A 42417-nucleotide genomic window follows, 5' to 3' on the forward strand; every position below is an offset into this window, starting at 1 on the left:
GGCGACAATCCGACCGGCGGCGGCGTCGGGGACCGGGCCGATGTACTGGCCGAACTGATCGCCAGGGATGCCACCGGCGTCGTCTTTGCTGGCATCGCCGACAAGGCGGCGACCGAGGCCTGTTATGCCGCAGGCATAGGCTCGGAACTGGAGCTCAGCGTCGGCGCCTCGCTCGATACCAAGGGCAGCAAGCCGGTCTTCGCCCGCTTCACGGTCAAGTTCCTGCATGAGACATCAGATCCTGCCGACCGCCAGGCGGTGGTTTCGGTCAGTGGAATTGATCTGGTGCTCTCCGCCAAACGCCGGCCCTATCACAATATCGTCGATTTCACCCGGCTCGGCCTCGACCCGCACCGGGCGAAGATCATCGTCGTCAAATCGGGCTATCTCTCGCCGGAACTGGCCCCGATTGCCAATCCGAACCTGATGGCGCTGTCGACAGGTGTTGTCGACCAGTTCGTCGAGCGCCTGCCGCGGCTGCGCAAGCAGCATCCGACCTATCCCTTCGACAAGGATTTTGCCTTCGAGCCGCAAATCTTTCTCTCCGCACGCTCGACGCCGGCCTGAGCTTCACCTGAACCAATTGCATTTTTCTGAATAACATTGTCGATCGCGCCGCCCTGTCGCCGCGGTCGACTGTTTTCCCGTATCGCGGCAATCGCGGGAATTGAGCAAAAAACGAGCAGATTTTGATTTGCACAAAAAAGCGCTTGACGCTTGGCATGATTTGGTTTGCACTGAACCAATAGAAAATTGGTACGGACCATTAAGCGAATGCCGATGGATGAGACGCAGGGCAATTCGAATTATGCGCTGGAGAGGCTGAGGGCTCTCCTACGGTCCGACAGTCTCGACGCCGACGGCAAGCTGCCGACCGAGCGCACCCTTTCGGAAATGCTTGGCGTCGGCCGCCGTGCCGTCCGTCGCGCCCTCGAAGTGCTGGAGGCCGAGGGCCGCATCTGGCGCCGCCAAGGCTCCGGCACCTATGCCGGCCCGCGCCCCGACGGTTGGAGCGATCATGTCGGCTCGATCGTTGCCGGCACCGATCTCATGGAAGTCATGGAAGTGCGCCTGCGCATCGAGCCGCAGCTCGCCCAGCTTGCCGCCATGCGCGCCAAGGCCGCCGATATCGAGCGCATGTACGATCTGGTGAAGAAGATCTACGAAAGCACCGATGCCGACGGGCGCGAACTATGGGACGGGGCGCTGCACCGCCAGATCGCCCAATGCGCCGGCAACGGTTTCTTCCTCACCATCTTCGACGTCATCAACCGGGTGCGGCAGGACGAGGCCTGGCAGACGATCCGCGAGCGCGCCCGCAGCGCCAGCCGGACGCGGCCCGTCACCTTCGGCCAGCACACGGCAATCGTCGATGCGATCGCCGCTCGTGATCCTGCCAGGGCGGGTGAAGCCATGCGCCAGCATCTGCTGACGCTGCAGGAAAGCCTCATCCGCATCACTTCGCTCGATCATAGCGAAACGGAGGTCGACAAGACCCTCGCCTGACCGGGGTGAGCAGGAGAAAAAACACGGACGGGCCATAACCGCCGGAATGGAAGCAAAAACCAAACAAAACAGAACAGAGGAGAATGGAATGAAGATCGCCAAATTGCTGACCGCCACCGTTGCCGGCGCGCTGTTTGCGCTTCCTGCCTTCGCCGTCGACCTGAAGATCGGCTTGCAGGACGATGCCGACGTGCTCGATCCCGCGCAGTCGCGTACCTTCGTCGGCCGCATCGTCTACACCGCGATGTGCGACAAGCTCGTCGACGTCTCACCGGATCTGAAGATCGTGCCGCAGCTCGCCACCGAATGGAGCTGGTCGGCCGACGGCAAAGAGCTCACCATGAAGCTGCGCCAAGGCGTCAAGTTCCATGACGAGACCCCCTTCAACGCCGAAGCCGTCGTCGCCACGATCGAGCGCAACATCACCCTGCCGGAATCACGCCGCAAGAGCGAGCTCAGCTCGGTCGCAAAGGTCGAGGCGACAAGCGAATACGAGGTCAAGTTCACCCTCAAGGCGCCTGACGTCACCCTTCTTGCCCAACTTTCCGACCGCGCCGGCATGATCGTCTCGCCAAAGGCCGCCAAGGAACTCGGCGCCAAGTTCGGCGATCACCCGGTCTGCGCCGGTCCGTTCAAGTTCGTCGAGCGCGTCCAGCAGGACCGCATCGTGCTCGAGAAGTTCCAGGACTACTGGAACAAGGACAAGATCTTCATCGACAAGCTGACCTATCTGCCGATCCCGGATACGACGGTGCGCCTCGCCAATCTGCGGTCCGGCGATCTCGACATGATCGAGCGTCTGGCCGCCACCGACGCTGAAGCCGTGAAGTCGGATTCGAGCCTCGTCTATGCCGATGCCGTCGGCACCGGCTACATGGCGCTCTATACCAATATCGGCAATGGTGCGCGTGCCGACAATCCTTTCGGCAAGGACAAACGCCTACGCCAGGCCTTCTCGCTGGCGATCGACCGCGATGCCGTCAACCAGATCGTCTATGAAGGCACAGCCGTCTCCGGCAACCAGCCCTTCCCGCCGAGCAGTCCATGGTTCGACAAGGATATTCCCGTCCCCGCCCGCGATCTCGACAAGGCCAAGGCCCTGATCAAGGAAGCCGGCTTCGACCGCGTGCCGATCGAGCTGCAGATCCCGAACAATCCTGTCGCCATGCAGATGATGCAGATCATCCAGTCGATGGTCGGTGAAGCTGGCTTCGACGTCAGCCTGAAATCGACGGAATTCGCAACACTGCTGAGCGAGCAGACCGCCGGCAACTATCAGCTCAGCCGTTCCGACTGGTCCGGCCGCGTCGATCCCGATGGCAACATCCATCAATTCATCACCTGCAAAGGCGGCATCAACGACACGAAATACTGCAACCCCGAGGTGGACAAGCTGCTGAACGAAGCCCGCGCATCGACCGACGATGCCGTGCGCAAGCAGAAATACAATGCTGCCGCCGTCATCCTCAACGACGATCTGCCGATCATCTATCTCGGCCATCAGTCCTGGATCTGGGCGCTGCACAAGAACATCACCGGCTTCATCCCGTCGCCGGATGGCATGATCCGCCTCGTCGGCGTCAAGAAAGCCGGCTGATCATAAGCAAAATCATGCGGCGGAAATCTCCGCCGCATGATTCTAAAGCGCGTCGCAATCTTTCAGATTCGCTTCACGCGCTTTAGCTTTTTGTTTTACGCATGTCGTTATCGCAAAACCGCTGCACACTTTTGCGCGACATGCTTTGGTCGTGTCAGGATCGCCCATGTATACCTACATCGCCAAACGGCTCTTGGTCGCCATACCGACGCTTTTGATCATTTCGGTCTTCGTCTTCTCGCTGCAGAAGCTGCTGCCCGGCGATCCAATCCTCGCCATGGCCGGCGAGGAACGCGATCCGCAGGTTCTCGAATTCCTGCGCGAGAAATACCGGCTGAACGATCCCGTGCCCTATCAATATGTCCGCTGGCTGGGTGCCGCCCTTCAGGGTGATCTCGGCATTTCGCTGCGCACCAACCAGCCGGTTCTGCAGCTCGTCGGCGAAAAGCTGCCGGTCACCATCCAGCTCGCCATCATGTCGATGATCTTCGCCTTTGCGATCGGCGTGCCGATGGGCATCCTGGCGGCCGTCAAGAAGAACACGATGATCGACTATCTCGCCAACATCATCGCGCTGACCGGTCTGTCGATCCCGAATTTCTGGCTCGGCATCATGTTGATCCTCCTGGTTTCGGTCAATCTCGGCTGGCTGCCGGCATCAGGCTACGAACCCTTCTTCAGCAACCCACTGCGGTCGCTGGAAACCATGCTGATGCCCTCCTTCGTGCTCGGCAACGCGCTGGCGGCGACCCTGATGCGGCATACCCGCTCGGCAATGCTCAGTGTGCTGAGCGCCGACTACATCCGCACCGCCCGCGCCAAGGGACTGCCGGAAAGCACCGTCGTGCTCGAACACAGCTTCCGCAATGCGGTGCTGCCGATCGTGACGCTGACCGCGCTGCTCTTCGGCGAACTGCTCGCCGGCGCCGTGCTGACAGAACAGATCTTCACCATTCCGGGTTTTGGAAAGCTCATCGTCGACGCCGTCTTCAACCGCGACTACGCCGTCGTCCAGGGCGTGGTGATCTGCACGGCGATCGGCTTCATTCTGATGAACCTCTTGGCCGACATCCTCTACGTCCTGCTCAATCCGCGCATGAGGGCCGCCCTATGACCGCGATCGGAGAGACCGGCATTCCCTCCGCGGTCGACCGCACGCCGAGCCGCGCCTGGCGCAAGCTGAAGGCCAACAAGGGCGCCCTCGTCGGCCTTGCGATCATCGCCTTCTTCGCGATCCTCGCGGTTGCCGCCCCCCTTCTTCCGATTCCCGATCCGAACGCCACAAGCTGGTCGGCGATCCGCAAGGCGCCCTCCGCCACCCATTGGCTCGGCACCGACGACATCGGCCGCGACATTCTTTCCCGGATGATCTGGGGCGCGCAGGCTTCGCTGATGGCAGGCGTCTTCTCGGTGGCGATCGCCGTTGTCATCGGCGTGCCCTTCGGCCTCGTCTCCGGTTATTTCGGCGGCTGGATCGATATGGTCATCTCCCGCATCACCGAAGCCTTTCTCGCCATGCCGTTCCTCATCACCGCGATCGCACTCGCAGCCTTTCTCGGTCCGAGCCTGACCAATGCGATGATTGCGATCGGCCTTTCGGCCATGCCCGTCTTCGTGCGGCTGACGCGCGGCCAGGTGCTTTCGGTCAAGACCGAGGAATATGTCGAGGGCGCCCGCTCGATCGGTCTCCGGTCCTCGAGCATCATCATCCGCTATATCCTGCCGAATGTTTTTGCGCCGATCCTCGTGCAGGCGACGTTGACGATCGCCACCGCGATCATCGCCGAGGCGAGCCTCTCCTTTCTCGGCCTCGGCCAGCAACCGCCGGCGCCGAGCTGGGGCTCGATGCTGAACGTCGCCAAGAATTTCCTCTCCCAGGCGCCATGGATGGCGATGTGGCCGGGTGCCGCGATCTTCCTCGTCGTCATCGGTTTCAATCTCTTAGGCGACGGCCTGCGCGATGCGCTTGATCCGCGCGAAGCATGATTTCTCGAAAGGACATTTGACATGACCGCATTCACGACCCGTCCCGAGATCCTCGGCACCTTCGGTGTCGTTACCTCCACACACTGGATCGCCTCGGCTGTCGGCATGAGCATTCTCGAAAAGGGTGGCAACGCCTTCGACGCGGCGGTGGCGACGGGCTTCGTACTGCAGATCGTCGAGCCGCATCTTTGCGGCCCGGGCGGCGACCTGCCGGCGGTGATCTATTCAAAAAAGAAGGACAAGGTCGAGGTCATCTGCGCGCAGGGGCCCGCCCCCGCCGGCGCAACGATCGAACACTACACGGCGGAAGGCCTGAGCCTGATCCCCGGCGACGGGCTGCTTGCGACCGTCATCCCCGGCTCCTTCGACGGCTGGATGCTGATGCTGCGCGACTACGGCTCGATGAGCGTGCGCGAGGTGCTCGAGCCAGCAATCTACTACGCCGAACACGGCCATCCGATGCTGCCGCGCGTCTCTGCCACCATCAAGGGGCTCGCCGCCTTCTTCGAGAAGGAATGGCCGACCTCCTACAAGACATGGCTGCCCAATGGCAGCACGCCCGAAGCGCATGCGAATTTCAGAAATCCGGTGCTTGCCGAAACCTGGAAGCGCGTCATCGCCGAGGCCGAGGCGAAAAGCGGCCGGGAAGCGCAGGTCGAGGCGGCCCGCGACGCCTTCTATCGCGGCTTCGTCGCCGAGACGATCGATGACTATCTCAAAACTGCAGAGGTGATGGATGCGAGCGGCAACCGCCACAAGGGCGTTTTGACTGCCAACGACATGGCGAACTGGTCGGCAACCATCGAGGAGCCGCTGACCTATGATTATCATGGCTGGACCATCGCCAAGATCGGCCCCTGGGGCCAGGGTCCGGTCTTCCTGCAGACCCTGTCGATCCTCAAGGGCTTCGATCTCGCCGCGATGAACCCCGTTGGCGCCGATTTCGTCCATACCGTCGTCGAGGCGATGAAGCTCGCCTTCGCCGACCGCGAAGTCTATTACGGCGATCCTGATTTCTCGGAGATCCCTGTCGMGCACCTGCTGTCGGAGACCTATGCAGCCGCGCGCCGGAAGCTGGTCGGCGCAGACGCCTCCTTCGATCTTCGCCCCGGCATCGTGCCTGGCTTCGAGGCGCAGCATGATCTGACGATGACGATGCTCGGCGCGGATTCGAAAACCGGCGCCGTCTACGAGCCGACCATGGCGCATCTTTCCGAAAAGCGCGGCGACACCGTGCATATCGACGTGATCGACCGCGACGGCAACATGGTCTCCGTCACGCCATCAGGCGGCTGGCTGCAATCCTCGCCGACCGTGCCCGGTCTTGGCTTTTGCCTCAATTCCCGCGCCCAGATGTTCTGGCTGAAACCAGGCCTGCCGACGTCGCTTGCCCCCGGCAAACGGCCGCGCACGACGCTGACGCCGTCGCTCGGCCTCTACGAGGGCCGCCCGACGCTGGCCTTCGGCACACCGGGCGGCGACCAGCAGGAGCAGTGGCAGCTCTCCTTCTTCCTGCGTTATGCGCATCACCAGCTGAACCTGCAGGCGGCGATCGACCAGCCGCTGTTCCACACCTCGCATTTTCCAGGCTCCTTCTATCCCCGCACCCGCGAACCCGGCAGCCTGATGGCGGAGGCGAATTTCGGCCCCGAGGTCCTTGATGCCCTGCGCCGCAAGGGCCACAAGCTGACGGTCGCCGATCCCTGGACGATCGGCCGGCTGACCGCCGCGAGACGCGATAGCGACGGACTGTTGCGCGCCGCAGCCACCCCGCGCCTGATGCAGGCCTATGCGATCGGACGATAACCATGACCTGGTCCATCGTCGCCCGTGATCCCTCGACCGGTCATCTCGGCATCGCCGTCGCGACCCGCTTCTTCGCCGTCGGCGCCCTTGTGCCGTATATTCGCGGCGGCATCGGCGCCGTCGCCACGCAAGCCTTCGTCAGCCCGCTTTACGGCGTCGACGGCCTGTCGCTGCTGGCCGCCGGCAAGGCGCCGGAGGAAATCATCGCCGACCTGACCGCGCGTGACGCCGGCCGCGATCAACGGCAGCTGCACCTCATCGATGCGAAGGGGCGCAACGCCGCCTTCACCGGCACCGCGTGCATCGACTGGGCGGGGCATCTGATCGACGAAAACGTCTCGGTCGCCGGCAACATGCTCGCGGGTCCCGACGTCGTCGCCGAGACGCTTGCCACCTACAACAAGGCGATGGACAAGCCGCTAGCCGAACGCCTGCTGCTGGCCATGCAGGCAGGCGAGGATGCCGGCGGCGACAAGCGCGGCAGGCAGTCCGCCGCCCTCGTCATCCATCGCGATCAGGATTATCCCTGGCTGAGCATCCKCGCCGACGATCATCCCGATCCGCTTGCCGAACTTGTCCGCCTCCATGCAGTGGCGGGTGAACGTTACCTGCATGTCGCCGAGACGATGGCCACGCGGCAAAATCGGAACGGCATGACCGACAGGCGCGAGATCGACGAAAAGATCGCGACGCTGGAAGCGGCCCGCATCACGGCAGGCAGGCCTTCCGCCTCCTTCGCCACACCTTTGAAGACGTGAATCAGATAAAACTAAGGGAACGACATGCGTGATGTTTCTTCGGCCCCCGCCTCTCCGGTTCTCTCCGTCCGGAACCTGACAACCTCCTTCCTCGTCGATGGCGACTGGAAGCCGGTGGTGCGCGACGTCTCCTTCGACGTCATGCCTGGCGAGACGGTGGCGATCGTCGGCGAAAGCGGCTCGGGCAAGAGCGTCACCTCCCTTTCGATCATGCGGTTGCTCGCCAAGGGATCGAGCCGCATCGATGGCGCCATCACCTTGAACGGCAAGGATGTTCTCACCCTTTCGGAAAAGGAGATGCGGCAGGTGCGCGGCAACGACGCGGCCATGATCTTCCAGGAGCCGATGACATCCCTCAACCCGATCTTCACCATCGGCCGCCAGATCTCCGAAGCGCTCACCTGCCACGGCGAGATCGGCAAGGCCGAGGCGCGGGCCGAGACCGTGCGCCTGCTGGGAAAGGTCCGTATCCCCAACGCCGCTTCGCGCTTCGACGAATATCCGCACCAATTCTCCGGCGGCATGCGCCAGCGCGTGATGATCGCCATGGCGCTCGCCAGCCGGCCGAAACTGTTGATCGCCGACGAGCCGACGACGGCGCTCGATGTGACGATCCAGGGCCAGATCCTCGACCTGATCAAGATGCTGCAGGAAGAAGAGGGCATGTCCGTTCTCTTCATCACCCACGACATGGGCGTCGTCGCCGAAATCGCTGACCGCACCATCGTCATGTATCGCGGCGAGGCGGTGGAAACCGGCACGACCGACGACATCTTCCATCGCGGCAGRCATCCCTATACCCGCGCACTGCTCTCGGCCGTGCCGCGCCTCGGCTCGATGGCCGACCGGAAATGGCCGCTGCGTTTCCCCGTCATCGATACCACGACCGGCGAACGCCGCGAGCCGGTCGAGGTGGCCGATACCGTCGACCGCCGCCGGACACCGATCCTCGAAGTCAAGAACCTCGTGACCCGTTTCGATATCCGCGGCGGGCTGCTCGGTCGCAAGACGGGCGCGATCCATGCGGTCGAGGACGTCTCCTTCGATCTCTTCCAGGGCGAGACGCTGTCGCTCGTCGGCGAATCCGGCTGCGGCAAGTCGACCACCGGCCGCTCGATCACCCGCCTCGTCCAGCCGAACGGCGGCAGCGTCAGCCTCGACGGCTATGACGTGCTGAGCCTTGACGCCGTCAGTCTCAGGCGGATGCGCCGCAGCATCCAGATGATCTTTCAGGATCCCTTCGCCAGCCTCAACCCGCGCATGACCGTCGGCGCCGCCGTCGCCGAACCCATCACCGAACACGGCCTCGGCACCCGCGCCCAGGCCCGCGACAAGGTGGCCGATCTTCTCGAACGCGTCGGGCTGAAACCCGACATGATGAAACGTTACCCGCACGAATTTTCCGGCGGTCAGCGCCAGCGCATCTGCATCGCCCGCGCGCTCGCACTCGATCCGAAGGTGATCGTCGCCGACGAAAGCGTTTCGGCCCTCGATGTCTCGATCAAGGCACAGGTCTGCAATCTGCTGATGGACCTGCAGCAAAGTCTCAACCTCGCTTTCCTGTTCATTTCCCATGACATGGCGGTGGTTGAGCGCGTCAGTCACCGGGTCGCGGTGATGTATCTCGGCGAAATCGTCGAGATCGGCCCGCGCGCGGAATTGTTCAGCAACCCACAGCACCCCTACACGAAGAAGCTGATGGCAGCCGTGCCGGTTCCCGACCCCTCACGTCGCGGCATCAAGCGCAACCTCGGAACCGACGAGCTCAAGAGCCCCGTTCGCCCGGTTGGCTACGTCGCGCCGCCGCGTCGATACCGGGAAGTGACGGCGGGCCATCTGGTGCGGGTCGATGAAGCCGCCTGAGCGTGAAATCCACTCTTCAGAGCACTCGATAAACAAGTATTGCGGGAAAATAACCCGTCCTGGTGGCGCGCGGGCCGTCTTTTTTGCTGCACCGCTTATATGACTTCTGCTAGATATTATTTTACCGATAATTATTAACGACCGATTCCACCCTTTTGTGTTCTCTTATCCTTGCGAATCAAAAAGGTTTGATTTGCCCGGGGACGGCCCCCATGTTCAAGCATGGGGCGATGCAACAGTTGGGTAGGAGCCTATGCTGCAACGGATTGAAGACATTGATGCAGCGCTCGTCGACAGGCTGCAGCATTCGGCGTTCAAGTACTTCCTGAAATATACCAATCCCGAAAATGGCCTTGTGGCGGACACGTCGATCGGCGGGGTTCCGTGCAGCATCGCAGCCGTCGGCTTTGCGCTTTCCTCCTATCCTGTTGGTGTCGAGCGTTTATGGATCAGCCGCGAGGAGGCAGCCGAACGCACGGTCAATACGCTGCGGTTCTTCGCCGAGGCGCGCCAGGGCGAGGAACGCCACGCCACCGGCCACCGCGGCTTCTTCTACCACTTCCTGCACATGGATACCGGCCATCGCGCCTGGAACAGCGAGCTTTCGACCATCGATACGGCGCTGCTCGTCGCCGGCATCCTCACGGCCGCACAGTATTTCAATCGCGAAGACGACGAGACGGAGACTGAAATCCGTGAACTCGCCACCTTCATCTACGAGCGCGTCGACTGGCGCTGGGCGCTGAACAAGGGCGACACCATTTCCATGGGTTGGAAGCCCTCATCCGGCTTCCTGCGTTGGCGCTATCACGGCTTCGACGAGGCGATCATTCTCTATACGCTGGCGCTCGCTTCGCCGACGCACCCGATCCCGCAATCGAGCTACGACGCCTTCACGTCAAGCTATTCCTGGATGCTGCATGGCGAGCAGTCCTATCTCTATGCCGGGCCGCTCTTCATCCACCTCTTCTCGCATGCCTGGATCGATTTCCGCACCATTCAGGACAAGCCGATGGCGGAGCGAAACTGGGACTATTTCCGCAACACGCAGGTAATGATCGACGTCCAGCGTGACTATGCCGAGCGCAATCCCGGCCAGTTCGTCGGCTACAACAAGAATATCTGGGGTTTCTCTGCCTGTGACGGCCCCCCGCCGACACGGCGTATGCGCGGYGGCCGCCAGCCGAAGGTTCTGGGCTATGCTGCACGTGGCGCACCGCTCGGCCCGGATGACGGCACGATCGCACCTTGGGCAGCACTTGCCTGCCTGCCCTACGACCGGCAGGCGGCTCTCGACGGAACCAAGGCGCTTCTGACCACCTATCCGAACCTGCTCTTGGAAGGCGGCTTCCCTGGTGGCTTCAACCCGACCGTCAAGACCAAGCGGCCGGAAGGCTGGGTCGACGACCGCACCGTCGGCATCGACCAGGGTCTTGTCGTCATGACCATCGAGAACGAGCGCTCCGACTTCATCTGGAAGCTGATGCGGCAATCGCCGGTCATCCGTCTCGGCCTCGAGCGCGCCGGCTTTACCGGTGGCTGGCTCGAAGGCATCGAGCCGGAAGAAGTGGTGCGCAAGTTCGGCTAGCGCACAAGCCCGGAAATCGAAGCGGATTTCCGGAGAGGATGACGCGAAAACGAAAACAACAGAGCCCGCGCGTCCGATAGGAGGTGCGGGCTCTTGGTTTAGCTCTCGAAGACATGCGCCTTGCCGGCGATGTCGAGGCGAACGAGGTCGCCTCGCGCCGGAAGCGCGACGCTCGAGGTCTTGATCAGGATTGGCGGCAGGGCGACGCCGTCGAGCGAAACCGCAACAGTGCAGACCGCACCGCCGAACTCCACCTCGACGACACGTCCGCCATAGTTGCGATCGCCGTCATCGGCAACGACACGGATCTGCTCGGGCCGCAGCATGATCTCGGCCTTGCCCTGACGACTGCCCTCGACGGCGACGCGGCCGAGGGCGCAGTCGGCAAGGCCGTTTCGGATGATGGCGGGAAGCAGCACGGCATCGCCGAGAAACAGTGCCGTCTCGCGATCGCGCGGATGCAGATACAATGATTGCGGCGATCCGGCCTGGATCAGCCGTCCTTCCCTGAGCACTGCGACCTGATCGGCAAAGGTCAACGCCTCTTCCTGGTCATGGGTGACGAGAATGGTGGTGATGCCGGCCGCCTGCAGCACGCGCGCAACCGCCTTGCGCATGTTTTCTCGCAGGCCGGTATCGAGTGCCGAGAAAGGTTCGTCGAGCAGCATCAGCCGCGGCTTGCGGCCGAGCGCGCGGGCCAGCGCCACACGCTGCTGCTGCCCGCCGGAAAGCTGATGCGGGCGCCGCGCCAGCATGCCGCGGTCGAGCTCGACCATATCGAGCAACTCGACGATGCGCTTCTCGCGATCGGCTGCGCCTCGTTCGAAGCCGAAGCCGATATTCTCGGCAACGCTTAAGTGCGGAAACAGCGCGCCGTCCTGCGAAACGATGCCGATGCCGCGCTTGTGTGCCGGTACTGTCGCCGGACCGTCCGCGAGCAGGTCGCCATCCAGCGTCACTCTGCCGACATCGGGTTGCTCGAAGCCGGCAATGATGCGCAGCAACGTTGTCTTGCCCGAACCGGACGGGCCGACGACGGCCGTGCGGCTGCCGGCCGAGACCTCGAGCGAAATATCCTTCAGTGCCTGGACAGGGCCATAGCGCTTGCTGATGTTTTCGATCGTGAGCAGCGTCATTGGCCGGCGGTCCGTTTCGATTGGGTATAGAGCATCAGGGTGAGCGGCAGCGACAGCACGACCATCATGAAGGCGTAAGGGGCGGCCGAGACATAGTCGATCTCGCTGGTCAGCGACCAGAATTTCGTCGCCAGCGTATCGACGCCGTTCGGCGACAGCATCAATGTTGCCGTGAGTTCATTGGTGATGCCGAGTGCGGCCAGCGCCACGCTGGCGGCCGCTCCGGGTGCTGCAAGCCGCATGGTGATCTGCCGCACCGCCTGGCCTGGGGTGCGGCCGAGGCCCATCGCGGCGCGCTCCAGCTCCACCGGGGCCTGGGCGATGCTGGCGCGCAGGCCGACCATGGCCCGCGGCAGGAAAAGCATCACATAGGCGACGAGCAGCGTTGCGAAGGTCTGATAGAGCGGCAGCACGAGACGCACGGTGATCGTCACCAGCGCCAGCGCCACGACGACGCCCGGCAGCGAGCCGACATAATAATGGCAGGCTTCGAGCACGCGCTGGAGGCGGCCGGGCGCCCGCACGGAAAGCCAGGCCATCGGTGCTGCGGCAATCGTCGCCAGCACGCCGCCGACAATGGCAAGCACGATCGTCTGCAGGAAAGCGTTGCCGACTTCGATGCGCCAGATATCGGTGCCGCCGAGATAGAGCCAGCGGCCAAGCGTCACCAGCGGCACGCCGAGCGTCAGTACCGCCAGGATGACAGGTAGCAAAACGGCGGGCACCACGAACCAGCCCAGCCGGCGGCGGTCCGTGGGGCGTGGCGAGCCCGAGCCGACGCGGGCATAACGTTCGTTGCCGCGCACCAACACCTCGAAGCCGAGCAGAAAAAGACAGCAGGCGACGAGCACGCCGCCGAGCATGTTGGAAGCCGGGCTGTTGTAGGAGGACTGGAACTGGTCGACGATCGCCGTCGCGAAAGTGTCGAACCGGATCATGACGAACAGGCCGTACTCCGAAAGCAGATGCAGCGCGATCAGCAGCGAGCCGCCGCAGATGGCGAGTCTGAGCTGCGGCAGCACGGCCCGGAAGAAGACCCGCCACGGATTGAGCCCCAGCGAAGCCGCGGCATCCTCGATGGCCGGATCGAGGCGGCGCAATGCTGCTGCGACCGGCAGGTAGAGGAACGGGTAGTAGGCGATGACCGAGACGAAGACGCCGCTCTGCAGGCCGCGCATGCCGGGAACCAGGCTGACCCAGGCATAACTGTGCACGAAGGCGGGCACGGCGAGCGGAGCGATCGCCAGCCAGGCCCAGAGCCGCGCAAAAGGAATGTCCGTCCGTTCCGTCAGCCAGGCGAGCGTCACCGCAAGCGCGATCGACACCGGGATGGTGATCGATTCCAGGAGAATCGTATTGACGAGAAGTTCACCGACGCGCGGTCGGAAGACCAGGGCCTTCACCGTTTCCCAGCCGACATCGTAGGTCACCCAGCCGATGAAGCCGAGCGGCACGAGACTGAAGATCGCGACGACGGTTGCGAGGAGGATCACGGAAGCGTGCGGCATGCGTCCGCGTGGCAAAGCCATTCGCGTGGCCCTCGGCGCGACCGGCGCCTGGTTGCCGGATGCGAGCAATCTGTTGTCCTGCAGCAAGGCCGATGCCTTTACACGCTGAAAAAGGAAGGCAACCGCCTTGGAAAGGCGGTTGCCGGATATCGTCATGCCCTAAGGTTTTCTTGAGCCAAATGCAATAGTTTTGGCCGGAAGACGCCTGCGGCAGAAAGGTCTAAGCATGTCGCGCAAAAGTGTGCGCGGTTTTGCGACGACGACATGCGGAAAACGACAGATCTAAAGTGTGGCGCGCCACGCTTTAGATCAAGCCGGCGGCCGTCATCAGCTCCACGACCTTCTTGCTGTCGAGGGTCGAAGCTTCGACCTTCGGAGCATTGAGATCGGCAAGCGGAGTGAGCTTGTCGTTGGAAGGCGCATCCTTGCCGATGGCATATTCATAGGAATCGCCGTCCTTGAGAACTGCCTGGCCGGCCTTGCTGGTGAGGAACTTCAGGAAAGCCTGGGCTTCCTTCATGTGCTGCGTGGACTTCAGGATGCCGCCGCCCGAAACGCTGACGAAAGCGCCCGGATCCTGGTTCTTGAAGTAGTGCAGGCCGACATTCTTGCTGTTCTCACCGGTTTTGGCCTGATCGCCGAACCAATAATAGTGATAGATGATCGCCCCTTCGACTTCGCCGGCGTTGACCGCCTTCATGGCGACGCTGTTGCCCTTGTAGGGCGTGGCGTTTTCCTTGAGAGCCTTCAGCCAGTCGGCCGTCGACTGCTCGCCCTTGAGCTGCAGCAGGGCGGCGACGATGGCCTGGAAGTCGGCACCGGCAGGTGCTGCTCCCCAGCGGCCCTTCCAAGCCGGATCTGCGAGGTCGAGCATCGACTTCGGCAGCTTGTCTTCGGTGAGCTTGGTCTTGTCATAGGCAAAAACGGTGGTGCGGGCGGCAATGCCGGTCCACATGCCGTCGGCCGGGCGATACTGATCGGGAACCTGATCCAGCGTTTCCTTTTCGATGGGGGCGAAGAGGCCCGCGCCATCGACCAGCGTCATCGCCGGCGAATTCTCGGTCAGGAAGACATCCGCGGGAGAGGCGTCGCCTTCCTGGATGATCTGGTTGGCGAATTGCATGTCGCTGCCCTGGCGCATGGTGACCTTGATGCCGGTCTCCTTGGTGAAGGCATCGATCCATTCACGGCCCAGGCTTTCGTGCTGGGCATTGTAAACGACGAGACCTTCGTCCTGCGCACTAGCGCTGCCAGCGAGCGCAGTGGCGGAGAGAAGCGAAGCGGCAAGCGCGAGGGAAAAACGGTTAAGAGCAATGTTCATGATGGCCTCCGTGACGATGTCACCCGAGCTCTCCAAGGGCGATGAGAGGCGTATATTTTTCCTGACTGCGGATTTCAAGTTTGGCTTGGCCAGAAAAGCCATCACAATATCTTGACTAAATATTTCATATTACAGGGGAATAAATCTCGATTTGGCAAAAAAGGCGACGCTTCCCGAGCGCCGCCTCTCTTTGCAGACTTTTGCAGCCGGCTTATTCGACGTCGAACTTGACGCCCTGCGCAAGCGGCAGCGTCCTGCCGTAATTGATCGTGTTGGTGGAGCGGCGCATATAGGCCTTCCAGGAATCCGAGCCGGATTCGCGGCCGCCGCCGGTTTCCTTCTCGCCACCGAAGGCGCCGCCGATCTCGGCACCGGATGGTCCGAGGTTGACGTTGGCGATGCCGCAATCCGAACCGCGGGCGGACACGAAGGTCTCGGCCTCGCGCATGTCGTTGGTGAAGATCGACGACGACAGTCCCTGCGGCACGGCATTGTGCAGCGCCAGCACGTCGTCGAAATCGCTGTATTTCATCACATAGAGGATCGGCGCGAAGGTCTCGTGCTCGACCGGCCCGGTCTGATCGGGCATTTCGACAAGCGCCGGACGAACGTAGAAGGCGTCAGCCGAACCGCTTTCGACGCGGTCGCCGCCGGTCACCGTGCCGCCGGCTGACTTCGCCTCGCTCAGCGCAGCCTGCATCTTCTCGAAAGCCTGGCCGTCGATTAGCGGTCCCACAAGCGTACCGCTTTCCAACGGATTGCCGATGGTGACGGAGCCGTAGGCCTTCTGCAGGCGCGGCACCAGCTGGTCGTAGACGCTGGCATGGACGAAGAGACGGCGCAGCGTCGTGCAGCGCTGGCCGGCCGTGCCCATGGCGGAGAAGGCGACGCCGCGCAGCGTCAGGTCGAGATCGGCGCTCGGGCAGACGATCGCCGCATTGTTGCCGCCGAGCTCGAGAATGGCGCGGGCAAATCGCTGCGACAAGCGCGGACCGACGGCGCGGCCCATGGCCGTCGAGCCTGTGGCAGAAACCAGTGGGATCTTCGGATGATCGACCAGCACTTCGCCGACCTCGCGGCCGCCGATGATCAGCGTCGACAGATTGGCCGGTGCGCTACCGCCCTCGGCGACGAAACGCTTCAGCGCTTTTTCGAACAGCGCCTGCACCGCAAGCGCCGTCAACGGCGTCTTTTCCGAAGGCTTCCAGACGGTGGAATTGCCGCAGACCATCGCAAGCGCCGCATTCCACGACCAGACGGCAACAGGGAAGTTGAAGGCGGAGATGATGCCGATCACGCCGAGCGGGTGCCAGCTTTCCATCATCCGGTGCTCCGAGCGCTCGGTGGCGATCGTCAGGCCGTAGAGCTGACGGGAAAGGCCGACGGCGAAATCGCAGATGTCGATCATCTCCTGCACTTCGCCGAGGCCTTCGGAGGTGATCTTGCCGACCTCGATCGAGACGAGACGGCCGAGCGCCGTCTTTGCGGCGCGCAGCTCCTCGCCGAGCAGGCGGACCAGTTCGCCGCGCTTCGGCGCCGGCACGGCACGCCATTCGAGGAAAGCCTGGTGCGCCGCTTCGATCGCCGCTTTCGTCTCGGAAACGGAATGTTCCTTGAGTTTGCCGATTTCCTTGCCGGTGACCGGCGAGGTGACGGAAAGCGTGCCGCCGTGATAGCGGCTGGCATCGACGCCGAGTTCGGCAAGCAGCTTGGCGGTTTCGGTGGCGAGATCGAGGACGGCGATGGTCATTGTCGTGTTTCCAATCTTATTGTGCTTAGAAGCGTGCATCRGCGAAATGGGCGACCTGAGCGCCGGCTTCGTACCATATTTCCTTGAGCGCACGGAAGCTCGGTTCGCTGGGCGCGGTCAGCGGCAGCGGCAGATCGGCTTCGCCAATCCGGCCGAGGATATGCTCTGCCAGCGTGCGGCCAAAGACCGTGCCAGGCGCAATGCCGCGGCCATTATAACCCGAAAAGCCGACGACATTCGGGGCGAATTTGTGGAAGCGCGGCAGCGCATTGTCGGTCATGCCGATCTGGCCATACCATTCGCACTCGAATTCGACATCGCCGATAATAGGGAAGAGCCGCTTCAATGCGCGTTTGGCCCAGCCCTTGTGTATGGCCAACCCGGTATTGCGCAGCGCCCCAACACTGCCGAAAACGAGCCGGCCGGCCTGGTCCATGCGGAAGGAGGAGAGGATTTCCTTGGTATCCCATGCGCCTTCGCGCCCCGGCAGGATCGACTGACGCAGATTGTGGCCGAGCGGCACGGTGGCAAAATTGAAATAGGGCAGATGCACCTGTTCGCTGCGCACCTGCTCCCACGGACCGGTGCTGTAGGCATCTGTCGCGACGATGATCCACTCGGCGCTGACTTCGCCGCTTGCCGTCTTCACGGTCCAGCGGCTGCCATTCCGCTCAGTAGCGATGACCGGACTGGATGTATGAATGGCGACGCCGGCCTTGACGGCGGCATGGGCAAGGCCGCGCGCATAGGCAAGCGGCTGCAGCGTGCCGGCGCGTTTGTCGAGCAGCGAACCGGTATAGGCATCGCTGCCGATGCGTTTTGCCGTTTCCGCCGCATCGAGCAGCGTCACGGCTGCGCCGCGGGCGGACCATTGCGCCGCGCGATCCTCGATCTCCTTCAGTCCGTCCGCGCCGACCGCGCAATGCAGCGTGCCGTTCCGTTCGAGTTCGCAGGCAATCTGATGCTTGTCGATCAGCTCCATGACGAGCTTCGGCGCATTGCCGAGCAGATCGAGCAGACGTTCGCCATGCACTGGGCCGAGCACGCTGGGCAGATCGTTGGGCATCACCCACATGCCGGCATTGATCAGCCCGACATTGCGCCCGGCACCGCCGAAGCCGATCTCCTTGGCCTCCAGCAACACCACCTTCGACCCGACTTCGGCAAGATGCAGGGCGGAAGAGAGGCCGGTGTAACCGCCGCCGACGATGACGACGTCGGCCGAAATCGCGCCGTCGAGAGGCGAGGTCGTCGGCGCTTCGGGCGCTGTCTTTTCCCAGAGGCCGTGGGAGCGCGGATCATTCAGCATGGCTCAGTCCGATCAGAGCGAAATCGCGGATACTCTAATGCATAAGAGAAAGTGTTGAACCTGCCATTTCACGCAACGGTCTTCAGCGGCAGGCCCGCAAGGTCGAGCGCGGCCAGCGCCGATTCCAGCGATGCAGCCTGGCGTTCGGCGTAAAGTGCCAGCTCGTCCTGAACGGTAGCACCCAGTGCTGCCTCGAAGGCGTCACGGTTCGAACGGGTCGCGTAGTTCTGCTGCTGGTCGGTGCCGAGGTTCGACTGGAAGATGCCGGCCGCGCTGACGGGCAGGAAGTCTTCGTAGACGATCGGGGTGAAGGCAAGGTAACCCTTGGCGATCAGCGCCTCCGGATCGCCGGGCAGCATGCTGCCGAGCGCGGCGGCAATGCCCGCAGGCGTCGCGGCATAGCGGAAGTAGGCCAGATCCGCCCTGCGCAACTCATCCCAGCTATCCGGCAGTGCCTTGAAACGCGCGGCGAGTTCGTCGTCGTAGGCGCTGGCCTTGGCGCCGCCGGCGCCGACCTGCACCTCGCCGCGAACCGAGGCGAGCAGCTGGTCGTAGAGCGCCCGGCCCTTCGCCGTCAACGCCACGCCGCGCTGTTCGATCTCGCCGAAGCGGGCGGTATGCGTCCCTTGAATCGCACCGTCATCACCGGAAAAGGCGATCGTTTCCTCCAGCGCCTTGAAGCTCGTCTGTCGCAGCAGGATATCGCAATGACGGCGCGGCGGCCCTTCGATGACAGCCTTCGGCGTGATGCCGCGTTCCGGCATGCGGGCCTGGACCGCGTCGATATCGAGCGTGCGCGGCGTCAGATGGTTGATGTGCGGCCCCTTGAAGCTGACGACGTCGGCGATCAGCCGATGYGCATCATGCAGCCGCTTATAGGTTTCGGCGCTGACTGTCGCTTCGCCATGCCAGCGGAAGGTTTCCAGCGCCTCGGCGACGAATTCCGTCGCTTCCGCCTCGGTCAGGCCGCCGTTCTGCTCGTGGCGCTCGATCAGCGCGACGGCACGCGGCGTGTAGATCCGCCGTTTCGCCAGAATGGCTTCGGCTTCGCCGCGCAACCCCTCGTCCTCGATCAGCTCCAATCGCAACAGCGAGGTGAAGACGCGGAATGGATTGACGTTGAGCGCTGCCTCGTCGATGGGCCGGAAGCTGGTGGAATGAACCGGCACGCCGGCGACCGAAAGATCGTAGTAGCCAACCGGCTGCATGCCCATGACCGCAAACAGCCGGCGAATGGTGAAGAGCTCGTCAGCCGTACCGAGCCGGATGGCACCGTGGCGCTCGACATCGATGCGCTCCAGCTCGCCGGCCTGGGCCAGACGTTCGCGCAGATCGGGATCGTTTTCGAGGCAGCCGGCATTCACATCCGCCACCAGTTCGATCAGCGTGCCGTATTGCGGCACCTCCGCCCGGTACATCTGCGACATCGCCTCGGTGAACAGCGATCGGATGCGGTCTGGGGAAACGAAGGCTTGCGGCATTGGGAAACTCCGGCTCATTCCGTTTTTGCAGGAAGAACCTCTTTACACGCGCGACAAAGCCGCAAATATCGCTATTTCGGAAATAGCCCATTCTGAAATGGAATGACCATGCTAACGTCTAGACGTTTTCTGCCATCGATTTCGCATCTCGCCGCCTTCGAGGCGGTTGCCCGCACCGGCAGCGTGACCGCAGCGGCGCGCGAACTCGATCTGACGCAGAGCGCCGTCAGCCGCCAGGTGAGCGCGCTGGAGGAGCAGCTCGGCGTCGAGCTCTTCCTGCGCGAACGCCAGACCATGCGGCTGACGCTTGCCGGCGACGGATATGCCCGCGAGATTCGCGAGGCGCTGCGGCGGATATCGAGCGCCTCGCTCAACCTGCGCGCCAATCCGCATGGCGGCACGCTCAATCTCGCCATCCTGCCGACCTTCGGCACGCGCTGGCTAGCGCCGCGCCTGGGGCGCTTTCTCGCCGCCAATGCCGGCGTGACCATCAATCTGGTGACCCGACTTTCACCCTTCGATTTCCGCCTCGATTCGATCGACGCCGCCATCCATTTCGGCCATCCGCACTGGCCGGGCGCCGAACTCGCCTTCCTGATGTCGGAGCGCACGGTGCCGGCCTGCAGTCCGGATTTTCTGAAGCAATATGCGATCTCAGGACCGGAGGATCTGCTCGCCGTTCCGCTTCTGCATCTGACGACACGTCCCGACGCCTGGGAGCAGTGGTTCGCCAGCAACGACGTTTCCTTCGAAAACGTCCACGGCATGCTCTTCGACCAGTTCGCCACGGCCGCGCAGGCGGCGATCGCCGGCCTCGGCGTCGCCCTGCTACCAACATTCCTGATGCAGGAGGAGATCAGGCGCGGCGATCTCGTCGCCGCTGTCGACCGTGAAATGGAAAGTCGCGAGCGCTATTATCTCGCCTTTCCGCCCGAGCGCGCCGATTATGCGCCGCTTGCCGCCTTTCGTGACTGGATCGTCGCGGAAGCCACCACCAACCCGTCTGTGTGACGAACGGCTTGCATCGGCATGGCGCTTTCGACCATTATGCCTACCAAACAACATTGCAGGAAATCTCCATGAAGCCGATCTTCGTCCAGCTCCAATGCGCACCCGGCAAGACCTATGATGTCGCCGACGCTATCTACCAGACCGAACTGGTCTCGGAGCTCTATTCCACAAGCGGTGACTACGATCTGCTGCTGAAGGTCTATATCGAGGAAGGCCAGGATATCGGCAAATTCATCAACGACAACATCGCCAATATTCCCGGCATCGTCCGCTCGCTGACCACGCTGACCTTCAAGGCATTCTAGAGCAATTCCAGCAAAAGTGCGTCGCGGTTTTGCCAGGCAAAGCGTGAAACGCTTTTGCCGGGAATTGCGTGAAAACAAAAGAGATAGAGCGTTTCCGTGATTCGAGAAAAACGGAAACGCTCTAAATTCCCGTCAGACACGGTTAACCCTTTTCGCGAAGATTGGCCCTCGCAAGCGGTCGCCTAAACCGCGCCTTAACGCCGGGCATATCTGGTCGTTGTTATCACGGGCCCGCATCAGCGCGGGCCGGCACGTGCAGCGATAGGTGGAAAATGTCGATCGTCGAGGCAGATAGGGTGCGCGCGAAGCCGAAGTTGGAAACAGCTCCGCTGATCGTCCATGTCGTGCGCCAATTCCTGCCCAATCGCGGCGGCTTGGAAGACGTGGTCGCCAATCTCGCCCGCCAGACCGTGCGCCGCGGTTACCGCGTGCGCGTCGTCACGCTGGATTCGCTCTTCACCGCGCCTGAAGACAAGCTGCCGCTTCGCGAAGATATCGACGGCATCGAGGTGGTGCGCATTCCCTGGTCCGGCTCCAGCCGCTATCCGCTGGCACCGCAGGTTTTCCGCCATCTCGCCGATGCCGATCTCGTCCATGTCCACGCCATCGACTTCTTCTTCGACGCGCTCGCCTGGGGCCGGCTGCTGCACGGAAAACCGATGATCGTCACCACCCATGGCGGCTTCTTCCACACGCGGAAATACGCGGCAATCAAGAAGATCTGGTTCCGGACGCTGACCCGCGCTTCAGCGATGGCCTATCGCCGCGTCGTCTGCTGCAGCGCCTCCGACCTCAAGCAGTTTTCCGAGATCGTGCCAGACAGTCTCCTGATCGAAAACGGCGCCGATATCGGCAAGTTCGCCGACACCGCATCACGCCGGGCAAAGCGCCGCATCGTCACGATCGGCCGGTTCTCCGTGAACAAGCGCATCGACCATCTGCTCGATGCGATGGCCGCGCTGAAGACCCGCGACCCGGAATGGCATCTCGACATCGTCGGCGCCGAATCCGACCTGAACCGGGCGGATGTCGAAGGCGCAATTGAACGCCGTCATCTTTCCGGCCGCGTCACCCTGCATGTGTCGCCCGACAACGACACCATCCGGCGCATCATCGCAGAATCCTCGATTTTCGCCTCCGCCTCGGAATATGAAGGTTTCGGCCTGGTGGCGCTGGAGGCGATGAGCGCCGGCCTCCTGCCGGTGCTGAACGCCAACGATGCCTTTGCGACGCTTGCCGCCCGGCATCCCGTTCTCATGCTTGCCGATTTCACGAATCCTGAGACCGCCGCCACGGCGATCGAAACGGCCTATGAAGACCTTTCGCGCCAACCGGACGTGGTGCGGGCCGGGCTTCTCGACGCCGCGCGCGGCTATTCCTGGGATATCGTCGCCGAACGCTATATCGATCTCTACAGATCGCTTGATGTCGTCGCCGCGGAAAACATCTGATCCCGCCTAAAGCGCGTCGCGATCTTTCAGATTCGCTTGCCAGACTTTAGATCTTTGCTTTCCGCATGTCTTCGGCGCAAAACCGCTGCACACTTTTGCGCGACATGCTTCAGAGCAATTCCAGGAAAAGTGCGAAGCGGTTTTCCGTCCGGAATTGCGTAAAAACAAAAGGCTAGAGCGGTCCTGCGCTTCCGTCAAAAGCTGAACCGCTTTAGCTGAAATCCCGGTCATGCTCTGGCGAGACGGATGATCTCGTCGAGCACAAATTTGCGTGATTGCGGCGGCGTCAGATTGTGGTCGGCATCCGGCAGCATCAGCAGGCGCACGTTCGGATAGCGAGAGAGCCTGGCGCCGCGCGGCCCGAAGTGGAAATAGACGTGGTCGAGCCCGACATCGCCCTCGCTGTAGATCAGCGTCAACGGCACCCTGCGCTTGCCGAACAGCGCGAAGGAGTGCCGGACCTCGCGGGCGATATGGCGCCGGTCGGGAAGCAGCTCGAGCACCGGCGCGATCCACGGCGACAGCCGGCGGCCGGCAGCGATGACGATATTCTGCAGCGCCGAAACAACATCCACCTGGCCGCGCAGCAGCCGCTTCAGCGTGTCGAGCCGCGCCAGGCGCTGGCTGTAGTCATCCAGGCTGCGGGGAACGGAGACGACATGCTCCCTGCGCACCGGCATGTCAGGATCCCAGTAATAGACGAAGGGATTGATCGACACGACAGCCTTCAAGCGCTCGTCGGCGACGCCGGCGCGGAAGGCGACATAGCCGCCGCTGCATCGGCCGGCGACCATGACCGGGCCGGCGACGACGCCTTCGAGCAGATCGAGCGCGGCGACCGCATCTCCGGTCTGCGTATCGGAATAAAGTACCTGTTCCGGTGCATCCGGCCGCGGCGGGCTGTCGCCGACATTGGCGGAATCGAAACGCAGCGACACGACGCCTTGGCGGGCGAGCTCGCGCGCCATGTCGACCGTCGTCCGTCCCCAGCCGGCATGCCGGTCATAGGCCGTCGACAGAAAGAGCACGGCATTGCCCTTGATCTCGCCGAGCGGCCGGCTGACGACGCCGACCAGATGATTATGGCTTCCGAAACGGACAGGCGTTTCCGCAAAATCATCGCCGGCAAGCAGCGGGTTGTCGATCACCGCCGGCGAATGGGCGGCGGATGTCTCTGTCGTTGTTGCCTCCAGCCACGTCGTCAGCAGCGCGACGACAGCCATCGGCGTCTTGGCAAACAGCGGATTGGTGGCGAGTTCGTCATAGCCTTCGAAGGCCTTCTGCTCGACATCGGCGCCAAGCGCTTTCAGCGCATCGGCAAAGCCGGTATCCTCGGCCTTGGCAGGACGTTCGAGGATCAGATAGCGCGAGGCTGCGAGCCCCTGCGGCGAGGCGATGTTGAGCTTGCCGAGCTCGGCAGCGATTTCCTCGGGCATGACGAGCCCGGCGATCTGCACCTTCGCGGTCTGGACATGCTCCTTGCCGAGGCCGAGATCGGCATCGATGATCTTGGACCACATGTTGAGTTCGCGCAGATAGGCCCTGCCGCTCAGCACCGGCGCCAGCATGACGAGGCTGTCGACGCCTTCGATCGAAGAACCGACGCGGTGGGCAAGCGTCGCGCCGAGGCCCTGCGCGATGAGGATGATACGGTCACAGCCGCTCAGCGACTTCAGCTTGTCAGCTGCCGCACGGATCGAGTTTTCCCAGGTTTCCAGCCTTGCCGGCAGCGCCCCGAAATCGAGCGCGTCACCGGTGCCGCGATAGTCGAAGCGCAGGCTCGGCACGCCAATATCCGAGAAATGCTCGGCCGCGACGCGGAAGAATTTGCGGCTGCACATCTCCTCGAAACCCCAGGGGCTGACGAAGAGCACGGCGGCCGAACGTTTCTTCGTGAGAGGATTCTCAGGCATGAACAGCCCGATCGTGCCGTCGAAGACGACAGGCAGGGCAGCGTTGCGTCCCGCCCCCTCGGCCGGTTCCAGCGAGAATTCGCCGGGCGCGACTTTGGCGCGATCGGGATCGCCGGGAAGCCGCGGCGCGATGAAATTGATCGCGTGGCCAACCGGTCGCCGCAGCAGGGACGGCATCTTGTCGAGAATGGAGCGCATGACTTCGACATCCTCGCCCGGCACGGCGCGCAGCACACGGAGCGCCGCGAAATAGGCGAATGCGCCGGCGATGATCGCGCCGACCAATCCGGCCGGACCTTGGACGAATTCCAGCACGGAAATCGCTCCGCAAGCACAGAGGACGGAGGCGAGCGTCACCTTCGTCAGGCTTGCGTAAAGACCCGAAAGCTGGGATCCGAATCCTGTCTGTCTGATCATCATCACCGACATCGCAACGAATACGAGGATGCGCACAAGTGCAGCACCCTCGGCCGCAAGCCTAGGTACGATCAGTAAACAACCCGCTACCATCAGTAGGCCACCTATCACACTGATGTTCAGGCGGGAGCGGGCCCTGTCCATCGACAGCAGGTAGAGGCTGAGGATCTGCATGAAAGTATAGGCGGGAGCGACGAGCGCAAGCAGCGCCACCACCGTTCCGCTGCGGCGGAACGCTTCGCCGAACACCACGAGCACCAGTTCGCTGGAGATCGCGGCAAGCCCGAGGCTCATCGGCAGCACGATATAGGCCATGCTGCGGGTGACGGCGGCGAAGACCTCGACCGGCAATGTCGAATCGTCGCTGCTGTGGCGCCGCTCGGAATAATAGGGCAGCAGGCTGCCGGTCATCTGGATCGGCAATTGCAACGCGATATTCGCGATCGACAGGCCGACGGCATAATAACCGACCATCTCCACCGACCAGAACTGCTGCAGGAAGAGCAGCTCGAGCCGGTTGAGGAAAATGGAATCGATGATGAACTGGATCGACAGGATGACGGAGGAAGAGGCGAGATATTTCAGCGAGACCCCGCACCAGTCGCGCCGTGCAAGAAGGATCGGCAGCGTGGCGAAAAACAGGACCAGCTGGCCGAGCGCATAACCGACGAGAACACCCTCGACGCCATAGAAAACGGCACCGACGGCAACGCCGGCAAGCTGCACGATCGAGACGGCGACCGTCAGCTTAAAGAAAGCGCCAAGCTTCTTTTCGCCGATCAGGTAGAATTTGACGAAGGATCCGATCGCCTGGATGAAGAACAGCACGCCGGTGACCAGAGCGACGGATGGCGCGGTGTCGGCCCAGTGCATCTTTTCGGACGTCAGGAAGAACAGCGCGTAGAGCGCCAGCAGCACGACGGTCGAGAACATCATGAAGCTGACGAGGATGGCGGCAAAACCCCGCCGGCGGCGCGCATCGAAACCCTCCGCCGAAAGTTGCGGCAACGTCTTCAGCAGTGTGATGCTGGAGCCGAGCTCGGCAATCGAGGCGCCGGTCACCACCAGCCAGAGCGAAAAGGCGACGATGCCGTTGGCTTCCGGCCCGAGCAACCGCGCGGTTATGATCGAGGAAACGAAGCCCGTCAGAAGCAGCAGCATGCCTGCCGCCGCGTTCATCACCGAGTTTGCGATAATACCCTTCGACATCTGTCCATCCGTCAGGATCGGCCTACCGCCGCATACCCGCCATCTCTAATGCGAAAATGTTAAAATAAAGCGGAGTGACGACCTCAGCTTAGCTGGCCTGCATCGCCGTCAATGTCTGAAGCGCCTTCTCGTAGCTGTTTTCCGCAAGGTAGCGCAGCAGGAACTCCCGCGCCTTCCCGGCCTTCTCTCGTGCACGCTCGGGCGCGCGGAAAATTTCCCTCAAGTACCCGGCCGCCGCCTCGGGTGAGGGGTCGGCCCAGACTGCACCCTCGAGCCCGGCAAATTCGGGATGGGTATCGACCACAGGAATAAGGGGAGAGCCAACCAGCCAGCTATTGTCGGGATCGCAGAAATCTACTGTTCCCGACCAGGCCGTGGAAATGATGGGCGTATGCTGCATGATCGCCTCGGCAACCGTCAGCCCGAAACCTTCGGAACGATGCAGCGAAAGATAGGCGTCGGAACAGCGGATGAGGCCGTTGATATCGGAGTTCGATAACCTGTCGGTGACGATCCTGATCCGGTTGTCGCCCTTAACCGAAGCGACCAGTTCGCGCAGGCCTTCGTCCTTGCCGATATCGCCGCTGGCCTTCATCAAGAGGAAGGCGCTGGGGCATTCGGCGGCGAATATCCGGAAGGCCCCGATGACGGCCTGCGGATTCTTCCGGTTGATCGAGGAGCCGGCGCTGAAGATGAAGCTGACGAGAAAGGCGTCTTCCTCGATGCCGAATTTCTGGCGCATGCCTTCGGTCGCCGGCTTCTCGGTGACGGGATGCGGAACGACGATGACGGGCGCCGTGGTGAGAGGCGCAATCGCCCGCCTGGTGAATTCCGACGGCACGAAGACGGCATTCATGTAATGCATCGCATTGCGCCACTCCGCCGGCACGACTTCGAGCTCCCAGGCGAAATAGCCGATGTTGAAAGCGCGGCTGAAATTCGCAACGCCCTTCTTCAGGATGGCGCGCGGCAGCATCGGCGGATTAAGATGCCAGATCCGGCTTCCCGCCGGTTCGGTGGAAAGATGCGACGGCGTCCATCCGGCGAATGAATTCTCGTCAGGATGCGTGCTGACGTCGGAGAGTGAAATCGCCAGCCCCGCCTCCGACAATGCGTCAGCGCAGAGCCTTGCCGATTCGCCGACACCGACCGCCATCGAGAGATAACCGACGACTTCCACCGGCCTGCGTGGGTTGAAGGCAACACGCGACCGCGGGATCAGCCGCTGCAGGACATGGGCGCGCAGAAGGCGGTATATCGTTCTCAAATCACGGTCTTTCCCAATGGATCGGCATCATTCTTCGCAGGGGCATCAGCCCTCGATTGCGACGCGATGCGAACTGCCTAGACTTCTGATCTCTCCCGCAGGCGGAGTATCGCTTTCCGCGCCGGACAGCGGGTGGAGCTTCACCCGCCGCATCGCGCCGGGGGCAAGGTGGAACCAGTCGTCGTCGGCCCGATAGCCCTCGACGTCGATATGCACCGATTGCGCCAGCCGGTCGGTCCTGAGATCGACGAACCAGTCGTCGTCTCTGCCGAATGATGCTTCGATCCCTGCGTCATGCAGCGCCCTCCCCCGTCCGCAGGGGAAGTGGAAGCTCTCGGCGAGAATGGCGCCGTCTACCAGCGAGCGCAGGCGTGCGACGCTTGCATCATGCGCCGGCGGCCCGAAACGGAAGGCATAGGTCGTATCGAAGAAGGCGCCGAACAGCGCGGTGCAGGCAAGGCGCTCCGTGTCCCTTGCCGCCAGCTTGAAGGCCCTGCTGCCGCTGACGACCTGCTGTTTTCCGTCGCGCAGGCAGACGACCTCGAGCTCGACGTCGAGCGCGGCATCCGTCTCGTTGACGACATGCACGTCGAGACCGTTCGTTCCCTCGTCGGTGAAGATTGCCTGAACCGGCCGGAAGGCACGGCGCATCGCATACCAGACGGGCTTCGGCTCTCCGGTGGAATCGATCACCCCCCAGCCGGGGCCGGGCAGCAGGTCCTGCAGCGTCCAGACAAGCGCGCCATTGCAGGCCGAGCCTTTGCGCCGCCATTCGGCAAAAGTCTCTTCGATCACCTCGCCGGTGACGGCGCGGGAGAGATCGAGATAGCGTTCCGGATCTTCGCGGCGCAGCTGGGCCGGATCGAAACCGTAGAGAAGCTGCAAGTAAAAGTCGCGGACATCCTCGAAATCCCACGATGCGCTGCGGTCGCGGGGCACGCGAGCCTTCCATAGCGGGCTGTGGACGGCGGGCACGTCGATATGACGTTGCAGCGTCCTCTGCTGCGGCACATGCGCGAAGGCGAGGCTTTCGGAGGCAAAACGCACATCGGCGCGGCGCGCATCGGCAATCGGCCGCATATAGGCGCCGACGCCGTAATAATGGGCGATACCGGCATTCGGCGAAAAGGGCATCGCTCCGCCATAGGGCGAGTTCGGGACATAGGGCACATCGGGGCGCATGCGCGCGACGACCGCCGGGATGATTTCATCGGTGACCGGTCCGCTCCAGAATTCCGCCGGCAGACCGAGCATTGCCGCCTGCTGGTGGATTTCGCTGCCGCCGCAGAGCACGGCCAGCGAAGGCGACGCCTGCACGCCGTGCAGAAATTCCTCGACCTCCGCATGCACGTGACCGAGAAAAGCCTTGTCGTTGCGCGGATAATCGAAATTGGCGAACATGAAATCCTGCCAGACGAGCAGACCGAGCTCGTCGCAGAGCGCGAAGAAATCAGGCGTTTCGTAGGCCATGGTGCCGCCGATGCGGATCATGTTCATGCCGGCTCCGGCGGCAAGCCGCAGGAACGGCTCATAATCCGCCCGCCCGCCCGGTAATCGCGCGATATCGGCCGTCGTCCACACGGCGCCACGGCAGAAGATGCGTTCGCCGTTGACGAGGAGCGCGAAGTCATCGCCATCTGCACCGCGGTCGACGTCGATGCGCCGGAAGCCGGTCCTGCCGAGCGGATATTCCACCCCGTCGGAAACCAGCGTCAGCTCATAGAGACGCGCAGCGCCATGCGTGTGCGGCCACCAGGGCTCGATGTCGGAAAGTTTGAGGATAGCCGAGTAATGACTGTCCCCAACCTTCTCGAAGGGCTGCTCCATCCCGCCGCAGCGCAGCAGCATTGAGGGATTCTCGGCATTGCTATGCAGGGACACGCTGAGACGGCCGACACCACTCTCCTCGAATACGGCGCGGATGGAGACATTGTCGATCGAGACGGGATTGCGCCGCACCATCCAAATCGGCCGCCATGGCCCGACGGCATGGATATCGGGGCACCAGCCCGGCATATGACCGAGCAGCGTCGTGCGGAAATTCTTCAAGCCCGCCGGCGTGATCATCTGCGGCCGCCAGCGCGCACGAGGCCCCGGCTCCGACAGGCGGGGACCGAGCGCCCGGAAGCACAAAGCCAGTTCATCGCCGCCCGAAAGCGTCACCGGAATCTCATGCGCCGTGAACATGCTCTCGGAAAACAGGATTTCCTGGCCGTTCAGGAAGACATGGCAGAGCGTCGCCAGTCCTTCGAAACGCAGGATCGCGTCGCCGGGCTCGGCATCGAAAAGCCGGCAGAGATACCAGGCATCCCGTGTGTTCAGCGGCTCGGGATTTTCCCGGTCGAAGAGCCCGGCTTTTTCAAGCGCGGCGGCGACGGTGCCGGGAACCGGTGCTGGAATCAACTGCGCCGAGAGCGGGATGTCGTGCGGCACGGCGCAGGCGCCCGGCTCCGTCAGGATCAGGTTCCAGCCTTCGGAAAGTAGACTTTCCTCGGCACCGATGCTCGCCAAACGCCCCCGCATGGTCAGATCTCCGGCCTCAGATTCGCCCCGCAAGCGACGCCATCATGGAATCCCATGCATCGGCGGCAGGATCAAGAGCTGCCTGCAACGGCTCGAACTTCTTGCGGGTGACAGCGCGGGCAAGCTGGAACTGCACCGATTTCGCCACCTCCGAAATGCGCCTGGCATGCTCGGCGGCAGCCGCAAATTCACCAGGGGAGAGCCAGGTGAGATGATCGGCCGCCAGCTCGAAATTGGCGCCTACCTGGCGAAGCGTGTTGAAGGCGTATTTATGGAAGAAGCCGAACGGCCGTTCCGCCACCGCCTCGACCTGTTGCGGAAAGATGCTTGCAAAGGCGCGGATCGGGTTTTCGCGGGGACGCCTGATGAAGTGAAAGCCGGCCAGCCGCCGCGCGGTCGATCGCAGATGCTCTTCATCAGCCGGTCTTTCCGGGAATCGGGCAAATTCCGTGTAGGGCAGGAACGGCGGGTCGTTTTCCGTCAGCTGCAGCTGGAACAGACCGTCGAAATCCTCGCCTTCGAGACGGAAATAACCGGCATTGTGGAAATAATCGACGCGCTTTGCCGCAACATCCAGGCGGTTGATCGCAACCGTCGTCTTGCCGTGCTCCTGCCGGTAGGCGGTGCCGCGCGTATCCGGCATGTAAAAGGAATCCATTTCGATCAGGCAGAGACGGCCCCGCGCGATCTGAACCTCGGCATGGCGTTCGACACGGTCGTAGATGGCAAGCTCAGTCGCACGAATGCCGTAGAGCGCTTCGAGATCCTCGAGCGGCACCTTGAAGAAGGTGAACTGGTCGCCCTCGAAATCCTGCGTCAGGGTAAAACCCAGCATCGCCTCTGGTGCAACGCCTGATGTCGCCAGCACTTCGATCCAGAGATCGACATAGCAATTGGTTTCCGGCCAGGCGCGCTCGCCGGAATGCAGCGCATGCGCCCGGTAGGTTTCCGGGTCGATTCCCGAAAATACCGATGTCATCGATTTGCTCAGCCCCACAACGCTTTCCGTACGCTGGCCGGCCATTGCTTCACATCGAGCCCGTGATGATGGAAGAGGGCAAGGGCGATGCGCTCCAGTCCGAAGCCGACGCAGGCGGTGTGCGCGACACTGCCGTCTTCGAGATTGAGACCCCATTTGGTGCCGAAGGCATCCTGATGGTAGTTGAAGCTCATGCAGGCGGTCGGATTGGCAGCCGAGGTAATCGGGATCAGCAGCTCGAACTTCAGGTTCTGGTCGCGCTGATTATTGGCGAGCATCTTGCCGGCGCGGCCGAAGAACGGATCATTGGCGACGTCGATCGTCACCTCGAGACCGACGGCCTTCATCATCTCGACACCGCGATCCATCCAGCGCTGGCGGAAATCGGTGACGTGCAGCTCGGTGCCCATGCAGACATATTCACGCATGCGGAACAGCTGCTGGCGGGCCGGGTCTTTCGACGGCTCATGGCGGAAGCAATAGGATTGCAGGTCGAAGAGGCCGCCCGACTTCGGCAGGTTGCCGCGTTTGGCGATCGTCGGATAGAGCGGATAGCAGGCAGCCGGCGTCAGCACGATGTCGGTCGCCTCCTGCCCCTTGGTCCAGTCCTCGCCGACTTCCATGCATTGCAGCAGGCTGACATGATCAAGCTCGCTGCCGCAGAAGCTGTGCACCGTGCCGGCGAGCTGCGGAAAGCTCTTCATGTAGCCGCTCTTTTCGAAGAAGGCGCGGTTCATGCCGGGCGGAAAGCGCATGGCCTCCGCACCATCGGCGCCGCCGAACGTGTCGATCAGGCGCTCGAAGGCAGCGATCACGTCTTCGAACTGGCCGCTACGGCCGTAGAGCCCGTCGATGCCGGTATCGATCAGCAGGCCGGATTCGAAAAGCCGGTCCAGAAACGAGGTCTGCATATCCATGACTGTCACCCCAGTAGGCTAGTGTCCTGCTTATGGACAAGAAGCATGCTCGACGTGTTGCCGAGGATGCGGTCATTCGAGATCATGAGCTGTGCGGAATGCGCGTCGCGCAGATGGCGTCCGAGGCTGAAGGGCGTGCCGTTCTTATAGCCCATGATGCCGCAGATCAGCATCGCATGGTTGACGATCTCCAGGATCGTCTCGGACGAGGCGATTTTGACGTTGTTCATCGCCACCGCAAATCCCATCGAAGAGAGCCTGTCGGCATCGGCCTTGGCATCTTCGTAGGCCTTGAGGCCGGCAACCACGTTGGATTTCACCATCTGCAGCAGGTTCGAAACCTCGGCAAGGCGCAGCGCGCCCGGCGGCTGGGCATCCGGCGCCTTGCGGGCAGCGGCGCGCACGAAAGCCTGGGCGCGCACAACGGCATCGACGGCGATGCCGTACCAGACGCCGCTCCACAAGAGGTGCGAGGAGGCAAGCATGGATTGCGCCGCGATCTCCGCGAAAGGCTTCGGCAGGATCTGATGCGCCGGCGCTTCGCCCTTGAACAGGAAGCCGTCGGAGCAGGTTCCGCGCATGCCGAGCGTATTCCAGACATGCGTTTTCTCGAGCGTGTACTGGTCCTTGAGGAAGGCCGTCAGCACCTGATCGGAGGAAGCCGCCTGCGCGTGGGCACGCGAGGTGATGAGAATGGCGTCGGCATGCGAGCCATAGGAAATGACGGTCGCATCCTTTTCGAGACGGCACGTGTCGCCATCGACCTCGACCGCACAGATGCTGTTGCGCAGGTTTCCGCCGATACCGCCTTCGGTGGTGGCGGATGCGATCAGCAGCTGCTCAGCGGCGATGCGGCGCATGAAACCGCGATGCCATTCGCTGTCGGCGCCGTGTTCAACGAGGCTCGACAGCTTGATGTGGTGCATGGCGAAGACCATGGCGCTCGCGGCGCAAACCTGGCCGAGCAGCGAGCACAATTCGGCGATCTCGGTGATCGAGGCGGATTCGCCGCCGAGATGGCGCGGCACCTGGATGCCGAGCAGCCTTTCGGCCTTCATCGCATCCACGGCTTCCCGGGGGAAACGGGCTTCAGCATCAACGGCATCCGCGTGCTTCGCAGCGATTTCGGCGACGCGGGCCACCCTTGCGACAAGACCGTCCTGCATGATCTTGACGGGGAAATTCATCACGCGACCTTCCGGCTGTCCCGGATCAGATCGACGGTCCTGGCGATGGCCGAGATGCTCGCGAAGGATTTGCGGTTCAGGAGATTGTCGGGAAATTCGATGTCGAAAGCCTCTTCGAGACCAAGCATCAACTGCACAGAAGCAAAGGACGTCAAACCTGCCGCATAAAGATCGGCGTCGTCGGCGACCTGGTCGATCGACCCTGGAAGGTTGCCGAATTTGGCTACGAGGTCGCGGATTGCCTTATTCATCCCATCACTCCAAGATTCTCATGATCCCGAACCGGCGTTCATCGCCTTGTCATGAGCGTTCTTTTAGTGCGGAAAACAGAACATTCCGCTAATTAATTGAGTTAAATATGACTAAGGCTCATAGTTAGGATTTTAGCGATCCTTTCCGCACTGTCGTAAATAACCATTTTATATCAGTGTCTTATGATAATTTCGACGCTGCGACACACTCTAGCGTCTGGCGTGGCGAGTACAGAAATGACACGCAAAACGCCGACTTTTGTCTCAATCGGCGGGCGGATAGGAATGCTCGCCACCGCGATAATCGGTGACGGAATAACATCCGTCGCCGGTCGCCCGGATCGCGCTCCCACTGACGACGGCCTTGCCGTGACCGCCTGGGATATCGAGGATGTAGGCCGGCTGGCAGAGACCGGAAATCCGCCCGCGCAGCGCCGCGACGATCTCCTGCCCCTCTTCGATCGTCACTCTGAAATGGCCGGTGCCGGGCGCCAGATCTGGATGATGCAGGTAATAGGGTTTGACGCGGATTTCGATGAAAGCCTTCATCAACTCCGCAAGCACGGCGGGATCGTCGTTGACACCCTTGAGCAGCACCGACTGGCTGACCATGGCGATGCCGGCATCGACGAGGCGGGCGCAGGCGGCCCGCGCTTCCGGCGTCAGTTCTCTCACATGATTGGCGTGCAGAGCCACATAGACCGTCTTGCCGCTTGCCCTCAGCGCGTCGATCAGCGCCGCATCGATCTTTTCGGGATCGACGACCGGAACGCGGGTGTGGAAACGCACGATCTTCACATGCGCGATCCCGGCAAGCGTCTCCATGATCTCGTGGAGCCGGCGCGGCGAAAGCACCAGCGGATCGCCGCCGGTGAGGATGACCTCCCAAATCTCCTCGTGACCGCGGATATAATCGAAAGCGGCCTGCATCGCCGCGGCATCGAGCGTGCCGAGGCCCTGCGGCCCGACCATTTCGCGCCGGAAGCAGAAGCGGCAATAGACCGGGCAGACATGAACGGCCTTGAGCAACACACGATCGGGATAGCGGTGAACGATGCCTTCGACGGGGCTGTGGGCATGATCGCCGATCGGATCGGCGCGCTCTTCGCGGGCGACCGTGAGTTCGGCTATATCAGGCACGAATTGCCGAGCGATCGGATCACTGGGATCGGTGCGGTCGATGAGCTTGCTGATCGCAGGCGTCAGGGCAATCGCGTAACGCGCGGCAACCTCCTCGAGACTTGCGCGATCGGCAGACGCGACCAGTCCTGCCTTTACAAGATCGTCGACGCTCTTGATCGGTTTGACGACATTCATCTTCCGTACTCCGCAACCGGCGCCCAGAGCACCTGGTCGATGCGTGATGCTCCCGTTGCGAGCATCACCAGCCGATCGAAGCCGAGCGCGATGCCGCTTGCCTCAGGCATCAGCGCCAGTGCGGCAAGGAAATCCTCGTCGATCGGATAGGTCTCGCCGTAGATSCGTGCCTTCTCGGTCATCTCGATCTCGAACCGTCGCCGTTGTTCGGCAGCGTTGGTAAGTTCGCCGAAGCCGTTCGCCAGCTCGACGCCGCAAGCATAGAGCTCGAAACGCTCGGCAACCCTGGGGTCGCGTGCCGAGGGACGCGCAAGTGCTGCCTCCGAGATCGGATATTCGTCGAGGATGGTGATACGGCCGAAGCCGAGATACGGCTCGATCTTTTCGACCAGCACCCGGCTGAAGAGATCGGCCCAGCCGTCGTCATCGGCAACACGCATGCCGACGCGCCTGAGCTCGGCCGCCAGATGGTCGCGATCGGTCGAACCGTCGGCGGCGACCGAGGCGAGAAGATCGATGCCGGCATGACGCTCAAACGCTTCGGCAACGCCGATCCGCTCCGGCCCGGCAAAGGGATCGCTCTCGGCGCCGCGATAGGCAAGCTTCCCGGTCTTCACCGTTTCGGCTGCAAGCGCCAGGATCCGCACGCAATCCATCATCAGGCTCTCGTAGCTTTCGCCGGCCCGATACCATTCGAGCATGGTGAATTCGGGATGGTGCAGCGGCCCGCGCTCGCGGTTGCGATAGACATGGGCAAAACACGAGATGCGTTCCTCGCCCGCCGCAAGCAGCTTCTTGCAGGCGAATTCCGGCGAGGTGTGCAGGTAGAATGGCGCCTTTTGCCCATCCGTCGTCAGTGCTTCCGTGGCGAAGGCATGCAGATGTGCCTCGTTGCCGGGCGAGACCTGCAGCACAGCCGTATCCACCTCGACGAAATCCTCGCGCGCGAAAAACCCGCGCAACGCCGCCTGGATCGCATTGCGCCCGATCAGGAACGGACGGCGGTCGGCATGCACGGACGGGGTCCACCAGGGGGACGCTTTCGCCGAAGAGTTCATTCCAAGCTTTCTTCGCCGGAGAAGCCGGTATAGGGGGTGGCTATTTCCCGGATTTTAGGTTAGTTGCGCCCCAAAGAAAAACATTTGCGTCTTCGGAGCGTCTCGGCAGTCATCTACGACGCCGAAAGCCGAGTTACAAGGAAGTCTTATGGTCAAGGTCATCGCCTCTTCGGTCCGCAAGGGCAACGTTCTCGATGTCGACGGCAAGCTTTACGTCGTTCTCACCGCCCAGAACTTTCATCCGGGCAAGGGCACACCGGTCACCCAGGTCGACATGCGCCGCATCGTCGACGGCGTGAAGGTTTCCGAGCGTTGGCGCACCACCGAACAGGTCGAGCGCGCCTTCGTCGAGGACGTGAACCATCAATTCCTCTACGAGGACGGCGAAGGCTTTCACTTCATGAACCCTGGAAACTACGATCAGGTCGTCGTCGATGTCGACACGATGGGGGACGACAAAGCTTATCTGCAGGAAGGCATGACCTGCGTTCTGTCAATGCATGAAGGCATTGCGCTGGCGATCCAGATGCCGCGCCACGTCACGCTCGAAATCATGGAGACGGAACCGGTCGTCAAGGGCCAGACGGCATCGTCCTCCTACAAGCCGGCCATGCTGTCGAACGGCGTCCGCACTCTGGTGCCCCCGCACATCAATGCCGGCACCCGCGTCGTCATCGCCACGGAAGACAATTCCTACGTCGAACGCGCCAAGGACTGATCCTGGTTTCAGCCTATTCAAGAGGCCGGCTCACGCCGGCCTCTCACTGAGATGTGGAATTCAGGCAGGTGTCGATGCCGAGTCCACTCGCAGCACGAGATCGTTTCAGACGGCCCATTCTGCCGGAAATATCTTCGTTCAGCTGAAGCTGCATCCAATCCCCAGATCCGAATTCAGATTACCTTCCGGACCTCGCTCTCAAAGCTCATGACATGAGCCATCGCGATCTTTTCGGCCTCATCTGCGTCACCTCTGCACACCGCCTCAAGCATGAGGACCTGATCATGCAAGACGTCCTCAAGGCGCGGCACCAAACTTGGAAACCGTTTCATGGCGACGTACAGGATTCTCAGCGACAGATTGTGGTAGTGATCCAGCGTATCGGACAGGAAAGGGTTTTTCGCCACTTTGTAAATGAAGCGGTGAACCCGGCGATCGAGAGCAAGTATGTCCTCCAACGCCATCGGACCGGTTGTTTGCTTGAGCTCATCGATCAGTTGCCGCGCTTCTTGCCGCTCGAACTCGCGCAGCCTTTCCGCAGCTAGTCGGGTCGCCCAGGACTCGATCCGTGCTCGCGCCTCATAAACCGCAGTAAGATCATTGATATCGATCTTGCTCACAAATGTGCCGCGCCGCGCGCTGACGACAACGAAACCATCATATTGCAGACGCTGAATCGCCTCCCGGACCGGCGTGCGCCCGACGTCCATGCGTTTCATGATTTCGGCTTCGCGCAGAAGTGTGCCCGGAGGAAGCAGCGTCGTAATGATGTCGTCGCGCAGCCGAATGTACGTCCGTTCCGCCAGTGTCGATTCCGCCGCTTCGTAATCCACTTCGAATGCCGACATATTCAGCGTTTTCCTCTCTCTGCCCGTTTCAGCATAGCTAGACGCTTTTCCGCCTAGAAAAAGCCGCTCAACGAATCTGCTTGACTCCATATCATGTCTGCATATTCTTAATATATCAGCAATATATAACCACAAAGAGGGGTTCCAATGAAACATGCTGAATTGACGAAAAAATCGCAGGCGAACGGGATTATTGCCTTGGCGGTCTTGGGTTTGGGGCTATTCGCGACGGCGGTGCCATCCACTGCAAACGCCGACGATCTGGAGCTGATGAAGCCGGGCACGCTCGTCGTTGCAGTGCAGCCTTACATGCCCTATACGGCGGTCAAGGATGGAAAGCTGGTCGGTCTCGACAGCGACATCCTGACAGCCGTGGCCGATAAGCTCGGCCTCAAAATGGAAATCAACGTCACCGACTTTCCAGGCATGCTGGCTTCCGTCCAGACGCAGCGGGCTGATATAACCATTGGCGGAATTGCATGGTCCGACGCTCGCCAGAAGGTCGGCCTGTTCACGGACCCTCCGTACTATTCGCCGCCGGCCATGGCGGTGAGCGGCACGGCGAGCTTTCCGGATGTTGCGAGTCTGGAAGGCAAAAATCTCGGCACTGTGACGGGGTATGTCTGGGCGAAATCGATCGCGCAGGTCCCTAACGCATCACCACATACGTTCCCGAACGCCGAAGGTGTGTTCCAGGATATTTCTTCCGGACGTCTGGACGTTGGCTTTCTTGATCCGCTGCTGATCACCTATCAACAGCAGCAGCGCCCCGACATGAAGGTCCACATCGAATATCTGAAGCCGCCGACAAACGAACAGGTGGCCGCACACCCCGATTACAAATATTTTCAAGCCTACATGACCGGATTCTACCTTCCCAAGCAGTCGCTGAAGCTGGCCAAGGCTGTATCCGATCAGATCGACGGCATGTACAAGGATGGATCCCTTGCGGCTTTGATCACGAAATGGGGCGGCGATCCCAAGCAGTTCCTGGTTCCATCGCCCGAGATGGCGGCACAGCGGCGCGGCGTTGACCGTCCCGCCGACTGGAACCCGCCTTCCATCGCGAAGTGAGATCGGGGCATGACGGCGCTGTCATCCTTCACCGATGTTTTCCAGGTTCCCTGGAATGACTACGTCGGAAGCATTGCCGGGGGTCTGCTCAGAACCCTCGGCTACACCGTGGCCAGCTTCATTGGCGCGACGATTCTTGGTCTTACACTTGCGTTGATGAGGCTCAACCGGCTGCGGCTCGTCCGCGTCCCTGCAGCGTTCTATACCGAGCTCTTTAAAAACGTACCGCTTCTGGCGATCATATTCCTCACATACTTCGGCCTGCCTTCCGTAGGCATCAGGCTGGAGGTTTTCGAGGCTGGAGTGTTGAGCTTGGTGCTCTTCTACGCCGCTTACCTGTCCGAGATCTTTCGGGCCGCTATCGCCGGCGTACACCAAGGACAGCAAGAGGCGTCTCAAGCTCTCGGGCTAGGGCGCGGCAAAACGTTCACCCATGTCGTCCTGCCGCAGGCAGTGCGGCTCGCGCTTCCCGGTACGAACACAATGTTCGTCGACCTGATCAAGTCGACCTCGCTGCTTGTCACGATCTCCGCCGCCGAACTGATGACACAGGCACAGTTGATAGCCTCGGAAACATTCCGAGGGCTTGAAGTGTATCTCGTGATCTCTACGGCCTATTTCGCTATCTGCTACCCGGTGTCACAATGTCTGCTTCTGCTGGAGCGCAAGATCCATGCGGGCGTGCCATTGTCCTTGGCCAGAAGGCGCCGGCTGAAATTAGCGAGGACCTACCTCGCCGAGGGGAAGATCTGCCCATGACGACCATCCCTGCCAAAACTCCTTTCGTGTCACGGCAGCCGGTCGGACGCCCGGCCGTCAAAATCAGCGGATTGCGCAAGTCTTTCGATGGGCGCCTGGTGCTTGACCGCGTCGATCTCGAGGTTCCCGCTGGCAAGATCGTGAGCATCATTGGCCAGAGCGGCGGAGGAAAGACCACCCTCATGCGCTGCGTCAATTTGCTTGAACGTCCCGATCAGGGAACGATCACCGTCGGCGATGAGACGATCTTCGCCAATGGCGAGGTGACCTGCCGCAACCTTGCAAAGCTTCGGCAACGTGTCGGCATGGTGTTTCAGCGCTTCAATCTGTTCCCGCATCTGAAGGCCGTGGAGAACGTCGTTCTCGCTCAGATGCATGCAGCCGGGATCGGCGAGAGAGAGGCTGTGGAACGGGCCGTGGAACTTCTGACGAGAGTAGGCCTCGCCAAACGGGCGATGGCTTATCCGGAACAGATGTCGGGCGGCGAGCAGCAGCGTGTGGCGATCGCACGCGCCCTGGCGCTAGAACCAACGGTGTTGCTGTTCGACGAGCCGACATCGGCGCTTGATCCTGAATCGACCGGGGAAGTTCTACGCGTCATGCGGGAACTTGCGGCCGACGGCATGACGATGATCCTGGTCACGCATGAGCTGCCCTTCGCGAAGGAAGTGTCCGACTGGGTCGTGTTCATCGACGGTGGTCTTATCATCGAGCAGGGAACCGCCGGAGATGTCCTTGACCGTCCAACGGAAGCACGCACGGCGGCTTATGTCGCGCGCTACGCTTCGCCAGGCTAAAGCATGTCGCGCAAAAGTGTGCAGCGGTTTTGCGGCAACGACATGCGTAGAAATAAAGAGCTAAAGCGCAGGGAGCGAATCTGAAAGATCGCGACGCGCCTTAGTCCTCGATTGAACCGAACCGGCCCGGCGGCGCATGGCGCCGCCGGGTTGGCGAATTCACATAACGGATCGCGGCATCACAAGGCGCCGAGGTAGATACATAATTACATGGACAAACTAACGACAGATATCGCCGTCATCGGCGGCGGTGTGATCGGCGTGGCAACCGCGCTGCGGCTACGTGCAGACGGTCGCGATGTCGTAGTGATCGAACCTAACAAACCCGGTTCGGGAGCATCTTACGGCAATGCTGGAACGATCGCCGACTATGCAATCATTCCCGTCGGTACGCCCGCCATCCTCAAAAACCTGGCCTCGCTGCTTCTCAATTCCGACAGCCCGCTGTCCATCCGCAAAACGGCATTGCCCACGCTGTTTCCTTGGCTGATGCGTTTTGCCTACGAATCTCTCCCGCACAGATACAGAGACAATACGAGCCGCATCGCCGACCTTCTGTCCGACGCTTCATCGGAATGGCTCGAACTCGCGGCAGAGATCGGCGCATCCGATCTTTTGAGCGCGAAGGGATGCCTCTATCTCTACCAGACGCCCGAGGCCTTCAAGGCAGCCGCTTCGGATGTCGAGCTTCGCCGAACCTATGGGATAGCGCAGCAGCTTCTCACACCCGACCAGGTGCAAAGCCTGGAGCCTCGGCTGCCGCAGGTCCATGGCGGAGGGCTTTTCTTTCCGAAAGCGATAAACTTCACCGATCCCGGCCAGGTCATGAGCGTGATGGAAGCCGCCGCCAAACGAGCGGGCGTCGAGTTCGTTCGAGACTCGGTGACGACTATTTCGCGTGAGCGGAGCGGAGTGAGGATGATGGCTTCGGCCCACAGCATCCATGCCCGAGCGGCGGTGATCGCTGCCGGCGCCCATTCCCGCGGTCTGGCTCTGCAGCTCGGAGAGCGGGTCCCCCTGGATACCGAGCGGGGTTATCATCTCGAATTCGATATGGAAACATTGCCGGTGGAACGACCGGTATGCCCGACGCATCACGGATTTTATTTTTCCCCGATGCGCGGCCGCCTGCGGGTGGCCGGCACTGTGGAACTCGGAGGCATCACCGCGCCTTCGAACCCAAGGCGCCTCGAAGTGTTGTTGGCAAACGCTCGCAGGATTTTCCCGACGCTTGGCGAACCAAGCCGCAGTTGGATGGGCTTCCGCCCTTCCATGCCCGATTCCGTTCCGGTCATCCGGCCTTCAAGAGGAGGAAGGGACGTGGTGTTTGCTTTTGGACACGGGCATATCGGTTTGACGCTGGCACCGCGGACGGCTCGGATGGTCAGCTCCATTCTTGCCGCTTGATCGCGTCAGGAGCATGTCGTGACATACGGAACTGTGATTGCGACACCGCTTCGCTCCCATCATCAGAGATGCGGGTTGCGCGGCCGGTATTTCCGCACGAGCTTCTGGTTGATCTCGGCAGCACCCGGCATGTTGGCGCTGAGATAGACCGGTGCATCGCCGGATTTCGAAAGCTCCGAGGCGACTTCGGCGAAGATCGCGTTGATGACCGTCACCCCGACCGCCGTCGAGACCGGCCCGACCCGAAGCCCCGTGCCTTCGAGATTGACAACGGCATCACCCGGCGGCAGCCCGTTATCGAGCACCACATCGGCCACGTCGGCGAGCCGCCGGCGGCCATTGGCGATCGCTGAGGAATAGGCGATCGAGGTGATGGCGATCACCTTTGCGCCGATTTCGCGCGCATAGTCGGCGGCCTCGATGGGCGCGGCGTTGACGCCGGAATTGGAGGCAATGATGATGACATCGCCCGGCTGCATGCCGTAACGCTCCAGCATCGGCCGCACCAGGCCCTGTGTGCGCTCATAGACCGAGCTGATGACCGCACCCTCATGCAGCATGGCCGAGCCGACGAGCACCGGCACGGTGAAAGCGAGCCCGCCGGCACGATAGTGCACCTCTTCCGCCAGCATGTGCGAATGGCCGGTGCCAAAGACATAGACGCGCTTGTCGCCGTGGGCAGCATCGAGGATGACGGCTGCTGCCTGCGCCATCGGCTCGGCAAGCACCTGCTTCAGCTCTTCCAGCCGGCCGATCAGGTTGGAGAAATAGGCATCGGTAATGTCGGTCATCCCACTTCTCCTAGAGCATGTCGCGCAAAAGTGTGCCGCGGTTTTGCGATAACGACATGCGTAAAAACAAAGATCTAAAGCGCGAAGAGCGAATCTGAAAGATCGCGACGCGCCTTTGCGTTCAGGCCGCTTCGCCGCCGAGCCAGGTGGCGGTGACGGCAAGCGCATCGGTCAGATGCACGAGATCGGCGCGTGTCCCCGGCGAGAGATGGCCTCGATCAGCAAGCCGGAGGAACCGGGCGGGATAAAGGGTCGCCATGCGCAACGCCTCGGCGAGCGTCAGATCGAGATAGGTGACGCCGTAACGGATCGTCGAGATCATGTCGACATCGGAACCGGCCAGCGTGCCGTCGGAAAGCACCAGCTTCGAGCAGAAGCCGCCTCTTTCGCGCCGGACGGTGCGCCCGTTCAGCGTGAACGAATCCTTCTCCGAGCCGACAAGCGACATCGCGTCGGTGACGAAGAACAGCTTGCCTTCGCCGCGCTTGGCGCGCAGTGCCGTGCGCAAGGCCTTCGGATCGACGTGATGGCCATCGGCTATGATGCCGCACCAGGTCGAGGGATGATCGATCGCCGCGCCGACGAGACCGGGCGCACGGTGTCCCAGCT

General features: G+C 62.0%; 35 protein-coding genes (1 of these 35 running past the window's edge). 17 read left to right on the forward strand and 18 right to left on the reverse strand.

The genetic code is table 11. The features are described from left to right. The 9 genes from AC1D1Z_RS07000 to AC1D1Z_RS07040 all read left to right on the forward strand — a co-directional run. Positions 1 to 567, forward strand: partial view of a M81 family metallopeptidase gene (locus AC1D1Z_RS07000; RefSeq protein WP_131646934.1) — the final stretch only. The gene continues 876 nt to the left of window position 1, outside the view; 567 of the gene's 1443 nt are visible here — the last part of the coding sequence; its start codon lies off the left edge, out of view; it ends in the stop codon at positions 565 to 567. Positions 568 to 774: 207 nt separating this feature from the next. Then, on the forward strand, positions 775 to 1506 hold the full coding sequence (locus AC1D1Z_RS07005; RefSeq protein ID WP_012759394.1) for a FadR/GntR family transcriptional regulator: 732 nt from the start codon (positions 775 to 777) through the stop codon (positions 1504 to 1506). Between the two features lie 88 nt (positions 1507 to 1594). Beyond that, positions 1595 to 3103, forward strand: a complete 1509-nt coding sequence (locus AC1D1Z_RS07010) for an ABC transporter substrate-binding protein (RefSeq protein WP_130718239.1) — start codon at positions 1595 to 1597, stop codon at positions 3101 to 3103. A gap of 166 nt (positions 3104 to 3269) precedes the next feature. Further along, positions 3270 to 4217, forward strand: coding sequence for an ABC transporter permease (locus tag AC1D1Z_RS07015; protein ID WP_018448289.1), 948 nt, complete (start codon positions 3270 to 3272; stop codon positions 4215 to 4217). Then, positions 4214 to 5089, forward strand: a complete 876-nt coding sequence (locus AC1D1Z_RS07020) for an ABC transporter permease (RefSeq protein ID WP_047620256.1) — start codon at positions 4214 to 4216, stop codon at positions 5087 to 5089. Before AC1D1Z_RS07015 ends, AC1D1Z_RS07020 begins: the two co-directional genes overlap by 4 nt. Positions 5090 to 5110: 21 nt before the next feature. Continuing rightward, a complete protein-coding gene (locus AC1D1Z_RS07025; RefSeq protein ID WP_477849951.1) occupies positions 5111 to 6895 on the forward strand; it encodes a gamma-glutamyltransferase family protein in 1785 nt (594 codons plus the stop codon). A gap of 2 nt (positions 6896 to 6897) precedes the next feature. Then, positions 6898 to 7653 carry a DUF1028 domain-containing protein gene (locus AC1D1Z_RS07030; RefSeq protein WP_477849953.1) on the forward strand — a complete coding sequence of 252 codons (756 nt, stop codon included), beginning with the start codon at positions 6898 to 6900 and terminating at the stop codon, positions 7651 to 7653. A gap of 24 nt (positions 7654 to 7677) precedes the next feature. After that, on the forward strand, positions 7678 to 9516 hold the full coding sequence (locus tag AC1D1Z_RS07035) for an ABC transporter ATP-binding protein (protein WP_477849955.1): 1839 nt from the start codon (positions 7678 to 7680) through the stop codon (positions 9514 to 9516). A 253-nt stretch (positions 9517 to 9769) separates the two neighbouring features. After that, the gene (locus AC1D1Z_RS07040) at positions 9770 to 11104 is read left to right on the forward strand and encodes a glucoamylase family protein (protein ID WP_047620252.1); all 1335 of its coding nucleotides are present in this window, start codon (positions 9770 to 9772) and stop codon (positions 11102 to 11104) included. Positions 11105 to 11202: 98 nt separating this feature from the next. Here the strand turns inward: AC1D1Z_RS07040 and AC1D1Z_RS07045 are convergent, their stop codons facing one another. The 6 genes from AC1D1Z_RS07045 to hglS all read right to left on the reverse strand — a co-directional run bounded on the left by AC1D1Z_RS07045 (position 11203) and on the right by hglS (position 19627). Further along, positions 11203 to 12240, reverse strand: coding sequence for an ABC transporter ATP-binding protein (locus tag AC1D1Z_RS07045; RefSeq protein WP_018244019.1), 1038 nt, complete (start codon positions 12238 to 12240; stop codon positions 11203 to 11205). Next, positions 12237 to 13904, reverse strand: a complete 1668-nt coding sequence (locus tag AC1D1Z_RS07050; RefSeq protein WP_131605677.1) for an ABC transporter permease — start codon at positions 13902 to 13904, stop codon at positions 12237 to 12239. Before AC1D1Z_RS07050 ends, AC1D1Z_RS07045 begins: the two co-directional genes overlap by 4 nt. A 148-nt stretch (positions 13905 to 14052) precedes the next feature. Continuing rightward, positions 14053 to 15069: an iron ABC transporter substrate-binding protein gene (locus AC1D1Z_RS07055; protein WP_018448296.1), complete on the reverse strand. Its 1017-nt coding sequence runs from the start codon at positions 15067 to 15069 to the stop codon at positions 14053 to 14055. 211 nt (positions 15070 to 15280) lie between these two features. Beyond that, positions 15281 to 16819, reverse strand: coding sequence for an L-piperidine-6-carboxylate dehydrogenase (gene amaB / locus AC1D1Z_RS07060; protein WP_130718247.1), 1539 nt, complete (start codon positions 16817 to 16819; stop codon positions 15281 to 15283). Positions 16820 to 16844: 25 nt separating this feature from the next. Next, positions 16845 to 18128: an NAD(P)/FAD-dependent oxidoreductase gene (locus tag AC1D1Z_RS07065; protein ID WP_131605678.1), complete on the reverse strand. Its 1284-nt coding sequence runs from the start codon at positions 18126 to 18128 to the stop codon at positions 16845 to 16847. Positions 18129 to 18196: 68 nt separating this feature from the next. Beyond that, entirely contained in the window at positions 18197 to 19627 is a 1431-nt protein-coding gene (hglS, locus tag AC1D1Z_RS07070; RefSeq protein WP_131605679.1) for a 2-oxoadipate dioxygenase/decarboxylase HglS, read from the reverse strand. Between the two features lie 84 nt (positions 19628 to 19711). Between hglS and AC1D1Z_RS07075 the strand changes: the two genes are divergently transcribed. The 3 genes from AC1D1Z_RS07075 (at position 19712) to AC1D1Z_RS07085 (ending at position 22376) form a co-directional block, all read left to right on the forward strand. Further along, entirely contained in the window at positions 19712 to 20620 is a 909-nt protein-coding gene (locus AC1D1Z_RS07075) for a LysR family transcriptional regulator (RefSeq protein ID WP_131605680.1), read from the forward strand. 68 nt (positions 20621 to 20688) lie between these two features. Continuing rightward, positions 20689 to 20925 (forward strand): Lrp/AsnC ligand binding domain-containing protein, encoded by a 237-nt coding sequence (locus AC1D1Z_RS07080; protein ID WP_003543721.1) that lies wholly within the window; start codon positions 20689 to 20691, stop codon positions 20923 to 20925. A gap of 272 nt (positions 20926 to 21197) precedes the next feature. Then, complete coding sequence (locus AC1D1Z_RS07085; protein WP_113542531.1) at positions 21198 to 22376, forward strand: glycosyltransferase family 4 protein; 1179 nt, start codon at positions 21198 to 21200, stop codon at positions 22374 to 22376. Positions 22377 to 22603: 227 nt separating this feature from the next. Here the strand turns inward: AC1D1Z_RS07085 and AC1D1Z_RS07090 are convergent, their stop codons facing one another. The 9 genes from AC1D1Z_RS07090 to epmA form a co-directional block, all read right to left on the reverse strand. Beyond that, positions 22604 to 25915, reverse strand: coding sequence for an oligosaccharide flippase family protein (locus AC1D1Z_RS07090; protein WP_131605681.1), 3312 nt, complete (start codon positions 25913 to 25915; stop codon positions 22604 to 22606). Positions 25916 to 26003: 88 nt separating this feature from the next. Next, positions 26004 to 27182, reverse strand: coding sequence for a glycosyltransferase family 4 protein (locus AC1D1Z_RS07095; protein ID WP_113542533.1), 1179 nt, complete (start codon positions 27180 to 27182; stop codon positions 26004 to 26006). A gap of 45 nt (positions 27183 to 27227) precedes the next feature. Continuing rightward, positions 27228 to 29705: a glycoside hydrolase family 2 protein gene (locus AC1D1Z_RS07100; RefSeq protein WP_131605682.1), complete on the reverse strand. Its 2478-nt coding sequence runs from the start codon at positions 29703 to 29705 to the stop codon at positions 27228 to 27230. A 16-nt stretch (positions 29706 to 29721) separates the two neighbouring features. Beyond that, on the reverse strand, positions 29722 to 30684 hold the full coding sequence (locus AC1D1Z_RS07105; protein ID WP_115157642.1) for a DUF1839 family protein: 963 nt from the start codon (positions 30682 to 30684) through the stop codon (positions 29722 to 29724). Between the two features lie 8 nt (positions 30685 to 30692). Further along, positions 30693 to 31601, reverse strand: a complete 909-nt coding sequence (locus tag AC1D1Z_RS07110; RefSeq protein WP_112905519.1) for an amino acid--[acyl-carrier-protein] ligase — start codon at positions 31599 to 31601, stop codon at positions 30693 to 30695. Positions 31602 to 31606: 5 nt separating this feature from the next. Continuing rightward, on the reverse strand, positions 31607 to 32788 hold the full coding sequence (locus AC1D1Z_RS07115) for an acyl-CoA dehydrogenase family protein (protein ID WP_047620243.1): 1182 nt from the start codon (positions 32786 to 32788) through the stop codon (positions 31607 to 31609). After that, positions 32788 to 33039, reverse strand: a complete 252-nt coding sequence (locus AC1D1Z_RS07120) for an acyl carrier protein (protein WP_477849963.1) — start codon at positions 33037 to 33039, stop codon at positions 32788 to 32790. The genes AC1D1Z_RS07115 and AC1D1Z_RS07120 overlap by 1 nt, the downstream gene beginning before the upstream one ends. A gap of 264 nt (positions 33040 to 33303) precedes the next feature. Beyond that, positions 33304 to 34356, reverse strand: coding sequence for a lysine-2,3-aminomutase-like protein (locus AC1D1Z_RS07125; RefSeq protein ID WP_028733575.1), 1053 nt, complete (start codon positions 34354 to 34356; stop codon positions 33304 to 33306). Continuing rightward, positions 34353 to 35414, reverse strand: coding sequence for an EF-P lysine aminoacylase EpmA (epmA, locus tag AC1D1Z_RS07130; protein WP_018244035.1), 1062 nt, complete (start codon positions 35412 to 35414; stop codon positions 34353 to 34355). The genes AC1D1Z_RS07125 and epmA overlap by 4 nt, the downstream gene beginning before the upstream one ends. 148 nt (positions 35415 to 35562) lie before the next feature. Here epmA and efp point away from each other — a divergent pair, with 148 nt between their 5' ends. Then, a complete protein-coding gene (efp, locus tag AC1D1Z_RS07135) occupies positions 35563 to 36132 on the forward strand; it encodes an elongation factor P (protein WP_018244036.1) in 570 nt (189 codons plus the stop codon). Positions 36133 to 36305: 173 nt separating this feature from the next. Here efp and AC1D1Z_RS07140 read toward each other — a convergent pair whose 3' ends face one another. Beyond that, positions 36306 to 36980, reverse strand: a complete 675-nt coding sequence (locus tag AC1D1Z_RS07140; protein WP_018244037.1) for a GntR family transcriptional regulator — start codon at positions 36978 to 36980, stop codon at positions 36306 to 36308. 147 nt (positions 36981 to 37127) lie between these two features. On the opposite strand from AC1D1Z_RS07140, the gene AC1D1Z_RS07145 reads away from it, so the two are divergent. The 4 genes from AC1D1Z_RS07145 (at position 37128) to AC1D1Z_RS07160 (ending at position 41017) form a co-directional block, all read left to right on the forward strand. Further along, positions 37128 to 38054, forward strand: a complete 927-nt coding sequence (locus tag AC1D1Z_RS07145; protein ID WP_131605683.1) for a substrate-binding periplasmic protein — start codon at positions 37128 to 37130, stop codon at positions 38052 to 38054. Positions 38055 to 38063: 9 nt separating this feature from the next. Beyond that, positions 38064 to 38813 (forward strand): amino acid ABC transporter permease, encoded by a 750-nt coding sequence (locus tag AC1D1Z_RS07150; RefSeq protein ID WP_131605684.1) that lies wholly within the window; start codon positions 38064 to 38066, stop codon positions 38811 to 38813. Beyond that, entirely contained in the window at positions 38810 to 39610 is an 801-nt protein-coding gene (locus tag AC1D1Z_RS07155) for an amino acid ABC transporter ATP-binding protein (protein WP_131605685.1), read from the forward strand. The genes AC1D1Z_RS07150 and AC1D1Z_RS07155 overlap by 4 nt, the downstream gene beginning before the upstream one ends. Positions 39611 to 39820: 210 nt before the next feature. Then, positions 39821 to 41017 carry an NAD(P)/FAD-dependent oxidoreductase gene (locus tag AC1D1Z_RS07160; protein ID WP_130653274.1) on the forward strand — a complete coding sequence of 399 codons (1197 nt, stop codon included), beginning with the start codon at positions 39821 to 39823 and terminating at the stop codon, positions 41015 to 41017. Between the two features lie 62 nt (positions 41018 to 41079). On the opposite strand, the gene AC1D1Z_RS07165 is transcribed toward AC1D1Z_RS07160, so the two are convergent. Together AC1D1Z_RS07165 and AC1D1Z_RS07170 are read right to left on the reverse strand one after the other, a co-directional pair. After that, positions 41080 to 41808: an SIS domain-containing protein gene (locus AC1D1Z_RS07165; RefSeq protein ID WP_131605686.1), complete on the reverse strand. Its 729-nt coding sequence runs from the start codon at positions 41806 to 41808 to the stop codon at positions 41080 to 41082. Positions 41809 to 41929: 121 nt separating this feature from the next. After that, positions 41930 to 42417, reverse strand: a 488-nt coding sequence (locus AC1D1Z_RS07170; protein WP_477849968.1) for an amidohydrolase family protein, incomplete at its 5' end; no start/stop codon positions are given.

This window comes from Rhizobium sp. P1_E1 (assembly GCF_056406015.1).

Excerpts from the sequence above, each read along its gene's own strand:
- AC1D1Z_RS07050 (WP_131605677.1), bottom strand. The coding sequence starts at position 13,904 with ATGACGATATCCGGCAACCGCCTTTCCAAGGCGGTTGCCTTCCTTTTT.
- AC1D1Z_RS07140 (WP_018244037.1), bottom strand. The coding sequence starts at position 36,980 with ATGTCGGCATTCGAAGTGGATTACGAAGCGGCGGAATCGACACTGGCG.
- AC1D1Z_RS07105 (WP_115157642.1), bottom strand. The coding sequence starts at position 30,684 with ATGACATCGGTATTTTCGGGAATCGACCCGGAAACCTACCGGGCGCAT.
- AC1D1Z_RS07090 (WP_131605681.1), bottom strand. The coding sequence starts at position 25,915 with ATGTCGAAGGGTATTATCGCAAACTCGGTGATGAACGCGGCGGCAGGC.
- AC1D1Z_RS07075 (WP_131605680.1), top strand. The coding sequence starts at position 19,712 with ATGACCATGCTAACGTCTAGACGTTTTCTGCCATCGATTTCGCATCTC.
- AC1D1Z_RS07020 (WP_047620256.1), top strand. The coding sequence starts at position 4,214 with ATGACCGCGATCGGAGAGACCGGCATTCCCTCCGCGGTCGACCGCACG.
- AC1D1Z_RS07005 (WP_012759394.1), top strand. The coding sequence starts at position 775 with ATGCCGATGGATGAGACGCAGGGCAATTCGAATTATGCGCTGGAGAGG.
- AC1D1Z_RS07125 (WP_028733575.1), bottom strand. The coding sequence starts at position 34,356 with ATGAATGTCGTCAAACCGATCAAGAGCGTCGACGATCTTGTAAAGGCA.
- AC1D1Z_RS07160 (WP_130653274.1), top strand. The coding sequence starts at position 39,821 with ATGGACAAACTAACGACAGATATCGCCGTCATCGGCGGCGGTGTGATC.
- AC1D1Z_RS07150 (WP_131605684.1), top strand. The coding sequence starts at position 38,064 with ATGACGGCGCTGTCATCCTTCACCGATGTTTTCCAGGTTCCCTGGAAT.
- efp (WP_018244036.1), top strand. The coding sequence starts at position 35,563 with ATGGTCAAGGTCATCGCCTCTTCGGTCCGCAAGGGCAACGTTCTCGAT.
- AC1D1Z_RS07155 (WP_131605685.1), top strand. The coding sequence starts at position 38,810 with ATGACGACCATCCCTGCCAAAACTCCTTTCGTGTCACGGCAGCCGGTC.
- AC1D1Z_RS07015 (WP_018448289.1), top strand. The coding sequence starts at position 3,270 with ATGTATACCTACATCGCCAAACGGCTCTTGGTCGCCATACCGACGCTT.
- AC1D1Z_RS07100 (WP_131605682.1), bottom strand. The coding sequence starts at position 29,705 with ATGCGGGGGCGTTTGGCGAGCATCGGTGCCGAGGAAAGTCTACTTTCC.
- AC1D1Z_RS07085 (WP_113542531.1), top strand. The coding sequence starts at position 21,198 with ATGTCGATCGTCGAGGCAGATAGGGTGCGCGCGAAGCCGAAGTTGGAA.
- AC1D1Z_RS07110 (WP_112905519.1), bottom strand. The coding sequence starts at position 31,601 with ATGGATATGCAGACCTCGTTTCTGGACCGGCTTTTCGAATCCGGCCTG.
- AC1D1Z_RS07055 (WP_018448296.1), bottom strand. The coding sequence starts at position 15,069 with ATGAACATTGCTCTTAACCGTTTTTCCCTCGCGCTTGCCGCTTCGCTT.
- AC1D1Z_RS07080 (WP_003543721.1), top strand. The coding sequence starts at position 20,689 with ATGAAGCCGATCTTCGTCCAGCTCCAATGCGCACCCGGCAAGACCTAT.
- AC1D1Z_RS07145 (WP_131605683.1), top strand. The coding sequence starts at position 37,128 with ATGAAACATGCTGAATTGACGAAAAAATCGCAGGCGAACGGGATTATT.
- AC1D1Z_RS07010 (WP_130718239.1), top strand. The coding sequence starts at position 1,595 with ATGAAGATCGCCAAATTGCTGACCGCCACCGTTGCCGGCGCGCTGTTT.
- AC1D1Z_RS07120 (WP_477849963.1), bottom strand. The coding sequence starts at position 33,039 with ATGAATAAGGCAATCCGCGACCTCGTAGCCAAATTCGGCAACCTTCCA.
- AC1D1Z_RS07165 (WP_131605686.1), bottom strand. The coding sequence starts at position 41,808 with ATGACCGACATTACCGATGCCTATTTCTCCAACCTGATCGGCCGGCTG.
- AC1D1Z_RS07045 (WP_018244019.1), bottom strand. The coding sequence starts at position 12,240 with ATGACGCTGCTCACGATCGAAAACATCAGCAAGCGCTATGGCCCTGTC.
- amaB (WP_130718247.1), bottom strand. The coding sequence starts at position 16,819 with ATGACCATCGCCGTCCTCGATCTCGCCACCGAAACCGCCAAGCTGCTT.
- AC1D1Z_RS07115 (WP_047620243.1), bottom strand. The coding sequence starts at position 32,788 with ATGAATTTCCCCGTCAAGATCATGCAGGACGGTCTTGTCGCAAGGGTG.